This window comes from Pseudarthrobacter sp. NBSH8 (assembly GCF_014217545.1).
Classification (GTDB): domain Bacteria; phylum Actinomycetota; class Actinomycetes; order Actinomycetales; family Micrococcaceae; genus Arthrobacter.
On sequence record NZ_CP043178.1, the window covers coordinates 3,706,148 to 3,763,567 of the forward strand.

Annotated in this window: 49 protein-coding genes (2 of these 49 only partly in view); 18 read left to right on the forward strand and 31 right to left on the reverse strand. The window is 66.0% G+C overall.

The window, feature by feature from the left end; translation table 11 throughout:
- A protein-coding gene (locus tag FYJ92_RS17205) for a multidrug efflux SMR transporter (RefSeq protein WP_185261784.1) crosses the window boundary here: on the forward strand, positions 1-327 show its 3' portion. It extends 48 nt beyond the left edge of the window; 327 of the gene's 375 nt are visible here — the last part of the coding sequence; the start codon falls outside the window, past its left edge; its stop codon occupies positions 325-327.
- An 11-nt stretch (positions 328-338) separates the two neighbouring features.
- Here the strand turns inward: FYJ92_RS17205 and FYJ92_RS17210 are convergent, their stop codons facing one another.
- The 4 genes from FYJ92_RS17210 to FYJ92_RS17225 form a co-directional block, all read right to left on the reverse strand.
- Entirely contained in the window at positions 339-1,058 is a 720-nt protein-coding gene (locus tag FYJ92_RS17210) for a sulfite exporter TauE/SafE family protein (protein WP_185261785.1), read from the reverse strand.
- 11 nt (positions 1,059-1,069) lie between these two features.
- Entirely contained in the window at positions 1,070-2,152 is a 1,083-nt protein-coding gene (locus tag FYJ92_RS17215) for a YeiH family protein (protein ID WP_185261786.1), read from the reverse strand.
- Positions 2,149-3,243: a phosphotransacetylase gene (locus FYJ92_RS17220; RefSeq protein ID WP_185261787.1), complete on the reverse strand. Its 1,095-nt coding sequence runs from the start codon at positions 3,241-3,243 to the stop codon at positions 2,149-2,151. The genes FYJ92_RS17215 and FYJ92_RS17220 overlap by 4 nt, the downstream gene beginning before the upstream one ends.
- A gap of 98 nt (positions 3,244-3,341) precedes the next feature.
- Positions 3,342-4,706, reverse strand: a complete 1,365-nt coding sequence (locus FYJ92_RS17225) for an aspartate aminotransferase family protein (protein WP_185261788.1) — start codon at positions 4,704-4,706, stop codon at positions 3,342-3,344.
- A 231-nt stretch (positions 4,707-4,937) separates the two neighbouring features.
- Between FYJ92_RS17225 and ald the strand changes: the two genes are divergently transcribed.
- Together ald and FYJ92_RS17235 are read left to right on the forward strand one after the other, a co-directional pair.
- Positions 4,938-6,059, forward strand: a complete 1,122-nt coding sequence (gene ald / locus FYJ92_RS17230; RefSeq protein ID WP_185263857.1) for an alanine dehydrogenase — start codon at positions 4,938-4,940, stop codon at positions 6,057-6,059.
- A gap of 94 nt (positions 6,060-6,153) precedes the next feature.
- Entirely contained in the window at positions 6,154-7,638 is a 1,485-nt protein-coding gene (locus FYJ92_RS17235) for a PLP-dependent aminotransferase family protein (protein WP_185261789.1), read from the forward strand.
- Positions 7,639-7,808: 170 nt separating this feature from the next.
- Here the strand turns inward: FYJ92_RS17235 and FYJ92_RS17240 are convergent, their stop codons facing one another.
- The gene (locus FYJ92_RS17240) at positions 7,809-9,302 is read right to left on the reverse strand and encodes an NAD-dependent succinate-semialdehyde dehydrogenase (RefSeq protein ID WP_185261790.1); all 1,494 of its coding nucleotides are present in this window, start codon (positions 9,300-9,302) and stop codon (positions 7,809-7,811) included.
- Between the two features lie 210 nt (positions 9,303-9,512).
- A complete protein-coding gene (gene xsc / locus FYJ92_RS17245; protein ID WP_255482186.1) occupies positions 9,513-11,423 on the reverse strand; it encodes a sulfoacetaldehyde acetyltransferase in 1,911 nt (636 codons plus the stop codon).
- A gap of 207 nt (positions 11,424-11,630) precedes the next feature.
- Between xsc and FYJ92_RS17250 the strand changes: the two genes are divergently transcribed.
- Genes FYJ92_RS17250 through FYJ92_RS17260 form a run of 3 tightly spaced genes read left to right on the forward strand, consistent with a single transcriptional unit; the run spans position 11,631 to position 15,324 of the window.
- A complete protein-coding gene (locus FYJ92_RS17250; RefSeq protein WP_185261791.1) occupies positions 11,631-12,518 on the forward strand; it encodes an IclR family transcriptional regulator in 888 nt (295 codons plus the stop codon).
- Positions 12,506-13,525 carry an AAA family ATPase gene (locus FYJ92_RS17255; protein ID WP_255482187.1) on the forward strand — a complete coding sequence of 340 codons (1,020 nt, stop codon included), beginning with the start codon at positions 12,506-12,508 and terminating at the stop codon, positions 13,523-13,525. The genes FYJ92_RS17250 and FYJ92_RS17255 overlap by 13 nt, the downstream gene beginning before the upstream one ends.
- Before the next feature lie 8 nt (positions 13,526-13,533).
- Positions 13,534-15,324 carry a cobalt chelatase gene (locus tag FYJ92_RS17260; protein WP_185261792.1) on the forward strand — a complete coding sequence of 597 codons (1,791 nt, stop codon included), beginning with the start codon at positions 13,534-13,536 and terminating at the stop codon, positions 15,322-15,324.
- A gap of 117 nt (positions 15,325-15,441) precedes the next feature.
- Here FYJ92_RS17260 and FYJ92_RS17265 read toward each other — a convergent pair whose 3' ends face one another.
- Positions 15,442-16,947 carry an amino acid permease gene (locus FYJ92_RS17265; protein WP_255482188.1) on the reverse strand — a complete coding sequence of 502 codons (1,506 nt, stop codon included), beginning with the start codon at positions 16,945-16,947 and terminating at the stop codon, positions 15,442-15,444.
- A gap of 376 nt (positions 16,948-17,323) precedes the next feature.
- Between FYJ92_RS17265 and FYJ92_RS17270 the strand changes: the two genes are divergently transcribed.
- The 3 genes from FYJ92_RS17270 to FYJ92_RS17280 all read left to right on the forward strand — a co-directional run bounded on the left by FYJ92_RS17270 (position 17,324) and on the right by FYJ92_RS17280 (position 19,701).
- A complete protein-coding gene (locus tag FYJ92_RS17270) occupies positions 17,324-17,971 on the forward strand; it encodes a nucleoside/nucleotide kinase family protein (RefSeq protein WP_185261793.1) in 648 nt (215 codons plus the stop codon).
- A 73-nt stretch (positions 17,972-18,044) separates the two neighbouring features.
- Positions 18,045-19,040 (forward strand): aldo/keto reductase, encoded by a 996-nt coding sequence (locus FYJ92_RS17275; protein ID WP_185261794.1) that lies wholly within the window; start codon positions 18,045-18,047, stop codon positions 19,038-19,040.
- Between the two features lie 10 nt (positions 19,041-19,050).
- On the forward strand, positions 19,051-19,701 hold the full coding sequence (locus FYJ92_RS17280) for an MBL fold metallo-hydrolase (RefSeq protein ID WP_185261795.1): 651 nt from the start codon (positions 19,051-19,053) through the stop codon (positions 19,699-19,701).
- A 244-nt stretch (positions 19,702-19,945) separates the two neighbouring features.
- Here FYJ92_RS17280 and FYJ92_RS17285 read toward each other — a convergent pair whose 3' ends face one another.
- Both FYJ92_RS17285 and FYJ92_RS17290 read right to left on the reverse strand, forming a co-directional pair.
- A complete protein-coding gene (locus FYJ92_RS17285) occupies positions 19,946-21,388 on the reverse strand; it encodes an IS1380 family transposase (protein ID WP_185261092.1) in 1,443 nt (480 codons plus the stop codon).
- A 120-nt stretch (positions 21,389-21,508) separates the two neighbouring features.
- Positions 21,509-23,422 (reverse strand): DEAD/DEAH box helicase, encoded by a 1,914-nt coding sequence (locus FYJ92_RS17290; protein ID WP_185261796.1) that lies wholly within the window; start codon positions 23,420-23,422, stop codon positions 21,509-21,511.
- A 345-nt stretch (positions 23,423-23,767) separates the two neighbouring features.
- Here FYJ92_RS17290 and FYJ92_RS17295 point away from each other — a divergent pair, with 345 nt between their 5' ends.
- Entirely contained in the window at positions 23,768-24,493 is a 726-nt protein-coding gene (locus FYJ92_RS17295; protein ID WP_185261797.1) for a cyclopropane-fatty-acyl-phospholipid synthase family protein, read from the forward strand.
- A 66-nt stretch (positions 24,494-24,559) separates the two neighbouring features.
- Here FYJ92_RS17295 and FYJ92_RS17300 read toward each other — a convergent pair whose 3' ends face one another.
- The gene (locus FYJ92_RS17300; RefSeq protein WP_185261798.1) at positions 24,560-25,936 is read right to left on the reverse strand and encodes an MFS transporter; all 1,377 of its coding nucleotides are present in this window, start codon (positions 25,934-25,936) and stop codon (positions 24,560-24,562) included.
- A 1-nt stretch (position 25,937) separates the two neighbouring features.
- Positions 25,938-27,269, reverse strand: a complete 1,332-nt coding sequence (locus FYJ92_RS17305; protein WP_255482189.1) for an MFS transporter — start codon at positions 27,267-27,269, stop codon at positions 25,938-25,940.
- Between the two features lie 141 nt (positions 27,270-27,410).
- Here FYJ92_RS17305 and trmB point away from each other — a divergent pair, with 141 nt between their 5' ends.
- Positions 27,411-28,334, forward strand: coding sequence for a tRNA (guanosine(46)-N7)-methyltransferase TrmB (gene trmB, locus FYJ92_RS17310; RefSeq protein WP_185261800.1), 924 nt, complete (start codon positions 27,411-27,413; stop codon positions 28,332-28,334).
- A 15-nt stretch (positions 28,335-28,349) separates the two neighbouring features.
- On the opposite strand, the gene FYJ92_RS17315 is transcribed toward trmB, so the two are convergent.
- Positions 28,350-28,796, reverse strand: coding sequence for a hypothetical protein (locus FYJ92_RS17315; protein WP_185261801.1), 447 nt, complete (start codon positions 28,794-28,796; stop codon positions 28,350-28,352).
- A gap of 63 nt (positions 28,797-28,859) precedes the next feature.
- Positions 28,860-30,443: a hypothetical protein gene (locus FYJ92_RS17320; protein ID WP_185261802.1), complete on the reverse strand. Its 1,584-nt coding sequence runs from the start codon at positions 30,441-30,443 to the stop codon at positions 28,860-28,862.
- A 137-nt stretch (positions 30,444-30,580) separates the two neighbouring features.
- Here FYJ92_RS17320 and FYJ92_RS17325 point away from each other — a divergent pair, with 137 nt between their 5' ends.
- Both FYJ92_RS17325 and FYJ92_RS17330 read left to right on the forward strand, forming a co-directional pair.
- Positions 30,581-31,525 carry a DUF1206 domain-containing protein gene (locus FYJ92_RS17325; protein WP_185261803.1) on the forward strand — a complete coding sequence of 315 codons (945 nt, stop codon included), beginning with the start codon at positions 30,581-30,583 and terminating at the stop codon, positions 31,523-31,525.
- A 31-nt stretch (positions 31,526-31,556) separates the two neighbouring features.
- Entirely contained in the window at positions 31,557-32,039 is a 483-nt protein-coding gene (locus FYJ92_RS17330; RefSeq protein WP_185261804.1) for a type II toxin-antitoxin system RatA family toxin, read from the forward strand.
- 59 nt (positions 32,040-32,098) lie between these two features.
- On the opposite strand, the gene FYJ92_RS17335 is transcribed toward FYJ92_RS17330, so the two are convergent.
- On the reverse strand, positions 32,099-32,764 hold the full coding sequence (locus FYJ92_RS17335) for an anti-sigma factor (protein ID WP_185261805.1): 666 nt from the start codon (positions 32,762-32,764) through the stop codon (positions 32,099-32,101).
- Positions 32,761-33,261 carry a sigma-70 family RNA polymerase sigma factor gene (locus FYJ92_RS17340; RefSeq protein WP_185261806.1) on the reverse strand — a complete coding sequence of 167 codons (501 nt, stop codon included), beginning with the start codon at positions 33,259-33,261 and terminating at the stop codon, positions 32,761-32,763. Before FYJ92_RS17340 ends, FYJ92_RS17335 begins: the two co-directional genes overlap by 4 nt.
- A gap of 221 nt (positions 33,262-33,482) precedes the next feature.
- On the opposite strand from FYJ92_RS17340, the gene FYJ92_RS17345 reads away from it, so the two are divergent.
- Positions 33,483-34,022 (forward strand): hypothetical protein, encoded by a 540-nt coding sequence (locus FYJ92_RS17345; RefSeq protein WP_185261807.1) that lies wholly within the window; start codon positions 33,483-33,485, stop codon positions 34,020-34,022.
- A 49-nt stretch (positions 34,023-34,071) separates the two neighbouring features.
- Here the strand turns inward: FYJ92_RS17345 and FYJ92_RS17350 are convergent, their stop codons facing one another.
- The 4 genes from FYJ92_RS17350 to FYJ92_RS17365 all read right to left on the reverse strand — a co-directional run bounded on the left by FYJ92_RS17350 (position 34,072) and on the right by FYJ92_RS17365 (position 37,261).
- A complete protein-coding gene (locus FYJ92_RS17350; RefSeq protein WP_185261808.1) occupies positions 34,072-34,785 on the reverse strand; it encodes a hypothetical protein in 714 nt (237 codons plus the stop codon).
- A complete protein-coding gene (locus FYJ92_RS17355; RefSeq protein WP_185261809.1) occupies positions 34,778-35,356 on the reverse strand; it encodes an RNA polymerase sigma factor in 579 nt (192 codons plus the stop codon). The genes FYJ92_RS17350 and FYJ92_RS17355 overlap by 8 nt, the downstream gene beginning before the upstream one ends.
- 155 nt (positions 35,357-35,511) lie before the next feature.
- Complete coding sequence (locus FYJ92_RS17360) at positions 35,512-36,147, reverse strand: protein tyrosine phosphatase (protein ID WP_185261810.1); 636 nt, start codon at positions 36,145-36,147, stop codon at positions 35,512-35,514.
- A gap of 262 nt (positions 36,148-36,409) precedes the next feature.
- Positions 36,410-37,261: a hypothetical protein gene (locus FYJ92_RS17365; protein WP_185261811.1), complete on the reverse strand. Its 852-nt coding sequence runs from the start codon at positions 37,259-37,261 to the stop codon at positions 36,410-36,412.
- 192 nt (positions 37,262-37,453) lie between these two features.
- On the opposite strand from FYJ92_RS17365, the gene FYJ92_RS17370 reads away from it, so the two are divergent.
- Positions 37,454-40,939 (forward strand): DEAD/DEAH box helicase, encoded by a 3,486-nt coding sequence (locus FYJ92_RS17370; RefSeq protein WP_185261812.1) that lies wholly within the window; start codon positions 37,454-37,456, stop codon positions 40,937-40,939.
- A gap of 10 nt (positions 40,940-40,949) precedes the next feature.
- On the opposite strand, the gene FYJ92_RS17375 is transcribed toward FYJ92_RS17370, so the two are convergent.
- Complete coding sequence (locus tag FYJ92_RS17375) at positions 40,950-41,726, reverse strand: HNH endonuclease family protein (RefSeq protein ID WP_255482190.1); 777 nt, start codon at positions 41,724-41,726, stop codon at positions 40,950-40,952.
- A gap of 88 nt (positions 41,727-41,814) precedes the next feature.
- Here FYJ92_RS17375 and FYJ92_RS17380 point away from each other — a divergent pair, with 88 nt between their 5' ends.
- Both FYJ92_RS17380 and FYJ92_RS19210 read left to right on the forward strand, forming a co-directional pair.
- Positions 41,815-43,455: an HNH endonuclease signature motif containing protein gene (locus FYJ92_RS17380; protein WP_185261813.1), complete on the forward strand. Its 1,641-nt coding sequence runs from the start codon at positions 41,815-41,817 to the stop codon at positions 43,453-43,455.
- A 457-nt stretch (positions 43,456-43,912) separates the two neighbouring features.
- A complete protein-coding gene (locus FYJ92_RS19210; protein ID WP_255482191.1) occupies positions 43,913-44,086 on the forward strand; it encodes a hypothetical protein in 174 nt (57 codons plus the stop codon).
- A gap of 194 nt (positions 44,087-44,280) precedes the next feature.
- Here the strand turns inward: FYJ92_RS19210 and FYJ92_RS17390 are convergent, their stop codons facing one another.
- Together FYJ92_RS17390 and gdhA are read right to left on the reverse strand one after the other, a co-directional pair.
- The gene (locus FYJ92_RS17390) at positions 44,281-45,573 is read right to left on the reverse strand and encodes an ammonium transporter (protein WP_185261814.1); all 1,293 of its coding nucleotides are present in this window, start codon (positions 45,571-45,573) and stop codon (positions 44,281-44,283) included.
- Positions 45,574-45,875: 302 nt separating this feature from the next.
- Positions 45,876-47,213, reverse strand: a complete 1,338-nt coding sequence (gene gdhA, locus FYJ92_RS17395) for an NADP-specific glutamate dehydrogenase (protein ID WP_185261815.1) — start codon at positions 47,211-47,213, stop codon at positions 45,876-45,878.
- A gap of 183 nt (positions 47,214-47,396) precedes the next feature.
- Between gdhA and FYJ92_RS17400 the strand changes: the two genes are divergently transcribed.
- Positions 47,397-48,254, forward strand: a complete 858-nt coding sequence (locus FYJ92_RS17400) for a prephenate dehydratase (protein WP_185261816.1) — start codon at positions 47,397-47,399, stop codon at positions 48,252-48,254.
- 12 nt (positions 48,255-48,266) lie between these two features.
- On the opposite strand, the gene FYJ92_RS19215 is transcribed toward FYJ92_RS17400, so the two are convergent.
- From FYJ92_RS19215 to urtA, 9 genes are all read right to left on the reverse strand, one after another.
- Positions 48,267-48,392, reverse strand: coding sequence for a hypothetical protein (locus tag FYJ92_RS19215; RefSeq protein ID WP_255482192.1), 126 nt, complete (start codon positions 48,390-48,392; stop codon positions 48,267-48,269).
- A 24-nt stretch (positions 48,393-48,416) separates the two neighbouring features.
- Positions 48,417-50,558, reverse strand: coding sequence for a choline BCCT transporter BetT (betT, locus tag FYJ92_RS17405; protein WP_185261817.1), 2,142 nt, complete (start codon positions 50,556-50,558; stop codon positions 48,417-48,419).
- A gap of 62 nt (positions 50,559-50,620) precedes the next feature.
- Positions 50,621-52,534, reverse strand: a complete 1,914-nt coding sequence (locus FYJ92_RS17410) for an FAD-binding monooxygenase (protein WP_185261818.1) — start codon at positions 52,532-52,534, stop codon at positions 50,621-50,623.
- Between the two features lie 158 nt (positions 52,535-52,692).
- Entirely contained in the window at positions 52,693-53,064 is a 372-nt protein-coding gene (locus FYJ92_RS17415) for a hypothetical protein (protein ID WP_185263862.1), read from the reverse strand.
- Between the two features lie 153 nt (positions 53,065-53,217).
- The gene (urtE, locus tag FYJ92_RS17420; protein WP_185261819.1) at positions 53,218-53,910 is read right to left on the reverse strand and encodes an urea ABC transporter ATP-binding subunit UrtE; all 693 of its coding nucleotides are present in this window, start codon (positions 53,908-53,910) and stop codon (positions 53,218-53,220) included.
- Entirely contained in the window at positions 53,910-54,713 is an 804-nt protein-coding gene (gene urtD, locus FYJ92_RS17425; RefSeq protein WP_185261820.1) for an urea ABC transporter ATP-binding protein UrtD, read from the reverse strand. Before urtD ends, urtE begins: the two co-directional genes overlap by 1 nt.
- Positions 54,710-55,885: an urea ABC transporter permease subunit UrtC gene (gene urtC, locus FYJ92_RS17430; protein ID WP_185261821.1), complete on the reverse strand. Its 1,176-nt coding sequence runs from the start codon at positions 55,883-55,885 to the stop codon at positions 54,710-54,712. Before urtC ends, urtD begins: the two co-directional genes overlap by 4 nt.
- The gene (gene urtB / locus FYJ92_RS17435) at positions 55,882-56,766 is read right to left on the reverse strand and encodes an urea ABC transporter permease subunit UrtB (RefSeq protein WP_185261822.1); all 885 of its coding nucleotides are present in this window, start codon (positions 56,764-56,766) and stop codon (positions 55,882-55,884) included. Before urtB ends, urtC begins: the two co-directional genes overlap by 4 nt.
- Positions 56,767-56,800: 34 nt before the next feature.
- On the reverse strand, positions 56,801-57,420 hold the 3' portion of the coding sequence (urtA, locus tag FYJ92_RS17440; protein WP_185261823.1) for an urea ABC transporter substrate-binding protein. 646 nt of this gene lie beyond the right edge of the window; only the last 620 of its 1,266 coding nucleotides appear in the window; its start codon lies beyond the right edge, outside the window; its stop codon occupies positions 56,801-56,803.

Here is a 57,420-nt window from a genome sequence, read left to right on the forward strand (position 1 = left end):
CTGGAAGCCGTCTGGGCCACCGCCCTGGGCCTGTCAGACGGCTTCACCCGGCCCTTGCCCACGCTTATTTTCGCCGTGACGGTCACCCTCAGCATGATCGGCCTCGGCCTCGCCATCCGCAGCATCCCGCTCGGCACCGCCTACGCCGTCTGGGTGGGAATCGGAGCTGCGCTGACGGTGGGCTGGGCGATGGCCACCGGCGTCGAACCCTTCAGCCTGTTGAAGGTACTCTTCATCGCCGGGATCGTGGGCTGCGCGGCGGGATTGAAGTCGCTGCCGGCGGCCAAGCCGGGGCCGGTCTGGCCGGCGTCGGGAACCGTCGAATAGCCCCCGGGCCGTCAGGCGAGAGCGCCTTTGATCAGCAGGCTTACGCCGGCAACCAGGCACAGGCTGAGGGCCGCGGGACGGATGGCGGCGGCGGAAATCCGCTTCACCACCGGCCGCGATGCCAGCGCCCCCAGGGCAACACCCGGCAGCAGCCAACTGGTGAGCAGCAGATCCTGTGTGACGAAGGAACCGGTGCACATCAGGGCGAGCAACGAGACCAACGACGAAACCAGAAAAAACAGGGAGAGATTAGCGCGGTACCGGTCCGAGTCATCGCTCCGGTAAACCACCACGAGCGGCGGCCCTGAGGTCGAGGCAACCGTACCCAGAACACCGCCGATCAGCCCTGAAATGAACAGGGACAAACGGTTCTGCGGGATACGGAACCCCGTGAGTCCGGTGAGCACACTGGCCACCACCAGCCCGCCCACGATCATCCCGGTCCATTTGCCGTTCAGCAGGGGCAACACACACAGTCCGGCAACGGCACCGGGCAGGCACCCTGCAATGGCCAGCTTGAGATCTACGTGCCGCAGTCCCCTCCGGTTCTGCCAGCTCACGAACAGCATGACCACCACCGACACGAGAAGCAGCGGACCAGGCACCAGGTGCGGGCTGATGATGAGCAGCAGCGGGGAGGAGACGATCCCGAATCCGGACCCGGTGCCGGCCTGTGCCACCACAGCGACGGCAACTATGAGAGCCGCGATGATGAGTTCCGTGGTGGTCATGGCGTCCATTCCTAAATGAGCTGTACCCCCACGTAGGCGAGTACTCCGATGAGGGCCCAGGAGAGCATGGCGACGACGATCGCCCTGCCGCTGGTGTGAAGAAGGGACCGCATCTGCACCGACGCTCCCAGCCCGAACAGCGCCGCAGCGAGCAGAAGGTCCTGGGCGATCGCAGCACCTTCCAGGACGACATGCGGCAGGATTCCCAGCGTCCGCAACACGATCATCGCCATGAACCCGGCCACGAAGAGCGGGATCAAGGGTGGGAACTTGAGCTTGCCACCTTCGGTGCCGGCCGCCGCCTTGCTGCGCTCGGAACGGCCGCGCCGGGAACGGTTGCGGAAGCGCTGCACCAAAGCGGCACCGGTGACCATCGGGGCCAGCATCAGGACGCGGGTGAGCTTGATGATCAGGGCCCCGGCCAGTGCAGTGGTACCAGTCGTCTGCGCCGTCGCCACAACCTGCCCCACGTCATGGACGCTGGCCCCCACCCAATACCCGAACTGCACCTCGTCCAGGCCGAGGGGACCCTTGAGTGCCGGCAGCACGGCGATGGCCAGCGTTCCGCACAGGGTCACGAGCGCGATGGGCACCACGGTGCCGCGGTGATCCGTTCTGGTCACTCCGCTCATGGCCCCGATGGCGGAGGCACCGCAGATGGAAAAGCCTGCGGCCAGGAGCAAAGGCTGGTCCCCCGGAAGCCTGAACGCCTTGCCCAGCAGCAAGGTGCCCACGAAGGTCAGGAGGACTATGCCCACCACGATCCCCAGTGTCGCCCAGCCGAGGGCTGCGACGTCTATGAGGCTCAGTTTCAGTCCGAGCAGCACGATTCCGAGCCGCATGAACCTCTTGGCGGCCAGCACCAGCCCGGGCTGCATGACTCCTTCGACTGCCGTACCGATCCCGGGCAGGTTGGCGCAGAGGATGCCCAGGATGACGGCCATGGTGAGAAAGGGCAGCACCGGGACGGCCGCGTGGACAAGCCATGCGACAGCCACGGCCGCCGCTGCCAGCGCGAGCCCGGGCAGCCGGTTATGTTTGTCGCTTCCTGCCGGTTTGTCGTTTCCTACGGGGGTGGCAACGTCTTGTGTCATGGTCGTCTGCGATCCTCCCGGAGTGGGCTTGCGCCTTGCTCGGACCGGATCTCCTTTCTTTCGAGCACGGAGAGCGATTGCATTGCGCTCAAGAGGCCAACGGACGCGATGTCCGCGGCGCTGCAACCGCGGGACAGATCGTTCAGGGGCGCCGCCAGCCCCTGCAGGATGGGGCCGACGGCGACTGCTCCCCCAAGCCGTTCGGTGATCTTGTAGCCGATGTTTCCGGCGTCCAGGCTGGGGAACACCAGCACGTTTGCCTGGCCCGCCACCTCCGAGCCGGGTGCTTTCGCTGCCCCGATGGCGGGGACCAGCGCGGCATCAAGCTGCAGCTCGCCGTCCACGCGCAACAGCGGGTGGCGGGTCCTCAGCATTTCCATCGCGGCCCTGACCTTGTCCACATGCGAGTGGATAGCGCTCCCCCGGGTGCTGAAGGACAGCATGGCCACCCTAGGCAACTGCCCCGTCAGCGTCTGGTGCATGGCGGCTGCCGAGGCAGCGATGTCCGCCAGCTGTTCGGCGGAAGGGTCGGGAACGACGGCGCAATCGCCGAAAGTCAGTTCCCTCCCGTCGGGCAGCAGCATCAGGAACGAGCTGCTCAGGGTGGTGCAGCCAGGGTCCAGGCCCACCACGCGCAGCGCAGCCCGGAGCACCAGCGCAGTGGGCGTCCCGGCCCCGGCGACGCAGGCGTCCAGGTACCCCGCCCGCAATGCGGCCGCGGCAACATGGACAGGCTCCTGCCTGGCTTGGGGCAGCTGTTCGGGTTTGCGGGCGTAAGCTTCCGCGATCAGCGCGGCGATGCTGCTGTCGCCGGCCAGCCCGCCGACGTCGAGGATGGCGTCGCCGGGCAGCGCACAGTCCAGTTCGGCCGCCAGTCGCCGGACTTCCTTGGCCCTGCCGATGAGGCGGGGACTGATGATTCCTTCCGCTGCCAGCGCACTGGCAGCGCGGACGGCACGCTCGTCCTCGCCGTCGGAGAATCCGACCACCCGGCCGCGGCCGGATAGCTCCTGGCGCCAGCGCTCAAACAGCGCGCTTCCCGCGGGCGGCGCTGCCTGCGGAATGCGCTTCTCAACAATCGCCGTCGCCATGGTTGTACCTCTCGTCTCGAACCTGCGCAGGTCACACCGAATCCTGCGGAGGCGTCCACGAGGGAGCGCCTCCGCATGCGAAGAACCGGATGCGGTGGTTAGGGCTGGATGGCCTTCTCGATGTCGGTGAGCATGCCGTCCACACCATGCAGCAGCGCTGACAGGACCTCAGCGTCGGCTACCAGGGGCGGGGAGATCATGATCATGGTGGCGCCGCGGTCGTCGCCGCGCAGGATCACCTTGGTGCGTTTGAAGGACTCGGGGAGCACCTCGCGCAGGACCTTCAGCGACTCTGCTTGGGTCAGTTCGCGGCCGCTGAAGCTGTCCGCCATGAGTTCGATCGCGTAGAAGAAGCCCGTGCCGCGGACTGCCTTGACGCAGCGGTGCGAGTTCTTCAGGGATTCCAGGGCCTCCATGATCCTGGGGCCGTGTTCCTGGACGTTGCCCAGGACGTTTTCGTCGCGCATGGCGGTGATGTTGGCGACCGCGACGGCGGTGGACACCGGGTGCCCGCCCCAGGTGGCGCCGTGGGTGAAGACGCCGCCCGTGGAGGAATTGAACAGCTCCTGGACCAGCTGCTCGCGGACGATCAGGCCGCCCAGCGGCGCGTAGCCGGAGGTGGAGCCCTTCGCGAAGGTGACCATGTCCGGGACGACGCCGGTGACGCCGTGGCCGAAGAAGTGGCCCAGCCGGCCGAAGGAGCAGATGACCTCGTCGGAGACCAGCAGGATCCCGTACTTGTCGCACAGTGCGCGCAGTGCCGGCCAGTAGCCGTCCGGCGCCACGAGGGCTCCGCGGCCGTTCTGGACCGGCTCGACAAAGATGGCCGCAACGGTTTCCGGGCCCTCTTCGAGGACCACCCGCTCGATGGCGCGGAAGCAGTCGAGCTCGGTGACCGGTCCGCAGTCGCCGGTGAATCCGAGGGTATTCGGGACGCTGCGGATGCCCGGTAGGAGCTCGCCGAACGGCTCCTTGATCTTGGGCAGCTGCGTGATGGACAGGGCACCCATGGTGGTGCCGTGGTATGCCATGTCGCGGCTGATGACCTTGGTCCGCTGCGGCTGGCCCTGGCTGCGGAAGTACTGGCGGGCAAACTTCAGGGCCGTCTCCACGGCCTCGGAGCCGGAGTTGACGAAGAACGTCGTGCCCAGGTCGCCGGGGGCCAGGTCCGCGAGGAGCGCGGCGGCCTCGATGGCCGGCGGGTGCGCCGAGCCCCAGTTGGAGGCGTAGGCCAGGGTGCTGATCTGCTCGCTGGCGGCCTTGGCAATGTCCTGGCGGCCGTGGCCCATGTTCACGCAGAAGAGACCGGCGAGGCCGTCCAGATAGCGGTCCCCCTCGGTATCGATGAGGTAGCTTCCTTCGCCGCGGACAAAGATCGGGAACTCGCTGTCCCAAGTGTCCTTGCGGGTGAAGTGGGGTCCGAGGTGGCGCCGGGCCTGGGCCCGGAGTGTTGAGGCGTCCAAGACTATCTCCTTCTTGTCGAGATGAGTAGCGATGATCGAAGCCTAGGCCGGGGGCCGTGGCACGCGTCAGTGCCACATGGAGCCCGGCTGATGGGTCCAGTTTGGTCCCATCATTTGACGCGTATCTGGCTCTTCTGGTCCCATCCTGGACCGGACCATACTTCGATAATGCTGCGCAGCCCGCAGGGCGGACTTACTTGCAGCGCACCCATCAACAACCCGGAGGTCACAATGAAGATCGGCATCCCGAAGGAAATCAAGTCCCACGAATACCGAGTAGCCGTCACGCCGGCAGGCGTCCACGAGCTCGTTGCCCACGGTCATGACGTGTTTATTGAGGCCGGCGCCGGAGAGGGCTCGTCCATCTCCGATGATGCGTACACGGTCGCGGGAGCCACCATTCTTCAGACGGACGACGAGGTCTGGGCCATCGCGGACCTGCTGCTCAAGGTCAAGGAACCTATCGTCGAGGAATACCACCGCATGCGGCCGGACCTGACAATCTTCACGTATCTGCATCTGGCCGCCGACGAGGCCTGCACCCGGGCCCTGCTCGACGCCGGCACCACCTCCATTGCCTACGAGACGGTCCAGCTCGAAGACGGCTCGCTGCCGCTGCTTTTCCCCATGAGCGAAGTGGCCGGCCGGCTGGCTCCCCTGGTGGGCGCACAGTGCCTGACCCGCCCCGAGGGCGGCCGCGGCGTGCTGATCGGCGGCGTCTCCGGCGTGGCACCTGCCCGCGTGGTCATCATCGGCGCAGGCGTCTCCGGCATGAACGCCGTGGCCGTGGCCGCTGGCATGTGGGCGGACGTGGTCCTGTTCGACAAAAACGTGGACAAGCTGCGTGCCGCGGACCGCATGTACCAGGGCCGGGTCCGCACCCTCGCAGCCAACCAGCTCGCCATCGAGCAGGAGGTCATCCAGGCCGATCTGGTCATTGGCGCCGTGCTGGTGCCCGGCGCCAAGGCACCCAAGATCATCTCCAACGAGCTGGTCTCCCGCATGAAGCCCGGCAGCGTCCTGGTGGACATCGCCATTGACCAGGGCGGTTGCTTCGAGGATTCGCACCCGACCACGCATCAGGAACCCACCTTCCGCGTCCACGGCTCCGTCTTCTACTGCGTGGCCAACATGCCGGGCGCCGTCCCCCACACCTCCACCTACGCGCTGACCAACGTCACGCTGCCGTACGTTCTGCAGATCGCCGACAAGGGCGTGGAGCGGGCCGTGGCCGAGAATGCGGCATTGCGCGCAGGCCTGAGCACCCTGAGCGGCCGCCTGACCAACACCGCGGTCGGCGCGGCGCATGGCATCGACGTCGTTGATTCACTGGAATCTCTGGCCCGTAGCTAAAGTACAAAGAGAAATTCTTGGCGGGGGAGTTCATACTGAACTCCCCCGCTTCTTTCGGTCCTGATACTTCATCGCGCTGCTTGGGAGGCGAATCGTGCCACGGACACTCATAGAGATTGACCGCAGTTCCAGCGAACCCCTGTACCGGCAGGTCCGCCGCGTCATCGAGCACGGCATCAGCGTCGGCATCTTCGATTCACGCCGCAGGCTCCCCAGCTCCCGCGAGCTGGCCGCCGAGCTCAAGGTTGCCCGCAACACCATCAACCTGGCCTACCAGGAACTGCTCACAGAGGGCCTGGTGCTCAGCCATGAGCGCCGCGGGATCTTCGTCAACCCGGAAATGCTGGCCGCGGCCGAGGCCGAGGTGCCTGCCACGGATTCGATGATCGACTGGTCCTCCCGGATGCGGCGCCACGCCGACGAAGGCATCCCGGAGGTGGAAAAGACCACGGACTGGTACACCTACCCGTACCCGTTCGTCGCCGGACAGGTGGACGTCCACAGCTTTCCCGCCACCGCCTGGATACGGAGCCTGCGCGAAGCCCTGTACCAGCCCCACCGCTTCGCCAGCCTCCAGGACAGCGTAGGCGCGGACGACCCCATGCTCATCGAGATGATCCGCCGCCAGATCCTTCCCGCACGCGGCATCGAGGCCGGGCCGGATGAAGTCCTCATCACGGTCGGCTCCCAGCAGGGTCTGGATCTGCTGGCCAGGACGCTGCTCGGCCCCCACCAGCGCGTGGGCATAGAGAACCCCGGCTATCTTGACGCCCGCCACATCTTCCTGCGCACCGGCGCCCAGGTCTACGGCATCGACGTCGACGGGGACGGACTCTGCCTCCCCGGGACCCTCAGCGGCACCGCCCTCCTGTATGTCACCCCCAGCCACCACCACCCGACCAATGTCACGCTGAGCATGGAGCGCCGCCGTCGTCTGCTCAAGCTCGCCGCCACTTCCGGAACAGTGCTCATCGAGGATGACTACGACAGCGAATTCCGTTATGAAGGCAGCCCCAGCCCCGCGCTGAAAGCCCTGGATTCCACCGGCGACGTGCTGTACCTCGGCACATTCTCCAAGTTCCTGTCGCCCGGTTTGCGGCTGGGGTTTTTGGTCGGCCCAGCCGAATTGATCCGCGAACTAAGAAAGGTGCGCCGTTATCAAGTCCGCCATCCGCCAGGCCATTTACAGCGGGCGCTCGCTCTGATGATTGACAGCGGGGACTATCACCGTGCGTTGCGGCGCCACCGCCGGCAGATGAAATCCCGCTGGGAGATGGTCAGCAGCCTCTCGGCACAATATCTGCCCTGGGATCAGGGCAGATACCCGCCCGGCGGCGTCAGTCTTTGGGTGGAGGGGCCACCCGGGCTGGATGCCTTGGAGTTGGTCCGCGCCGTAGAAAAGCGCGGAGTGCTCATTGAACGTGGCGATATATATTTCATCCAACCGGACGCACCGCGGAATTGCTTCAGGATTGGTTTTGGCGCCATTCCCTCGCGCTCAATTGCGGAGGGTTTGGCAGTGGTCGGCGAGGAAGCAAAGATCCTGCTTGCCGGGAGACCCAAAATCGCCGCTGAATAGCGGCCTGACGGGGCCCATCAGACACCAGAACGGCTGATGCCCCGCTGCGGGCGCTAGTGTGGTCCGGCAGGCATGCGGCGGAGAACATTGCCGCCAGACATCCCGGTATGCCGTGGGGCACCAGCTTCTGGTAGCCCCACGGCAGCAGCCGGCCGCGCCTTAGCCTGGGCTTAGACGCGGGGAATAGCCATGTACTTGGTCTCGAGGAATTCCTCGATTCCGACCCGGCCACCCTCGCGGCCCAGGCCGGAGGCCTTGATGCCGCCGAAGGGCGCCGCAGGGTTGGAGACAATTCCAGTGTTGAGCCCAACCATGCCAACTTCAAGGGCGTCGCCCATGCGGAAGCCCCGGTCCACGTCCTGTGTAAAGAGATAGCCCACCAGCCCCCACGGGGTGTCGTTGGCCAGCCGGGTGACTTCCTCTTCGGTGTCGAAGGGAACCACAGGAGCCACGGGCCCGAAGATCTCCTGGCTCATCAGGTCGGAATCCGGGCTGACGCCGGACAGAACAGTGGGAGTGTAGAAGTAGCCGGGGCGGCCCAGGCGGGAGCCACCGCACACCACCGTGGCGCCCTTGGACACGGCGTCGTCCACCAGTTCCTGCATTTTAGTGAGTGCCTTCTCTTCGACGAGGGGCCCAACGTCAGTGCCGGAGTCGGCTCCGTCGCCCACCGAAAGGGCACTGAGGCGGGCGGCCAGCCGTCGGGCGAATTCGTCCGCGATGGGGCGCTGCACAAAGAGCCGGTTGGCTGCCGTGCAGGCCTCTCCCATGTTGCGCATCTTCGCGGCGACGGCGCCATCCACAGCGCGGTCCAGGTCAGCGTCCTCGAACACGATGAACGGGGCGTTCCCGCCCAGTTCCATCGAGGAGCGCATGACGTGCTGCGATGCCTGCTGGAGCAGGCGCACGCCGACTTCGGTGGAGCCGGTGAAGCTGATTTTGCGGGCGATGCCGCTGGCCATCCAGGGCGACACCACCTCCGAAGCCTTGGTGGTGCAGACAACGTTGAGCACACCCCTGGGCAGGCCAGCCTCGATCAGGATGTCCACGAGCGCCAGGGAGGACAGCGGGGCGAGGTTGGCGGGCTTGAACACCATGGTGCAGCCGGCCGCGATGGCCGGGCCGATCTTCCGAGTGCCCATGGCCAGGGGGAAGTTCCACGGCGTGACCAGCACGCAGGGGCCCACGGGCTCCTTGGAGACGAGGATGCGGTTCTTGCCGTCGCCGGCGGTGGTCAGGTCGCCGCCGATCCGGACGGCTTCCTCCGAGAACCAACGAAAGAACTCCGCGGCGTAGGCAACTTCGCCCTTGGCCTCCGGGAACGGCTTGCCCATTTCGCTGGTCATGATGAGAGCGAGCTCATCCTGGCGGGCCGTGATCAGGTCGTAGGCACGGCGGAGGATCTCGCTCCGCTCGCGCGGCGAGGTCTTGGCCCATTCCTTCTGTACGCGGCCGGCGGTTTCGATGGCCCGGCGGGCGTCTTCGGGACCGCCGTCAGCTATCGTGGCGATGACCTCTTCAGTGGCGGGATTTACGACGTCGAAACGGGCCCCGGACGCCGCTTCGGCCCATTCGCCGTCGATGAACAGGCCGGTGCTGACCGTGGCGATGGCGTCAAGCGCCTGCTGCGAGGTCCGGGAGTTGGTCGTTGACTGGATACTCATGAGCGTCCTTCTCTATGGGGGTCGGGCCGAGAAATCTGGCCCTGTCGCGGCCAGGCCTGGAAGATTGAGCTGCTGGAGCAGCACCGTGCAGGAGGAGCCGTAAGTCAGGACCACGGCGTCCGCCTCTGTCTTGCTACAACTCCAGAAGCAGGCCTGTGGAGGCCTCCACACGGAAGACCTCCACAGGCAAGGCTGGACTGACCTGAGGATTTAGACGTAGTCCTTGTACTTCTCGAGGGTGCGGACCGGCTTGGCGAGGGCATCGCGGCGGAAGGGGTCTCCCAGTTCGCGTGTGCACATGATCTCGATGACCGTGGTCTTGCCTTCTTCCATCTGGGCGGCGAGCGCCCGCTGGAGGGCGGGGCCCACCTCCTCGAGCTGGTCGACCACAATGCCTTCGGCTCCCATGGTCTGGGCCATGGCAGCGAAGCTTTCCCCGTTGTCGAGCTCGCCGGCAATGAAGCGGCGGTTGTAGAACTCCACTTGGTTCTTCTTCTCCGCACCCCACTGGCGGTTGCGGAAGACGATGGCCGTGACGGGGATGTCGTGCCGGACGGCGGTGAGGACCTCGCCCATGCTCATGGCCCAGGCGCCGTCACCGGCGTAGGCCACGGCAGGGCGGTCCATGGCCGCGGCCTTGGCGCCGATCATGGTCGGCAGCGCGTAGCCGCAGTTGCCGAAGCTCATCGGGGCGAAGAAACTGCGCGGCTTCTCGAAACGCAGGTAGCTGTGGGCCACGGAGTTGATATTGCCGATGTCGGTGGAGATCATGACGTTCTCCGGCAAGGCCTTCTCGAGCTCTCGAAGGACCTGGCGCGGGGACAGCCAGTTGCCTTCCTCGTTCTTGTGCTCTTCGAGCATGTCCAGGCTGTACTCATCCTTTTCGTGGGTCCACGCGGTGAGTTCCTCTTCCCAGCTTTCCTTCTCGGCCTTGATGGTGGCGGCACGCTCGGCTTTCGTGGCGTCGCAGGCCAGGGTGAGCTGGTCCAGGCGCATGCTCAGCTCGAGTGCCACGGCCTTGGCGTCGCCGCAGATGCCCACGCTGATCTTCTTGACCAGGCCGAGCATTGTGTGGTCGGCGTCGATCTGGATGATCTTCGCTTCGGTGGGCCAGTAGGCCTGGCCGTACTGCGGCAGGGTGCCGAACGGGCCCAGGCGGGTGCCGAGGGCGATCACGACGTCCGCCTGGGAGATGAGCTTCATGCCTGCCTTGGACCCCTGGTAGCCCAGCGGTCCGGCCCAGAGCGGGTGGCTGGCCGGGAAGGAGTCGTTGTGCTGGTAGCTGTTGACCACCGGGGCACCCAGGCGCTCGGCCAGTGCCTTGCATTCCTCGACGCCGTCGGCCATGACGACGCCGCCGCCGGAGACGATCACAGGGAACTTGGCCGTGGCGAGCAGGGCCGCCGCCTCGTCCAGGCTCTTGGTGCCGCCGGCACCGCGGTCCACGCGGCGCGGCTGCGGGATCTCCACAGTGATCTCGCCGTAGAAGTAGTCACGCGGGATGTTCAGCTGGGTGGGGCCGTTTTCAGACATGGCGCGGTCGAAGCAGCGGCCCGTGAATTCGGCCATGCGGGCCGGGTGGGTCACATGGCCCTGGTACTTGGTGAATTCCTGGAACATGGGCAACTGCTTGGCCTCCTGGAAGCCGCCGAGTCCGATGCCTGTGGTGCCGGCTTCCGGCGTCACGATGACCACGGGGCTGTGCGCCCAGAATGCTGCTGCGATGCCGGTGACGCAGTTGCTGATGCCCGGACCGTTCTGGCCGATTACCACGCCGTGGCGTCCGCTGGCACGGGAATAGCCGTCAGCCATGTGGGCTGCACCCTGCTCGTGGACCACCGGAACCAGGCGGATGCCTGCGGGGGCGAAGATGTCCATGGCGTCCATGAAGGCTGAACCCATGATGCCGAAAATATCGGTGACGTCGTTGGCGACCATCGTCTCAACGAAGGCCTCCGACGGAGTCATCTTCTGCACGCCCTTCACGACTTCGCGGACGGGCCTGGCCGGTGCTGCCTGGGCCTGGGCGCCATTGCCCTGCGCCGCGGATGACTCGGTGACGGGCGCTTCTGCCGTGCCGTCGTTGGCAACGGCTGAGAGTTCGACGGTGTCTTGGCTCATGATTGCTGCTCCTCCTCCAGGACTTCGCCCAGATACGCTAGAAATATAAAAAGTGGAACGCTACGTTCCCGTTTTGGTGCTGATGCCGAGATTATGGCAAAAGAACAGCGTCGTCAACGGGTATTTCAAATATTCGGAACGCCACGTACGATATTCTTGAAATAGATGCCAAATACGGTGCGGCTTGATCACATGGAGGACAACAAAATGGCTGAGATTCACAGGATCGGCGAGCCGGTTCTGCAGGCGCCGACGGAGCTGGCCGGGGACACCCCCACCATGCGGCTGTTCTCCCTGCTGGAACTGATCGCCACCAAGGACCAGCTCTTCACGCTCCAGGGCCTGGTGGAGGAAACGGGCACACCCAAGCCCACGCTGCACCGCATGCTGCAGCAGTTGGAAGGGTCGGGCCTGCTGATCAGGGAGAACAACGGCCGGCATTACGGCACCGGAGTCCGGCTGCGGCGCATGGCGGAAAACCTGCTGATCAACGACATGCACCACGGCGCACGGCATGCCGTGCTGCGCAACTTGGTCGCGGAACTGGGTGAGAGCTGCAACGTGACGGCGGTGTCCGGCAGTGAAGTGGTCTACCTGGACCGCATCGAAACCTCCGAACCCCTGCGGATCACGCTCCAGCCCGGTTCCCGGGTACCGGTGCACTGCTCGGCCAGCGGGAAGATGATCCTCTCCCAGCTCAGCCCGGCCCAGCGCAGGCGCCTCATTGCCGCCGCCCCGCTGGAGCCCTACACGAACAAGACCGTGACAGACCCGGAGCTGATCGAGGAGGAACTCCAGCGGGTCCGCCGCGACGGCTACGCCATCGATGACGAGGAATTCCTGCCGGGCATGGTCTGCGTGGCCGTGCTGGTCCCCACCGCCAATGCGGTGTCCAACCTCTGCGTCGCCGTCCAGGCCCCGGTTATGCGGCTCACCCCCGAGAAGGGGCTGAAGCTGCTCCCCGCCCTGCAGCGTGCCGCAGCGGCGATCAGCCGCATCGAGGCCGAGTCCGGCTCCGCGGAAGGAACGGTCGACGGCGGCAGCACCACCGAGGGCAGCCCTGCCGGGGCGGAGGAGGAGCTGTGGACCAGCTGACCCGCCTGATGCCCGACGAGATGGTTTCAGTCCGTGAGGTTTTCAATCTCGATTCGGACCTCAAGGTAGCGGCCTTCCGGGAAGCCGACGAGCACGTCCCCGAGGTGGACCCCGCCTACCGTTTCAACCACGACGTCACGCTTGCCATCCTGGCCGCCTTCACCCGGAACCGGCGGATGCTGCTCCAGGGCCTGCACGGAACAGGCAAGTCCACGCACATCGAGCAGGTGGCCGCGCGGCTGAACTGGCCTTGTGTGCGGGTGAACCTGGACGGCCACATCAACCGGCTTGACCTGGTGGGCCGCGACACCGTGGTCCTGAAGGACGGCAAACAGATCACCGAGTTTCAGGAAGGCATCGTCCCCTGGGCCATCCAACGGCCCGTGGCCCTGATCCTGGACGAGTACGACGCCGGCCGGCCGGACGTGATGTTCGTGATCCAGCGGCTCCTGGAACGCGACGGCAAGATGACGCTGCTGGACCAGAACAGGGTCCTTGACCTACACCCCGGGTTCCGGCTCTTTGCCACGGCCAACACCGTGGGACTGGGAAACCTCAACGGCATGTACCACGGCGTCCAGCGGCTCAACCATGCCCAGATCGACCGATGGAACATCGTCGCCGCCCTGAACCATCCCCCGGCGGAGGACGAGATAGGGATCGTGCTGGCGCGGGTCCCCGAGCTGGACGACGCAGCCGGCCGGAAACTGGTGGCGTCCATGGTGGCCGTGGCCAAGCTGACGAGGGACGGTTTCCGGGTAGGCGATCTGTCCACCCTGATGTCCCCGCGCACCGTCATCACCTGGGCTGAGAACATCGGGATCTTCGGCGATGCCGGCAAGGCCTTCCAGCTGTCCTTTGTCAACAAATGCGATGAGGCCGAGCAGCCGCTCATTGCCGAGTACTTCCAGCGCTGCTTCGACCGCGAGCTGGAAGCACCGCGGACGTCCGTATACCTGCCCGCCGAACCGCACCCCGCTGCCGCCTTCGCCGTCGCGGCCGGATAGGCCAAACCATGGCCTCCCTTGCGGAACAGACGGAGCAGGCGGAGACGGAACGGGCGGAGGCCTCCTCCCGACAGCTCGCAGCCGCCTCGCTACGCCGCCGGAAGCAGACCCTTGAGCTGTGCGCCGCGGCGATGCGTGCGCTCAGCGGGCAGGGCCGCCTGCACTTCCGTGGCCCTGCACTGTACCGGGAGAGCGCCCCGGTGCCCATGCCGGCGCCCCATCTCCACCCGGGCACGGACAGCACAGACCTGGACGCATTCCGTGGCGCGGCAGACGGCATGGCGCTGCGCCTGCAGCACAGCGACGCCGCCCTGCACGGGAGCCTCTGCCCGGTAACGCCTGCACGCATGCTGGTGTTCGAGATGCTCGAACAGTTCCGCACCGAATCGCTGGTTGACGCTGCAATGCCGGGGGTCCGGGCCAACCTGAACCGCCGCTTCCAGCAATGGTCCCGGGAGTTCGAGGCGTCCATCCTGGCGGACACGGACCTGGGAATTATCCTCTTCACTGTCGCCCAGGTCTGCCGGGCGAGGATCACCGCGGAGCCGATGTCCCCGGACTTCGAGGCCCGGATCGAATCGACCCGGGCCGAGCTTGCCCCGCACCTCGGCACCCATCTGGCGGCCCTGCGGAGGGAACGGTTCTCCCAGCCGGGCTTCGCCCGCCATGCCCTCTCCATCGCGGAGACCATCGCCGCCATCAGCGAGGTCCTGGAAGCCCGGGAAGCGCGGCCCTCCCGTTCCGGCGGCAGGGCGCCGCAGTTCCAGCTGCTCTTCGACCAGGACAGCAACGACGACGCCGTCCCCACCGCCGGGTATGGGGGCAGCGATGCGCTGGACTCCGGAGAAGGCGGCTACCGGCGCTTCACCACGGCCTATGACCGCGAGTTCCAGGCCACGGATCTGGTCCGCGCCGAGCTGCTGTGCGGCTACCGGCAGCAGCTGGACGACCATATCGCCAGGCAGGGCATCAATGTGCCCCGGCTGGGCCGCGCCCTGGGCGCGGTGCTGTCCACGGCCATCCACGACGGCTGGGACGGCGACGCCCTCGAAGGACGCCTTGACGGCAGCAGGCTCGCCCGGCTGGTCACGGCCTCCGGGGACCGCCGGGTGTTCCGGACCGAACGGACCGAACCGCGGAGCGATGCCACGGTGACGTTCCTGGTGGACTGCTCCGGCTCCATGAAGGAACACAGCGCCGCCGTGGCCGCCCTGGTGGACGTCTACGCGCGCGCCCTGGAACTGGCGGGGGCGCGCTGCGAAGTCCTGGGCTTCACCACGGCGGCCTGGAACGGCGGCCGTGCCGGAAAGGACTGGATCCGTGCCGGCAGGCCCCCGAATCCGGGACGGCTCAACGAGGTACGCCAACTGGTTTTCAAGGATGCCGACACCCCGTGGCGGCGGGCCCGCCCGGCGATTGCCGGGCTGATGAAGAAGGACCTGTTCCGCGAAGGAGCGGACGGCGAGGCCGTGGACTGGGCCTGCGCGCGGCTCAGCGGCAGCTCCGGGAACGGCGGTAGGGGGAGCAACGGCTCCGAAAGGCGGATCCTGCTGGTGGTGTCCGATGGCAGCCCGATGGACGGCGCCACCGCCCTGGCCAACGACGGCCATTACCTGGAACAGCACCTGCGGGACGTCGTGGCGGCGCACGAAGCCGCCGGCACGACGGAAATCTTCGGTCTGGGCGTGGGTCTCGATCTCTCGCCGTACTACCGCAGGAACATCTCGCTGGACCTCTCGCGCGGAAGCAGCGCCGCCGTCGTCGGGCAGGTCCTGGCCATGCTGGCCGGACGCCGCTGACGCCACACCTGCCCGGCGGCAGAGCCGCTCAACGCAAAAGCCCGCCGCGGGGAAGTGCCTCCATTGGCACTCCCCCGCGGCGGGCTTTTCGGACGGGACGGACATCCGGTGTGAAGATCAGGGGCGGGCCGCTACCGGCTGCTTGTCGGGCTCCTCCTCGAGCCCTTCAGCCGAAGGACCCAGCTCAGCCGAAGGATCCATGGACGGATCCGCCGGAAGGTCGGCGGCGTCGTTGCCGGCCTCTTCTCCCGGCTTCCGGCCATAGCGCCTGCGGACCTCGTAGCTGAGGAGGATGATGATCAGCGTGACTCCGCTCATCAGGAACTGGCTCTGGGTGCTGGGCAGCAGGGCCATGGCGGCGATCACGCAGAGCATCAGCGCGATGGTCGCATAGCTGAGCCACGGGAACAACCACATCTTCAGCTTCAGCGCCGCCGGGTCCTCGCGGTCCAGTCTCTTGCGCAGCACCACCTGCGACAGGGCGATCGCCAAGTAGACGAAGAGCGCCACGGCGCCGTAGGAGTTCACCAGGAAGGCGAACACCACGTCGCCCCAGACGTAGACACAGACCACGGAAACATACCCCACGGTGGTGCCCAGCAGGATGGCACGGCGCGGAACGCCGGCTTTGGAGAGCTTGGTGAAGAACTTGGGGGCATCGCCGTTGCGGGTGAGGGCAAACAGCATGCGCGAGGTGGTGTACAGCGCGGAGTTCAGGCAGGAGAGCACCGCGGTGAGGACGATGAAGTTCATGATGGTGGACACCGCCGGGATGCCCATGACGTCCAGCACGGCCGCATAGGGGCTCACACCGACGCTCTCGGCATCCCACCTCTGGATCGCAACCACCACGAAGATCGAGCCGACGTAGAAGGTCACCACCCGGGCCACGATGGAGCGCATGGCCTTCTTGACGGAACGCTCGGGGTCTTCCGACTCGGCGGCCGCAATGGTGATGATTTCCGCCCCGGTATAGAAAGCCACACAGGGAACGACAGCGGCCAGCACGGCTCCCCAGCCCAGCGGTGTGAACCCGCCGTGGTCAAACAGGTTGCCGATGCCCGGGGTCGATTCGGGCCACAGCCCGGTGATCCAGAGAACGCCCAGCCCCAGGAACAGGACGATGGCCACCACCTTGATGGAGCTGAACCAGTACTCGAATTCGCCGAAGGAGCGGGCGGAAACCATGTTCGTTGCGCTCAGTGCAACCATCAGGCCCAGGCTGAGCATCCACAGCGGAACCATGGGGAACCACAGCTGGATGATCCGGCCGCCGGCAATCGCCTCGACGGCCACCACAATCACAAAGAAATACCAGTACATCCAGCCGGTCGCGAAGCCGGCCCGCTGGCCGAGTGCCTGCCGTGCGTAGACGTAGAAAGAGCCCACCACCGGACGCGCTATAGCCATTTCGGCCAGCATCCGCATGAGGAGCAAGGTGATGACGCCTGCGATCGCAAAAGAGACGATGGCCGCAGGGCCGGTACTGCTGATCACAACGCCGCTGCCTACGAACAGCCCGGCACCGATGACGCCCCCAATGGCAATCAGGTTCATATGTCTGTTCTTGAGGCCCTTGCTGAGACCGGAGTTGTCGGCCTGCCGGGGTTCGGCTTGATACACGTTTCCTCCAAGATGCTCTGACGAAACCCGTTGAAGTGCACTTCGGTGCCCGCGCCACGAAGCGCGAAGCCAGGTCCACCGGAGGTATCGGTCCGCACGGCTGCCTGCCGAGTGATCTCGATCACTCCTCCTGGTGTAGCCCCAAACCTACGGAGGTGCCGTGGGGGTGCACAGTGCCAGATCGAAGGGAAAAGAGGGAGCCAGCGGTGAAAATGTGGGTCCGCGAAGTCTCTCATGGCTGCAGTCCGGTCCGAAGATGACCGCACCCGCACCGCCGTACCCGTGGACCGGACCTGGAGCATGGGGACGCGCCTCCGGAATCCTGCCCGCGCGCGCGAAAGCCGGGTTGTGTCAGCGGCCGGTTTAGGCTTTTGCCATGGACTCACCCGAAGTACAACAGGCCATCGCTGCCCTGCGGCACAGACTCGACGGCGGCCGGCGGATTGTTCTGGGCATCACGGGCGCTCCCGGCTCCGGCAAGTCCACATTCGCGGCCCGGCTGCAGCGGGAGTTCGGCCCGGACCTCGCCGTGGTGGTGCCGATGGACGGCTTCCACCTGGGCAACGCAATCATCGACCGCACACCGCTGCGGCAGCGCAAGGGCGCAATGGACACGTTTGACGTCGGCGGCTACCTCTCGCTGTTACGGCGGCTCGTGCGCCGGGATGAGGCAGTGGTGTACGCGCCCGAGTTCCTTCGCACATTGGACGAGCCGGTGGCTGCGTCCATCGCTGTCCAGGCTTCCGTGCCGCTGGTAATCACCGAAGGAAACTATCTGCTGGCAGAGACGCCCGAATGGAAGGAGGTCCGGGCACAGCTGGATGAAGTCTGGTTCGTGGACACCCCGCCCGCGCTGCGGCTGGCCCGGCTGGTGGACCGGCACGTGGAGTTTGGCATGGAACGGACCGCGGCGGAAGCCTGGGCGACGGGCCCGGATGAGGCCAATGCTGTGATGATCGCGGCCACGCGCCAAGGAGCCGACCGGATCATCCCCTGGGGCCAGGACACCGGCCAGGAATACTAAGGCGGGGGTCGGGGTTCTTGGCTGGGAAACGTGTCTGCAAACCACACGAGTCCACGACGAATGGAGAGCGCTCATGACTGCGCCATCGGTACACCTCGGCGACGGCCTTAACGTCAGCCCGCTCGGCTTCGGCGGCATGGCCCTCACCCCGGTCTACGGCGAGGTTGACCTGCACGATGCCCTCAGAACCCTGCATCATGCAGTGGACGCCGGCGTCAGCTTCATCGACACCGCGGACATCTACGGCGGAGGCAGCAACGAGCAACTCATCGCGCAGGTGCTCAAGGAGCGCCGGGGCGAAGTGCAGCTCGCCACCAAGTTTTCCCTGGTGGGCTCACCTGCCGATGGCTACACGGACATCCGGGGAGATGCCGCCTACATCCGGCAGGCCGTCGACGCCAGCCTGAAGCGGCTTGGCACGGACGTGATTGACCTCTACTACATGCACCGCCGTGACCTCCGCGTTCCGATTGTGGAAACCGTGGAGGCCATGGCGGGGCTGGTGCAGCAGGGCAAGGTCAAACACCTTGGCCTGTCAGAGGTGACCGCGCAGGAGCTGGCCGAAGCCCACTCCGTGCACCCCATCGCTGCGGTCCAAAGCGAATGGTCCATCTGGAGCCGCGACGTGGAACGCAACGTAGTTCCAGCCGCGGCCAGCCTGGGCGTGGGCTTTGTGCCGTATTCGCCGCTGGGCCGGGGATTCCTCACCGGCACAGTGGACGCTTCGAGTTTGGGAGCCAACGACTTCCGACGCCGGATCCCGCGCTTCGCCGCCGACGCCGCCGACGCCAACCAGGGAGTGGTTGCCACCATGCGCTCGGTCGCCGCCGAGCTGTCCGCGACGCCCGCCCAGATTGCACTCGCGTGGCTGCTGGAACAGGGTAAACGGCTGGGACTGGCCGTGGTCCCCATCCCCGGCACGCGCAAAACGCACCGGATCGACGAGAACCTGGGCGCCCTGTCCCTGAACCTGACCCGGGCGCAACTGGAGGCGCTGGACCAGGCCGCGGACGCCGTCGTCGGCTCCCGCTCGGCGGACCCCAAGTGGGTGTCCGAGGGCCGTGAATAGACTGAAGCCCATGGACACGCTCATTCACGACCTACGCGACATCACCATCCGCAGCATCTCCGTCAGCGAGATGAACAACAACGTGTATCTGCTGACCGCGAAGGCCAGCGGTGCACAGCTGCTGATCGATGCCGCGGACGATCTTCCGGCCATCCAGGCGATGCTGGCGGACTCGGCCGCGGATACTGCGGCTGAACCCAAGCTGGCACTCATCGCCACCACGCACCAGCACTGGGACCATGTCCGCGCACTGCCGGCATTGGTGGAAGCGACCGGAGCCAGGACAGCGGCCGGAACGGACGATGCCGAGGCGCTGCCGGTGAAGGTGGACGTACTGCTGGGCCACGGCGACGCCGGCAACTTCGAAGGCTTCGACGTGACCTCCGTACATTTGCGCGGCCACACCCCGGGATCCATCGCATTTGTGTACCAGGACCCGGACGGGCCTGCCCACATTTTCAGCGGCGATTCATTGTTTCCGGGCGGCGTGGGCAACACCCAGAATGATCCGGCGCGGTTCACGTCGCTGCTGGACGACGTCACCGCACGGTTGTTCGAGGCCTATCCCGACGACACCGTGGTGCACCCGGGCCACGGCAGCCCCACCACCCTTGGCGCGGAACGCCCGCATCTCGGGGAGTGGCGCGCCCGCGGCTGGTAGGGCTGGTTTAGACGGGCTCAACCACCCGGTGGTTGAGCCCGTCTAAACCGAGATAGTGCTGGCTAGCCCGGATTTTTCATCGGACGGCGGTCGGGGCGCCGGGTCCGGGTTTTTGTCGTCCCGGCGGGCTGGATCGGATTTAGGGCGTGGCTGAAGGGCCCCGGGGTCGCGGGGCGGGGCGCGGGCTTCCACTGATCCCGTTGGCGTGCTCTTTCCGGCTCGTTGGTTGACGGGGGCTGCGGTGTCAGGTCCGCAGCAGGTGTGCGGGGCGGTTAGCGGCTGCAGCGATCCGGCTGATCGCTTCGAGCAGTGCGGCGATGAGGGGTTTCTCCGGTGCGGCGTCGGGCAGCAGCAGGTGGGTCCGGCGGGCGCGGGTGATGATCTTGCCGGCGGTGGCGAAGAGCCGGTAGCGCCAGCGTTTGATGTCCCAGCCCTGTGCCTTGTGGCCGTCGGGCAGGGCGGTGAGCTGGAGCCAGGAGACCAGGTTCGCGGCCAGGACCGCGAGGTTCGCCCAGGCCTGGTTCGCGGCGAAATCGAAGAAGGGGAGCTTGCTCAGGCCGGTGTTCTTCAGCGTCTTGATGCGGTTCTCGCAGCGGCCGCGGGCCCGGTGCCGGGCATCCAGGAACGGTCCGTGCCAGCGTGGGGCATTCGTCAGGAACGCTGTTACACGGTGACCGTCGATGTCGAGCAGGGTCGGTGTCGCACCGGGGTGCAGCGGTTCGGCGCGCAGGAAGATCTTCGTCCCGGGCGGGTAGTCCTCGAGCGGGATCACCTGGGTGGCGTTGATGACCCAGGCGTCGTCGCGTTCGTTGCCGTCCTGGTCCAGGGCCGGCTGCCAGTATTTCTTGTCGTTGATCCAGTCGATCATGTGGGCCTTGCCGACCGGAACCGGGTACGAGACGGAGAACTGCACGCCGCGCGAATGCAGGTACCAGAGGAACTTCCGGGACGCGCCGGCGCTGTCGGTGCGGACCAGGATTTTCTCCCCGTCCAGTTCGTCGTCTTCACCGTAGAGTGCGTCGGGCAGGACCGCGATGGCGGCCTCGAAGATGCGGATGTGGTCCTCGGCGTTGTTCGCTGTTGCCCCGCCGTGGCGCAACAGCACCGCGAGTTCCTCCCCGGTGCCTCGGCCGGAACCGTAATCGATGCTGGCGGTGAACGGGGCGAATCCAAACCCGCCCTTGTAGTTGCCGGTGGCTCGTTCCTTCTCGGAGTGCGAGGCCACCAGTGTGGCGTCGAGGTCGATGACCAGCGGGTCCGCGGCCGTCGCCGTCACCGCCGGGCTGCGGTCACCCGCGGCTTCCCATGCCCGGGTCCGCAGTTCCTTGGACAGGGTCGAAAAACCGTAATCGAAAACGTCCGGGTTCTTCACGGTGCGTTCGAAGAACCGCGAGACTGTCGCGTTCGAGGGCACTTTCCCGAACACTCCGGGCTGGGAGCGCAGGATGTCCAGGTCGGAGGCGTACTCGCCGCCGGCGGCGAGCATCACCGCCAGCGACCCGAGCAGCCTCCCTGGCCGGTGCGAGGCCATCGCGGGGACGAACTGGCCCAGCCGGTCCTCGCACAGATCCCGGAACCCGAGGGCGTCAATGAATGAAGTCAGGACCCTGGCACCGGCATGGGAGACCAGCGACTGGCCGGTGAAAGTGACCGGGACGGATGGGAAGACCTTGGTAGACTGGGGCATCGAAAAGGTGCTCCTTCAAGACACGGAAATAACGGCGTAGACACCCCTATTTTCCCTTGTCAGAGCACCTTTTCGTCTCTTAAACACACCCGTCAGCCCAAGACTGATGAAAACCCCGGGCTAGCGGCTGCGGCGTTCGTTGGAGGCCGGAGCCGACGCGCGGCGGGGACCGCTGCGTGCCGGACGGCCACTGCCGCCACCGTTACCGGCGTACGAGCCACCGGACGTGCCGCCGGTGTTGGAGGACCAAACAGCCTTGTTGCCGGCGTTGCCGCCGTTGCCCGTGGAGGCTCCGGCGCGCTGGCCGGATCCACCCGTGCGGGCTCCTGCACCGGCGCCCGCAGTGCGGGCTCCGGCTGCGCGCTGGCCCGTTGCCGGACGTCCGCCGCGCTGTCCGCCGGTGGTAGCCGGGCGGCCCGTGCCGCCACGGGGAGCATCGCTGCGGGTAACGCGTGAATCCGCACGGCCGTCTGAACCGCGGCCAGCCGCTGCACGGCCACCTGCTGCGGGGACGTCGTTGCGGTGCGTGGAGCCGGTGGCGCCGTGGCCGCGGGAATTGCGGCGAGCAGCAGCTGCTGCAATGGCGCGGTCCTCGTTCTGCTCGGCTACACGGTCAAATGCTGCCCGTGCTTCGGTGCGGCCTTCGTAGGCAACGGCGCGGCGCTCGGCGCGGGGAAGATCGGTGCGGGTCGGCTCAGCGGAGACGCGTCCGCGGCCGCCACGGCCGCCACGGCCACCGGCGGTGGGGCCTTCCTGGCTGCGGCGGGCGCGCTTGCGCTCGGCGTTGGCACCCGTGGAGGTGCCGCCGCCCTGCTGTGCGGACTTCTTGGCAAGAAGAGCGGCCCGGGTGCGCGGATCGATCTTGTCTGCCATTTCGCCCACGAGTTCGGCAACCAACGGGGAGTTGGCGGTGACGCGCTCGAAGTTGACCTCGACGCCGGCAGCCTTCATCAGCTTCTTGACGTCGGACTGCTGCTCCGGGAGCGTCAGCGTGACAACAGTGCCGTCCGAACCTGCGCGGGCCGTACGGCCTGAGCGGTGGAGGTATGCCTTGTGCTCTGTGGGGGGATCCACGTGGATCACCAGTTCGACGTCGTCCACGTGGACGCCGCGGGCTGCTACGTCGGTGGCTACCAGGACGCGGACGTCACCGGAGGAAAACTCGGCCAGGTTGCGGTCACGGGCGTTCTGCGAGAGGTTGCCGTGCAGATCGACGGCGGGGATCCCGGCGTCGGTCAGGGTCTTGGCCAGCTTGCGGGCGTGGTGCTTTGTCCGCATAAAGAGGACGCGGCGGCCGGCGCCGGAGGCGAGCTCCACGATCAGCTGCTTCTTGACGGTCTGGTCGTTGACCACCAGGACGTGGTGCTCCATGGTGGTGACGGCGGCCTGTGATTCGTCCACGGCGTGGGTCAGCGGGTTGGACAGGTAGCGCTGGACGATCTTGTCCACCCCGTTGTCCAGGGTGGCGGAGAACAGCAGGCGCTGGCCCTGGCTGGGGGTCATGTCCATGAGCTTCTTGACCACCGGGAGGAAGCCGAGGTCGGCCATGTGGTCGGCCTCGTCCAGGACGGTGATCTCGACGCCTTCGAGGGTCAGGATGCGCTGGCGGATCAGGTCCTCCAGGCGGCCCGGGCAGGCGATGACGATGTCGACGCCGGCGCGCAGGGCCTTTTCCTGGCGGGCCTGGGAGATGCCCCCGTAAATCACGGTGGTGGTCAGGCCCATGGCCTTGGCCATCGGCTCGATGGTGGCGTTGATCTGGGTGGCCAGCTCGCGGGTCGGTGCGAGGACCAGGCCCATGGGGCGGCCGGGCTTGCGGAAGTGCTTGGCTTCCCGCTCAGCGAGTCGTGCTACAAGCGGGATGGCGAAAGCGATGGTCTTGCCGGAGCCGGTGCGGCCGCGGCCCAGGACGTCGCGTCCGGCCAAGGTATCCGGGAGGGTCTTGACCTGGATGGGGAACGGCTCAACAATTCCCTGGGCAGTGAGGGTGTCGGCGAGTTCTTTGGGCGTGCCGAGGGCAGCAAAAGTAGTCATATATTCAAGGTCTTTCAGGCGGTATCCGTGCGGATATCGGCCCCCGATGCCGGTTGGCTCAAGGGTTTCGCCGAAGAAAAGTCAGGTGATCAACCGTGCTGCTGCCCAATTCAGGGCGGCGGCTGGGACCAAATGGAACGCGTTCATCGACGCAGGATGTGCCTCTCACATGAAAAAACCCGCTTCCCAAAAAGTTGGGACCAGCGGGCATCACTGCACATCAAGTCCCCTAAGCGTACCATCCCTGCGCCCGGGCCTTGTCCTGGACCCGGTGGGCCTCCCCCTCGGACGGTGCAGGGGGTGCGGGCGTTGCCTTTGAGTGCCCGGCAGGCGCAGGCTTGAGGCATGAGTCAACAGGGTGCGGAGCACCACCACACAACGGACGACGGCGGCACCCGGCTTGGGGATGCACCGCAGCGCGGTGCCGCCGAAGCGTGGGACGAAAGGTACCGCAGCAAGCCGAAATTCTGGAGCGGGAAACCCAACCCGCAACTGGTCCGCGAAGGCGCGGGGCTCAGGCCGGGCAAGGCCCTGGACCTGGGCTGCGGCGAAGGGGCCGACGCCATCTGGCTGGCCCAGCAGGGCTGGACCGTCACCGCCGTCGACGTTTCCGCCGTCGCCCTGGAACGGGCGCTCGGCCATGAAAAGGCGGCCCTGGACCGGGAGAGCATGCACGCCGAGGGTGCGAGTGAAATTGCCAGCCGCATCCACTGGGAACAGTGTGATCTGGAGGAGTGGCAGCCCGCGGCAACGTTTGATCTGGTGTCCTCCCAGTTCCTGCATTCCCCGCATCTGGGGTGGCAGGGTCCGCTGCGGACGGCGGCTGCGGCGGTCAAGCCGGGGGGCACGCTGCTGATCGTGGGCCATCATCCGCACCGCCTGCCGCCGTGGGGAAACCACACCAGACCGGAGATGTTCTACACCCCGGCGCAGCTCGTGGCGGAGCTCGGCCTGGACTCACCGGACTGGCAACTGGAGGTCAACACCACGCGAGAGCGGGCAGCGTCAGGTCCGGACGGCGAGGAAGCCATCATCGGGGACACCGTACTCCGCGCCACCCGGCTGGCGTGAGTTTTTGTCCAGATAACGCGACTTCAGGGGCCCGCATCTCCCATTATCTGGACAAAAACTCCGGGGTTAGCGCGAAACCCGCGGCGCCACCGTAACCGCGGCGACGGCCACCACCGCCGTCAGTGCGAAAACCCCCGCGAACGATTCCGCCGTCGTCGTAAATGCCGCGAACACAATTCCCGTGGCCGCGAGCGCCAGCGCCCCGCCCAGCGAGTCCGAAATGGACATTGCCGAGCTGTTGAAGCCTTGGTTTTCCTTGCTGGACATGGCGAGCGTCATCACGCTGAGCCGCGGATACAGCAGCCCCATGCCGCCGCCGGCGAAGAGCCAGCCGGCAATCGCGACGGCGGCAGGCCAGTGGAGTGCCGACGTCGCCAACGTGAGGAGGATGGCCCCCAGCACCAGCGCTGAGCCGATGCGCACAGCCACCCGGTGCTGCAGCCGGGCGCCGAGGCGGCCCTGGATGGCGGCAGCGGCGGCCCACGACAACGCGCCTCCTGTGAGCGCCAGGCCGGCGAACATCGGCGGGAACTGGTATTCCTCGATCAGCAGGTACGGCAAATACACTTCGGCGCCGAAAAACGCGGCAGACGCCAGGCCGCGGGTCAGGATCACACTGGGCAGGCCGCGGCGGGCGAGCAGTGTTCCGCGGGGTACCAGGGGACGCACGGCTACGAGGGCGATCACGACGGCGGCCGCGGCCAGGAGTGCCGGCGCGGCGGTGAAGCCCGCGATCCTGACTCCGGCGGAGAGGTTCAGCCCCAGTACAGCGAGCGCGGCGAGCGCTGCCCACGCGAGCCGACCCAGCGCCCAGGGCGGGACCGGGGCCTGCTCAGAGGGCCGGTCGATGCCGCGGAGCACCGGAACGATCATCACCACCGCGGGAACCACCAGCCCCACCACGCCCAGGAACACCCAGTGCCAGCTCAGGACTTCCGCCACGATACCGGCCGCAAACGGGCCCACCAGCGACGGGATCACCCATGCGGCGGAGAAGGCAGCGAAGATCCCGGGGTGCAGGACGGCCGGATAGACGCGGGCCACCACCACGTAGAGCGCAACCGTCAGCGCACCGCCGCCAAGCCCCTGCACCAGGCGGCCGGCAACCAACACGGGCATGGACACGGCCGTGCCTGCGATGATCAGGCCCAGCACGAACAGGGCAACTGAGGCGTACAGCGGGACGGTTGGCCCGCGGCGGTCCGACCAGTTTCCGGCCGCCACCATGCCGATCACGCCAGTTGCCAGTGGACCGGCGAACGCAAGGGCATACAGGCTGGCGCCGTCGAGTTCACGGCTGACGACGGGCATGATGGTGGTCACCGCGAGCGATTCGAACGCCGCGAGGAACACGAGGGCACACGCGCCGATGGTCACCCACAGGTACGGTCGCTGCAGGATCCCGGCTGTGGGGTCTGTCGTTGGGAGCGTGGAATCGCGCATGTTATCGGCGCGGCTGGGTGGCGTCGCCGATGTAGCGGTTCCGGCCCGCTCGGTAGCCGAACACCGCGGCCAGCGAACCGACCGCCAGGAACAGCACCCCGGCGGCGGTGAACGATCCCGTGGCCTGGTGCAACTGGCCCACCATCAGCGTGCCGGTGGAACCCAACCCGTAGCCCACGCCCTGCATCATCCCGGACAGGTGCGCGGCGGTGTGCCCGTCGCGGGTCCGCAGCATGATCATGGTCAGGGCCACCGCGGTGAGGCTGCCCTGCCCCAGGCCCAGCAGCCCGGTCCACACCCAGATGAGTTCCAGGGGTCCGAAGATGCTCAGCGCAAACCCGCCGCCAGTCATCAGCGCAACCACCACAGCGATGGCGCGCTGGTCACGGAGCCTCGCCGCCAGCGCCGGGGCAAACAGCGAGCCCAGCATCTGGAGCACTATCGACAGAGAAACCATCAGGCCGGCCGTTCCGCCGTCCACGCCGCGTTCGCGCAGGATGGGCGCCAGCCACGCAAAGACGCTGAAGGACATCATTGCCTGCAGCACCATAAAGATGGTCACCTGCCACGCCACCGCCGAACGCCACACATTGATGCCGAGGTGGCTGGCCTGGTGCCGGACGGGGTGCTGGCGCAGCGCCACCGGGAGGAAAAGCAAAAGTACGACGGCGGCAGGAACCGCCCAGAACCACAGAGCCGAGGTCCACTCCCCCGTTGCCGCGAAGACGGGGTACGTAAAGCCGGCTCCGAGGGCGGCCGAGGCGCAGATGGCCGTGGTGTACAGCCCGCCCATGAGGCCCAGCCGGTGCGGGAAATCACGCTTCACCAGCCCGGGAAGGAGGACATTGCACAAGGCGATGGCGGCACCGCAGGCGGCAGTTCCCGCCAGCAGGGTTGGGAGGTGGCCGGCACCTGGCACCAGGCCGCCGATGTCCGCGGGCCGCAGCAGCAGTCCTGCCGTCAGCACTGCCATTGCGCCAAGCAGGACTCGTTCGGCTCCAAACCGGCGGGCCAGAACGGGGGCCAGCGGCGCGAAGACGCCCAGGAGCGTGACCGGCACAGTGGTGAGCACCACGACTGCCCAGCCCGGCAGGCCGGCGTCGGACGTGATCTCGGGAAGAACCGCGGCGAAACTGGAGAAAACCGTGCGGAGGTTCAGCCCGACAAGCACCAGGCAGAGGCCCAGGTACGCCAAGGCACGGCGGCTGCTCTGCGGGCTTTCCGGCCCACCGCCCGACTGGCCCGGAAGGCGCGTCGGGGCTGCTGGGGGGATGTCGTCGATTTCGGCGTCGACCAGCAGTCCAGGCACGTCAACGTTGTCAGCACGGGTCACGGGGACCATTCTGTCAGGCTTCGAGGTCAGGCGGCGTTATCCACCTAGTCACCTGTGGCGCTGGCGGGGGGTGAGCGGACTTCCACATCGGACCCGCTCAGCCGAACCGTCCGCATGCGGGCCGCGGGTATTCTGGAAGGGATGAGCGAATCCCCAGAATCCCCCCAGCCTCCGCATGTCCCGCGCCCGGTGACGCCCGGAACCCAGGCGTCTTTCGGCACATACGGCGGCAGGCCCGTGAGCTTTGTGCGCCGCGGTACCCGTCTCCAGGGACGCCGCCAGACGGCGTGGGAAGAGCACTCGGACCGGTGGGCGCTGGACGTGCCCCGGCACGTTGCCAACACGTCGGTCCACCCGGACTACACGTTCGACGCCGAGGCCGAGTTCGGCCGCAAAGCGCCGCTCATCGTGGAAATCGGGTCCGGGCTGGGCGATGCCATCTGCCACGCGGCCGAGGAGAACCCGGGCATGGACTTCCTGGCCGTGGAGGTCTACACGCCGGGCCTGGCCAACACCATCATCAAGATCAACAGCCGCGGGCTGAACAACGTCCGGGTGGTGGAAGCCAACGCGCCCGAGGTTCTCGCCACCATGCTGCCGGCAGGTTCCGTAAGCGAACTCTGGGTGTTTTTCCCCGACCCCTGGCACAAGTCACGGCACCACAAGCGCCGACTCATCCAGCCGGAGTTTGCCGAACTGGCCGCACGGGCACTCACCAAGGGCGGCCTGTGGCGGGTCGCCACGGACTGGTCCAACTACGCCGTCCACGTCCGCGACGTCCTGGCGGACTCGCCGGACTTCGAAAACCTCCACACCGGCGAGCGCCACGGACCCGAAAGCCCGCTCACCCAGGTGTGGCAATCCGGCGTCGAAACCCTCGTGGGCGGCGCGCCCGTCCGCGAGGGCCGGGCGCCGGTAAGCACCGCACACACCGGCCCCAACGAGGGTGTGGACGAAACGGGCGGCTGGGCCCCCCGTTTCGAAGGCCGGATCCGCACCAGTTTCGAGGCGAAGGCCCACGAGGCCGGCCGGCTGATCTTCGACCTCTGCTACCGCCGGCGCTGAGCCCGGGACCCGGTGTCAGCTCACGCTGATGGAAGCGACGATCTCCTTGAGCATCCCCAGCCGCGGCTCGATCTGCGGGTTCACGTATGGCCAGATCACCACAACACCGATGAAACGGTTGTTTTCCCAGACGCCCACCGTGGCCGCGACCCTCGCTTCGCCCGTCGGATCCGTGTATCCAACCACGACGGCGTACGAGGCCTTAGCGGGTATGTTCAGTTCGCCTTCGGCCAGGATGGTCCCGGCACGGTCTTCAAGGTAGAAACCTGACATCAGGTGTGCCCAGCCGTTGGCCTGCGCGGCCCCGGTCACGGAGGTGTCGTCCTTGATGACCGTCACCAGGACGCCGCCCAGCAGGCCATACTGCTCGGTGTTTGGCCCGGCGGCCGAGTCCGCCAGAACCTGGGTGTGCTCGGGGAAGTCTGCCGTGAATCCCAGCGGGGACTCGATATGAACTGACATGGTTGCTCCTTAGCGGTAAGACTTGGCTGGGCTGGTTGGCACGTGCGGATCCGGCACGGGACGTCAGAGCTTCTCGAGCTTGGTGTCGTTCGGGACCTTATAGTACGTGGACACGTTGGTGGTTGCCTTGTTCTCGGTTTTGACCTCCACCTCGCCGGCTTTGAGGTCAATGCCGAACTTGTTGGACGCTGTCACCACGTGGTTCTCCTGGACGGTGGCAGCCCCTGCCTGGTAGAGCCTGGCGGCGTCCTGGCCGGCCGCAACCGTGTCTCCCAACGCCACATTGCGCATGTAGCTGTCAATCACGGCCGCGTTCTCCGGCGAGTACTCGACATCGATCTTCACGGTGCCCTGCGTGCCGACTGTCACGCTGGACTCAGCCTTGGCGCCCTGGAGGTCGGGGCCCGCGGTGGCGCCCGCCGCAACCGTGCCCTCCATGGACACGGCGATCGACTCCATGTTGCCGTGCTTATCCAGATTCACTTCCAGGCCGCCCTTGCCCGAGGCCTCGAATACCCTGCCGTCAAGGTTCAGCTTGCCCTGGGCCGACACTTCGGCACTGGCGGTTGCCGTACCGTCCGTCAGGTTCCGCTCGTAGGCAAGGTCCAGCTTCGCCGAGCCCGAAGTGGGCCCGGATTCGCCCTTGGCCTCGAGGGAGAGGGTTCCCTTAGCTTTGTCGTCGTGGCCAGTGGTGCCGTTGTCGTCTGCCGCATCGTTGATGGTGTCCAGGATGTAGCCAGGCGGGTTGCCGGCCACATCCTTGATTTCACCGACGCTGTCCGGCGGGAGGTCCGTGTAAATCTGGTTGCGGGCGGCCATGGCCTCTTCAAGGCTGTCGAACTGGAACTCCCGCGAGGCCTCCCCATTGAGTGTGACCCCGGCCGTGCCGGTGGTGTCGTTCACTCCCACGCCCACGTTTCCGTAGACCTTCATGGTGGCCGAACCGTCCGCGTTCTCCACCACCACGGTGCCTACCTCCGCGCCGGCATGGAACCAGGCAACCCGGGCGTCAAGGGAGGCCTTGCCGGTCTCCGTGTACAAGGGAGTATCCGTCCTGGCGATTTCCCGAAGGTGGTCGCTGGCCTGCTCCTGGGCGGACAGGGGAATACCGCCGTCCATCCTCATGAGGTCCTCGGCGAAGGGACCATTCTCGTCTTCGCCTTCGATCAGATATTTCCGGTCTTCCTCGGACAGGCCGGCCCACCACTTGGCCTGCTCTTCCGGGCTGGCCTTGAGCATGTCATCCAGGCCCTGTTTCAGCTCTTGGCGGTGGGCCTCAGCCGCTGCCGCCTTCGCTACCTGTTCCTCCAGCCAGTTCTGCGCCCGGCTGCCCAGGTCCTTGAGCCTGTCCAGCACGCTGGAGCTACCGCTGCCGCCACCGGTCTCGGCAGAGGACTGTTCCTGCTCGTTTGCGTGCTGCAGGAGCAGCTTGGAGTTGTGGCGGAGGCTCGATGCCACCCGCTCCAGGCTGGGACGGTGGTTGCCGGACCAGTCCTGCCGGAACAGCTCGCCGTCGGTGCCCTTCCAGGGCGCGGACTGGATCTGGCCCTGCAGGGAACTGGCCCGACTGCTGAGCAGCGACGCCGCCTTGTCAACAGCCTTCGCCAGCTCCCGAAGCTGACTGACGTCCGCGCCGTAAAAAGTCATGGTGTCTCCCCCGGAGAGTAATAAGAGTTAGATCTATCGCTGGACATATCGTCGCACGGCAGCAAGTGTCCCGCGATGGGGATCACTCCCCATCGCCGGAGCCCCGAATCAGCACGAGAACCAGCACCAAGTCCGGGATGGTGCGCGGCGCGCAGATCGGACTGTTCGCGGCCCGCTTGGCGTGGCACGATGGGGCATGTGCAGGGGCACACAAATCTGCGCCGCTGCGGCGCCGGCCCGAAGGAACCGCCATCAAAAGAGAACTCAGGCAGGCCGCCGATGCGGCGGAGGGTGCCACTAATTCACGCACGTTGGAACTGTTTGCGCGGGCAGGGTTCGCGGCCAGCGGTGTCCTGCACTTCCTGGTAGGCCTCATTGCCATCCGGCTCGCCATGGGTGGCGGTGGAAGCGCCGACTTCAGTGGCGCCGTGTCAGAGCTCGCAAGCCAGCCTGCCGGACCTTTCCTGTTATGGGGCAGCTTCGCCGCCTGCGCGGCCTTGGCCATCTGGCAGGCCAGTGACGCGATCTTCGACTACGGCCATCTGCCCACCAAGGAAAAGGCCGGCAAGAAACTCAAGGCAGCCGCACAGGCTTTGGTATTCGCCGGATTGGCCCTGACGCTCGCCTCCTTTGCCCTGGGAACCGGTTCCGGCGGTGACAACCAGAAGTCCGCGAGCGACCTGACTGTCAGCCTGATGAAGGCACCCGGCGGTGTGGCACTCCTGGTCCTGGTGGGGGTCGGAATTTCCGTGGCCGGGGTGATCTATGGCATCCGCGGCATCAAGAAGTCCTTCGAGAAACAGCTGACAATGCCTACGGATCCCCGGGCCCGCACCGCCGTCAGCGTGCTGGGCGTGACCGGCTACGTCGCGAAGGGCACAGTCCTGCTGTTGACCGGAATGCTCATCACCATCGCCACCCTGCAGGCCCATCCGGAGGAATCAACGGGCCTTGACGGCGGGCTCAAGGCGCTGAGAGAGCAGCCCTTCGGCGTTTACCTGCTTGCCGCGGTGGGCGCCGGGCTGATCTGCTACGGCGTCTACATGGTGGTCAGGGCGCGCCTGGCCAAGATGAACCCGTAGGGCACCAGTTCACCCCGGTTAGGGTGGGTCCATGCCCCAGGTACGCGCCGAACGCCACATCCGCCTCGATTCGGAGACAGTCTTTGCCCTCTCCCAGACCACCGGTGCGTTCCGGCTCAAATGGGACCCGTTCATCTCCGCCCAAAGTTTCCTGAACAGCGCAAAATCCGCCGGAAAGGGCGTCCGGACGCGGACCGTGTCCCGCCTGGGCCTGGTAATGGTGAGCGAATACGTTTCCTATGCGCCACCCAAAAACGTGGGCATGACCATGGTGTCCGGACCGTGGTTCTTCGGGAATTTCGGTGGCGGCTGGCGTTTCACCGCGGACGACGGCGGCACCCGGGCCGTCTGGAAGTACACCTTTTCGTGCCGCCCGGCCTGGTTGCGGCCGGTGGCTGAGCGGATGGGCGCCTGGCTCCTGGGCCGTGAGATCAATAAAAGGATCGAAGCCTTTGCCCGGGCCTGTGAGGACCCCGGGCTGGTGGCCGAGTTCCGCGCCCTCCAAGCACAGTAATCAAAGCCCGGTGACCAAATCCTGGCGATCAAAAAGCTCCGTGATCCCCGGCCCTGGGATTACGGCACCGTGATGATAGCAACGGCCTGCTGGGTTTCATCCCGCAGTTCCAGGCTGGCGATGCTGGCCAGCTGAACCGGCGTGGCGCCCATAACCTTCACCCTCCCGCTGGGGGTTGCGGTCCAGGCACAAGCCCGGTCCTCGCCGCCGTTGCGGTCCCGGATCCAGAGCGAGAGGGTTCCGTCCAGCGGCAGCTTGCTGCCGTTCACGGCCAGCTCGGTGCCCCACGTTTTCCGGGCGAGGTCGATGCTGAACTGCAGGCCATTGCCGGACTGGACCGAGTAGCTGGCGTCCGGCACCGGCGGCCGGCTGAGCAGCGGCGCAGCGGCCAGGCCCAAGGCGAGGCACGCGGCGGCGACGGCGCCCACCAGCGCTGCCCACCGCCGTCGTAATTTACGACGGCGGGTGGCCAGTTCATCGAGGACTGTGAGGGGCACTGAACTGCCTGACTCAGGGGCCGCCCTGGGGCGGGCACCCGCCGTCAACGCCACCGCCTCCGGGACCGGCAGCGCGTCCAGCAGGGCCGGCAGGCTTTCGAACTCGGCGAGTTCGGCCCGGCAATCCGCACAGGACTCGAGGTGGGCTTCGAAACGTTGCGAATCCGCGGGGTCAAGCCCACCGAGAACATAGGCGCCCATCAGGTGATGCAGCTGAGAGTCATTCACCGTTCCACCCCCATTTCATCCAGGATGATCCGCAGCGCCCTGACGGCGTAGTAGGCCCGGGACTTCACGGTTCCGCTAGGGATGTTCAGCTGCACGGCGGCCTCGTTGACGGTGAAACGGCGGTAGTGGAGTGCCACGAGGACCTCGCGGTGTTCGGTACTGAGCCGAAGCAGCGCCTCCTCCATAAGCACGCGGTTGAGGAGTTCATCCACGCGTTCTACGGTTTGGGCGGGATCGGAGAGGTCGCGTTCCATCACTTCGGCCGGGCGCCGTTGGGCTTTGCGGTAGTTGTCTATCATGATGTTCCGGGCGGTCCGGAACAGGTAGCTGCGCAGGCTTCCGGTGATCTCCGGTGCCTGCTGCCAGACGCGCAGCACGGTCTCCTGCACCACGTCCTCCGCCAGCTGTGGGTCACGGGATGCGCTGAGGACAAAACGGCGCAGCGCTGCGCCGTGTTCGCGGTAGATCGCAGCCACCACGTCCTCATCCAGCGGCATGCCGCCCCCTCCTGTCCCCGGTTCCCGTCCCGTCCCGTCCGGTCACTGTACATTCCGGCTGATACGACGTCCCCCGCACGCAAAAGGTTCACTGGCCGTGGTCCCCCCGGAACCGGCGCCGGAAACAGGGGAGCTGGTTCTTGAACCATTCTTCACCCTTGCGCGTCGTACCGGTTAGTGCCCGGTGATCCGCCACCGGGCCCCAGACGAGGAGCGTTCACATGAAAAAACATCTAGGCACGGGTTTTGCCACAATGGCCCTCATGGCCGCGCTTTCTGGCTGCGCGGGCAGCCCGGGAACCAGTACAACAACGGCGGCGCCCACTCCGTCGGCCACGAGTCCCGCAGCCACATCCGCCGCCCCGACGACTGGCACCCCCACCGCAGCGGCCGCCGTCGACCTCAAGGCAGCGTCCTCCAGCGCCGGCAATATCGTGGTTGATTCCGCTGGCATGAGCCTGTATTTCTTCACCAAGGATGTGAAGGACTCCGGGACAAGCGCCTGCACGGGAGCGTGCCTGACCGCGTGGCCGCCGCTCCTCACCACCGCGGCCACGCCCGCCGCCGAAGGCGTCACCGGCACGCTTGGGACCATCGCGACGCCGGACGGGGCCAAGCAGGTGACCCTGAACGGGCTGCCGCTGTATTACTTCGCACAGGACAAGAATCCCGGCGACATCCTGGGGCAGGGCGTCAACGGCGTCTGGAATCTGGCCACGCCGGCCGGGGAAATGATCCGGTCCGCGGCGTCAGGCTACTGACGGCAGGCACGCTCAGTCACGGCGACGGGATGGGACGGGACGGGGACGCTTAGGGTTGGATTCCGTGTAGCGGGACTGGAGGCGCGGACGGCAGGGGCAGGGCCGGGGGCTGCCCCTCGCTGTTCAGTGGCCCACCCGGCACGACGGTCTCAGGCAGCGAAAGATCTGGCAGGGGCACCGCCGGCGCTAAACCCGAGGGGGCGGGCGCAGGCTGCGTGGACTGGCTGGAACCGGATCCCGGGGCGGCCGGAACCGGCACAGTGGCAGCCGGCCCGGTGGGTCCTACGGCAGGGACGCCGGGCTGGACCGGGCCCGGGGTCTCCGCCGGCGCGGGGGCAGGACTGCCGCCAACGGTGGACACAAAAGATGTGACTGCGTGGTTGACCTGGCCAATGGAATCCCTGATCCCTTGGTCGGAGGCAACGGCAACGGCGCCGCCGGCCGCCAACGAGACGGCCACGGACAGCGTGGTGAGGGTGATCCTGCGACGGGCACGACGGCGGGCGGCGAGCTCGTCGGTTGCCTCGGCGGGCTCGTCCGTTGCCACGGCGGGGGTCTGCGTCACTGCGGGGCTCCGTGTCACGGCGGGCATCATGAGCGCGGCGACTGCAGCGGAGGGCGCCGGCTGCTCGGCTGCGAGCGCACGGAGTTCCAGCAGAGCAGGGCGGAGGCCGCCGTCGTCGTCAAGCCCTGCCTCCAGCAGCAGCCGGTCAACAGAGGCGTCGTGGCGGGAACCGTTGCGTGTGCCTGCGGTATCACTCATGATCTGCCTGGTTTCTTCTAAGAGTCTGGTCCTTGAGATTTTGCAGCGCCCTGCGTTGGAGCTGCTTGATGGCACCCTGGGACTTGCCCATGATGCCGGCCACCTGTTCGATCGATAAGTCCGCCACCACCCGCAGTGCCAGGACCTCGCGGTGGTCATCGGCGAGGCCTTCAAGCAGGGCAGCCGCGCCGCCGCTGCGGCCTAAAGCGTGGTCCTCCGCGGACTCCGTGCTGCGCCCGTCCTGCAGGGGGTCGTACGGGGTGAAGTCCGGCCGGCGCTCGACCCGCCGGTAGTAATCCACCATCCGGGCGTGCGCGATGGAAAAAACCAACGACTTGGCACCCTGCAGCCCGCCGGTCAGCTCGCCAATCTTCGGGAAAAACGCCAAGAATACGTCCTGGGTGACAGCCTCGGAATCGTCCACGCCGCGGGCCTTGAGGTAGCCCTGGACCGCTCCGGCAAAGGTTCGATAGACAGCACCGAAGAGCACAGCCGGATCAGCACCGGCAGTGTCTGCAAATGTATCTATGTCTACTTCGGCCAAAGTGTCTAGCACCAGTGGCTCCTCCATCCCGGGCAGCGGACTCGCTCATCCCGGTATTCGGCGCGGTGTGCGCCGCTGCTATCGGTCGGCTGCTGTCGGCCAGCAATCTTGCTGCAATGTGGGCTGCGGGAATCCGGTCCGTGCGGAGTCAGTTCCCGCAGTCCACACTAGCTGAGCAGGTCCTAGCGGTTCGAAACGGCGGGAACGTCTACAACGCCGCCCGGCACGGCCGGAACAGCAGGAACGGCGGGAACGGCGGGAACGCCGTCGACACCCGGAACTGCTGGTACGGCGGGGACTGCGGGCAGTTCGGGGCGCTCAGCCTTGGCCGCAGCGGAACCCTCGCCGGAGGCGTCGGCGTCAACGGAACCGGCACCCTTCGCAACAACATCGGCGCAGAAGGCGTCAACATTGGTTTCGCCCTCAGCGGCGATGACCAGCGACGAGAAGCCCTCGGAGGCTGCGTTCAGTCCACCGTTGGTGAAAGCGGTGCAGAGGCCAAGGGCGGCGGCACCTGCAGCGTCCACTGTGGTGCCGGCAACAGCAGAGGCGTTGGCCTCGGCTGCGACCTCATCGCCGGAGACGGCTGCTTCGCCGGTAACTGCTGCTTCGCCGGAAGCGTTTGCGGAGGCGGACTGGGTGGCGTCAGCGGCCAGCTTCGGGGCCGGGGCGCCGAGCAATTCGTGGGCGGTCTGCTGTGCGTCGGCCGGAAGGGCACCGGAAACGGCTGCAACGCCGGTTCCACCGACGGCCAGGGTGCCCGCGGCGAGAACTCCGGCGGCGATTTTGCTGGTGGCGAGAACAGTGAACAACGACATATGACACTCCAAAACCTAGAGAACAATTCAGATCCGGCTCCGTGAGGAACCCTTCACCCCCTACATCGCTGGCCGGACCGGGAAAGTTACGGCACCTCCAAAAATTCTTCCTTGCCGCCGTCGAAATCGCGGGAAAGGTGCGGGGTCGCCGGCCATTTCCCGCGACCCCGCACTCTTCCGGCGAACTGGGCGAACCAGCCCCGACGAACCAGCCCCTACGAACCAGCCCCAACGATCCCGGCCCGGGACTGTGGTGGGTCTCCTACGCGTCGATCATCTCCTCGTCGTCGGCTTCCTCGAACTCAACAGCGGCGACGATTTCCTGGCTCTCCGGGTTGATCATGAACGCCTCTTCGTCGTCCTCCACCATGATGAAGTCGCCGTGGTCCGTGGTGAAGTGCCACGCCAACGTCTTCTCGCCGTCGTGCATGTAGTTGGGATCGCCCATGGTGATTTTCTGCAGCGTGTAGCCGGCCATGCCGCACAGTTCGCGGATGATGACCTCGAAGTCCGGGGCGTCCTCCAGCGCTTCCTCGTCGGCCGCGGCCTGGCGCTCCTCGAGGTTCGGAATGAGCGCAACCTGACGCTCGATGTAGGCGTCGAGCTCTTCTTCGTCGAGCACCAGCAGCCCCTCCTGGCGCAGGAGCCAGGCGGCATTGAGGGCGGTGATGTTTTCGGTTTCGAAGAGTTCCTCGAACTCGCCGTCGAGCTCTTCGATGGTGCGGACGGCTTCGTTGGACTCTTCCTCAGTGTCCAGGTCGCCGTCGAGGTAGCGCTCTTCGTCTTCGTCGGACAAGGCCTCAAACGCCGCAACAGTCCGGTTGAAGAGCTCCAGGTGGGCGGTTGCGCCCATGCCGGCGAGGCCTCCGCGGATGAGCGGGTCCACTTCGTCGCGGTCCGCGGTGAACACGTACTGGGCGAAACCGCCCTCCAGGGACTGCGTGACGTAGAAGTCCACGTAGTAGCTGCCGAGCGCCGCGGGCGCGATCTCGCCGGCGTCGAGCAGTTTCCCGTACATGGCGTTCACCACGTACACGTTGGCATCTACGACTTCCTCGCTGCCCGCATCGATGCTGGCCTTGGTCAGGACGACAGGGTTCTGGCTCATGGTCATGGGATTCCTCACTGCTGAATGCTTCGGTGCTGCTCAGGACACTTTCACGCTACGTCCGCGGGGGCGCCGGTGTGTTGAGGCGGAAGTGAACGTCCGGCGAAGTTTCAGGCTCCCGCCGGGCGAACTAAGATGAAGCAGATAACCTCCGATCGGACACGGCACCCCCGTGGCCAGCTGAAAGTAGCGCGCACCATGCCATCCCAACCGGACGAGAGTGCGGCACTGGCAATACAGACCCCCGCCATTAACGACCGCTCCCTTGCGGCCGGATTGGCGTATGCCATGGGCAGCCGGGTTTCCGGAATGTCGTTCGACGCCGCCACCGGGCTGATGCTGGGCAAGGTCCGGGGAGGTGCCGACGTCCCGTACTCCACCACGGCCAAGCTGGTCCGGAAATCGGGCGGCTGGAGCTGCACCGTGGGCGTGTGCAGCTGCCCTGTCCGCAAGGACTGCAAACACGTCGCCGCGCTGCTGTTCGCCGCCGAGGACAACCCGGCCATCCGCGTCCAGCTCCTCGCCCCCGCTGACGTTTCCCGGCTTTCCCGCCAGTCCGTCCGCCTGGACCTGGCCGACTGGGAGCAGGCCCTGAGCCCGCTCATTTCGCAGCCGGGCATCACCCAGTCCATCAGCGGCATCCCGTTGGCCCTCCAGTTCGAGATCGAGGAACCGGCGCCGCACTTCTCCTACACAGGCCGCCGCGACCCGCTCCGCAGCGTGCGCCAGCTCAAGGCCCGGCCCGTGATCATGGGCGCCAAGGGCAAGTGGATCCGCGGCGACGTCTCCTGGAACACCCTGAGCTACCTGAACTTCCGCCGCGAATGCAACGAGGCCCACATCGAGTGGATGCAGGCATTCCTGGCCGCACACACCGCCGCCGCCAACCGGGTTCACAACTCCTCCGCGCTGTGGCTGGGCCTGAACACGTTCGCCGGGAAGAACATGTGGAGCCTGCTGACGGACGCCAAAAAGATCGGCCTCGCCCTGGTTCACAGCCGCGGCACCGAGCCGGTGCGGCTCGCGGAGTCTCCCGCCGCCGTCGGGCTTAATTTGAGCCGTTACGGCCACGAACCCGCGGCGGGGCAGTCCCCAAATGAAACAGGCGACGACGGCGGGCTGGAGCTTGCGCCCACCATCACCGTTGAGGGGGAAGACGTTGATCCGGCGTCGGTGGGGACCATTGGCCGCCCCGCGCACGGCATCTTCCTGACCACCGGAGGGGAGGCATTGCCAGGTGTTTCAGCGGACAACGTGATCACGCTGGCCCCGCTGGAAAACGGGTTGAGCGAGGAACTGCTGACGTTCGTGACGGCCGGCAGCACCCTGCACATCCCGGCGAAGGACGAGACGCGCTTCCTCACCGGCTTCTACCCGAAGCTCAAGCAGGCCGCCCGGGTCACGGCGACGGACGAGTCGGTGGCGCTGCCCGCCCTGGCCCTCCCCACCCTCTCCCTGCTGGCCAACTATGGCGCGGACCACCGGGTCCGGCTGCACTGGGAATGGCACTACAAGTCCGGGAACCTGGTCACGGCCCAACCGCTGTGGCGACACCCCGGCGACCACGGCTACCGTGACGACACCGCCGAGGCCCGCATCCTGGAGGGCATCGGCCAGCCGTGGAACGTTGTTCCGGCCTTGGGCGAATCGGCCACCGGCGGCTGGGGCACGCCGCGGCTGTCCGCGTCCGCCGAACTGAGCGGTCTCGACACGCTGGCGTTTACCGAGGACGTCCTCCCCGAGCTCCGGAACGCGCCGGACGTTTCAGTGGACACTGCCGGGGACATCGCCGACTACCGCGAAGCCGAGGAAGCGCCGGTGGTTTCCATCTCCACCAAGGCCACGGAACAGCGCGACTGGTTCGACCTCGGCATCCAGATCTCGCTTGAGGGCCAGCCGGTGTCGTTCGCCGCAGTGTTCTCCGCGCTGGCCGCGGGCCAGACCAAGATGCTCCTGCCCAGCGGCGCCTACTTCTCCCTGGACCTCCCCGAACTGCACCAGCTCCGCGCCCTGATCGAGGAAGCCCGGTCGCTGCAGGACAACAAGGACGCCCCGCTGCAGATCAGCCGCTTCCAGGCCGGGCTCTGGGACGAGCTCGCGCAGCTTGGCATTGTGGATGAGCAGGCCGCCGCCTGGCGTGAGGCCGTGGGTGGGCTGCTCGAAGGCGGGATCAACGGGCTGCCGCTGCCTCCCACTCTTAACGCGGAGCTCCGGCCGTACCAGCTGGAAGGCTTCAACTGGCTCAGCTTCCTGTACCGGCACAGTTTAGGCGGGATCCTCGCGGACGACATGGGCCTTGGCAAGACCGTCCAGGCCCTCGCCCTGATGTGCGCCGCGAAGGAACAGGCTGCTTCTGTCCCTGAGGGTGCTGATTCTGTCTCTGGGGCTGCTGATTCTGTCGGGGCGCCAATTCCAGCGCCCGACGTTCCAGCGACCGACGGCGGGACTCCCTTTTTGGTGGTGGCCCCCACCAGCGTCGTGGGCAACTGGGCGGCGGAAGCCGCACGCTTCGCTCCCGGCCTCACGGTCCGGATCGTGAGCGAAACGTTCGCCAAGAACAGCCAGAACCCGGCCGTCGAACTCGCCGGCGCGGACATTGTGATCACGTCCTACGCCCTGTTCAGGATCGACTACGACTCCTACGCCTCCAAGACCTGGGCGGGGCTGGTGCTCGACGAAGCCCAATTCGTGAAGAACCACCAGTCCAAGGCCTACCAGTGCGCCCGGAAGCTGCCCGCCGCCTTCAAGCTGGCCATCACCGGCACCCCGCTGGAGAACAACCTCATGGAGTTCTGGGCTCTAACGTCCATCGTAGCGCCGGGCCTGTTCTCCAGCCCCAAGCGGTTCGCCGAGTATTACCAGAAGCCGGTGGAAAAGAACGGCGACAAGGGGCAGCTGGACAAGCTCCGCCGTCGGGTCCGTCCGCTGATGATGCGCCGCACCAAGGACCAGGTCATCCAGGACCTGCCGCCCAAGCAGGAGCAGATCCTGGAAGTGGTGCTGAACCCGCGCCACCAGAAGGTCTACCAGACGCACCTGCAGCGCGAACGGCAGAAGATCCTGGGCCTGATCGAGGATGTGAACAAGAACCGGTTCACCATCTTCCAGTCGCTGACCCTGCTGCGTCAGCTCAGCCTGGACGCGTCCCTGGTGGATCCGTCGCTGTCAGGTGTCCGTTCTTCGAAGCTGGACGTGCTGTTTGAGCAGCTTGAGGACTTGGTTGCCGAGGGCCACCGCGCCCTGATCTTCAGCCAGTTCACCGGCTTCCTGGGCAAGGTGCGCGAACGCCTTGTGGAGGAGAAGATCGAATTCTGCTATCTCGACGGCGGCACCCGGAACCGCACCGACGTCGTGAATGAATTCAAGAACGGCAGCGCGCCGGTTTTCCTGATTTCGCTGAAGGCCGGCGGCTTTGGCCTGAACCTGACTGAGGCCGACTACGTGTTCCTGCTGGATCCCTGGTGGAACCCGGCCTCGGAGGCGCAGGCCGTGGACCGGACGCACCGGATCGGGCAGGCGCGGAACGTGATGGTCTACCGGCTGGTGGCCAAGGACACGATCGAGGAAAAGGTCATGGCTCTGAAAGCCCGGAAGTCGCAGCTGTTCGCGGATGTGATGGAGGGTGACGCCCTATCCAGCGGTTCGATCACGGCCGAGGACCTCGCTGGCCTGTTCAAGGACTGAGCGGTCAAGCCTAACTGCAGGCTGTCAGGATACCGGCGATCGCATCATGCTCGGCTTGGGTGACCCACAGGCTGTAGTTGGCCTTCACGGCGGTCTGGCGGGCTACGTATTCGCACCGGAACGCCTTGTTTGGCGGGAGCCAGGTGGCCGCATCCTTGTCGCCCTTGGCGCTGTTGGCAGGCCCGTCCGCAGCCATCAGGTTCAGGGGATCGTTGGCCAGCTGCCTGCGCTGTTCGGCACTGAGCTGCTGGGCGCCCTTCTGCCAGGCGTCGCTGAGGGCGATGAGGTGGTCGATCTGGACGGCGGAGCTGGTGGTGTTGCCGCGGACGAAGTTGATGGTTGTGCCGGTGTACTTATCGGCCAGCGTACCGGTGGCAACGACGCAGTTTTGTGTACCGGGCTTGAACGTCTCACCTTCGAGGTCCCTGGCGAGGATGTCGTTTCTCGTGTCGCAGCCATTTCGGTCGACGTCGGCCCACGCGGGGCCGAATTCCTCGCGGCTGTAGCCGGTTTTGGGTGCGCGCCCCTTCACCGGGATGGTTTCCAGCTGGGCGAGAGCCGTTGCCACGTCGGCTGGGCTCACCGATGATTCGCCGGAGTCGCCCGACGGCGGCGCTTCCCTGACCGCTTCGGCCACCTTGTTTGCGGCCTGCGTCGCGGCCTGGGCTGCGGCGTCACAACCGGCCAGGGCACTGGCGAGAAACAGACTGGTCAACAGAGTCAGTGCTTTGGTGGCGGCGGAGCGGTTGATGGTTATGTCCTTCAGGAGTGCGGCGGAGATGAACACGCTACTGGCGCGGGACGTTCTCACCTGTCATGCCGGGGTGTGGAGTCTGTCACCCTTAAATGTCGTACCCCCTCGTCATGATGGAGGTATGGACAACACGGTAGGGGCAGAGATTCTGGAGACCATCGCGGCCTCTGCTTTGCAGCTGGCCGGGGTGCTTCGAGGGACGTCCGCGGATCCGGCCGCTGACCTGGCCGCGGGCTCGGCCGCCAGCCCGGCGGCAATTGGTCCGCCTGCAACTGATCCGGCCGATTCCCCTTCAGTGACTGGTCCATCCGCCAGGTGTGGGGACTTGGCTCGCCGGCAGGCTGAGCTTTGCCTGACCGTCCTGTCGGGGACCGTGGGGATGGAAGCCATGTTCGCAGCCGTGAAGGTCCATGCCGCCAGCGGTTACGACGAGGCCGCTCAAACCATCGCGGCCCCCATCACTTCCCCCCAGGAGCAGACCGCCCAGGACATGGGCATCGTGGCCGAGGTCGCCTGCGCCCTGACCGTCAGTGAACGCACGGGCAGCGCGCTGCTGGGCGAACCGCACCGCCTGACCACCGCCCTGCCGCTGACGCTGGCCGCCCTGGAAGCCGGGAACATTTCCTGGCAGCATGCCCGGATCGTTGTCGACGAAACGGTCAATCTGGATCCCACGGGTGCGGCGGCGTTGGAGGCGCACTTCCTGGACCCTGATGCACCCAACCCGGCGCGGAACCCGGCCGGAGAAATGGTGCCGTCCCGGTTCCGTCACAAGGCCCGGACCTGGCGCGAACGCCACCACCCGGACAGCATCGAAAAACGCCACACCCGCAGCGCGGCGGACCGGCGGCTGGAGTACTCCCCGGACCGGGACGGCATGGCTTGGCTCTCCGCCTACCTCCCTGCCGATCAGGCCTCCGGGATCTGGGACCGCGCCACCACCGCCGCCCGCGCCCTGCAGGGCCCCACCGAGTCCAGGACCCTCACCCAACTCCGCGCCGACAGCGTCGCAGCTTGGCTTCTGGGCGGGCAGGCCAATCTGATCCCGTCACCCAAGGCGCAAGTGCTGGTCACAGTGCCGGTCTTTGCGCTGATGGGCCTGACTGATGAACCCGCGATGCTCGATGGGTACGGCCCAATTCCGCCATCCATGGCCCGCCAGCTGATTGCCGACAGCGCCGATTCATTCCACCGCGTCCTGACCGACCCCCGCGACGGAGCACCGCTGGAAATCGGCCGTGACAGCTACCGGATACCCAAAGCGATGCGCCAATGGCTTAGATTGCGGGATGGGAAGTGCCCGTTCCCCGGCTGCAGCAACCAGTCCCTGGACAACGAAGCCGACCACCTCCTCGCCTGGCGCCAGGGCGGAAACACCGGGATCAGCAATCTCGGTCAGCCTTGCCCCAAGCACCACCGGCTCAAACACACCACGCCCTGGAAACCCAGCACGGCGAGTTCCACCGACCCGCCCGGCTGGATATCACCCACGGGCCGCCACTACGCCAGCGAACACCCCGACTGGGAACCACCCATCTGGCCAAACCAGGTAGTGAACCAACTCCCCCACAAGGAACCTGGCCCCGCCCTGCCCGAAAGCCATCTGCCGGCAGACCCAGAGCCGGGGTCAGAGCCGAAATGGCTGCGCCGCCTCCAAGAAGCAGAGCCGGCACCATTCCCATCCGTACCCGATTTCTTCTGGCTGACCCATCAGCCCGGGGCCGGTGCGGCACCTCCAGTCCCCTGCGCTAACACTGGCTAAGCCCTGCCACGCACTGGCTGAGCGAGCCCTGTCACGCAGCCGGGAAGCAGCTGGGAAGCAGCTGGGAAGCAGCTGCGGGAAAGCACTTTCCCGCATATGCTGTAAGGAATTCCGTCTTCGCATCCACCTGGAGATTCCCGTGCTCACCAAAGCCGCCGCTTCAGATTCAATCCGGGAACCTGCAGCGTCCAGCGTCGCGCCACTCAGCGCTGATGCCTTCAGGACTCCCTACCGGGATCCCATCTGGGAGGGCCCCACGAACCCCACACCTGGGGCCCGATCACTTGACCGGCGACTGGGTGCTCTTCTACACGCAGCGACGGGCTACGGAAACCGGGCTGACCGGCGTCGAGTGGGTCCATGGCACGGCCGTTGGAGTGGCCCGCTCATCCGACGGCGGGCTCCTGAGACGGCCGACGGCGGTCCAGTAGTAGGACGGCACGCGGACGTTGTGCCTATGGACGCAGCGGCGGACGGCAAGGAACGAGCCCTGATCATTTACTTCACACATCCGCATTGGAATGGCGAGGATATTGACTCCATGGCAGCAGACCCTAAGACCCACCTCAGTCACGTCCGGGCGGCCGTCCTGGAAGTTCACAACGGCAACCTCGTCTGCACAAACATCTGACGCCGAAGCATCCGAAAGCCAGGGCTTGAGAACAGGGTATCGAGGCCGGCACGACCAAAGGCCGAACTACGGAACTATAAGCCAGCGGCTGCTGGCACCGGTCCGATGTTCGGCCCAGAGCCGGACTCGCGCCGGGCGGCGCCAATGTGGGGGCCGCCCGGGAAGATCTATTTGAGTTCAGGCCTCACTGGATATCAGGCCCGCTGCGGCGAACCGAGCTCCACTGGGTCTTCATCAGTGAGGTAGGCAAGTTCCGAGTGGGCTGCGATGTCGATACCGCGCATTTCGTCCTCAGGCTTGATCCGCAGGCCGGTAAGGCGGTCGAGGATCTTGGCCAGGATCCACGTGATGCCGAACGAGTACGCCAGGACCGTGACTGTGGCCAGCGCCTGGACACCCAGCAATTCAACGCCGCCGCCATAGAACAGGCCGTTGACGGCGTTCGGAGCAGCATCGGTGGCAAACAGGCCGACCAACAGGGTGCCGATGATGCCGCCCACGAGGTGAACGCCAACGACGTCGAGCGAATCGTCGTAGCCCAGGCGGAACTTCAGTTCGATGGCGAGCGAGCAGACGGCACCGGCGATCGCGCCGATGGCCAGTGCACCCAGCGGGCTGACCGCGCCGCAAGCAGGCGTAATGGCAACCAGGGCCGAGATCAGGCCGGATGCCGCTCCCATGCTGGTGGCTGCGCCGTGGCGGAGTCGCTCAACCAGCGCCCAGGCGAGGAGCCCGGCAGAAGCTGCCACCGCGGTGTTCAGGAACACGACGGAAGCGGACTGCCCGGCCGAGAGTGCGGAGCCTGCGTTGAAGCCGAACCAGCCCACCCAGAGCAGTCCCGCACCAACGAGCACAAGCGGTCGGCTGTGCGGCTTGGTGTGCTCCATCTTGGGCCAGCCGGAGCTCTTGCCGAGCACGAGTGCCAGTGCAAGCGCCGCGGCGCCGGCGTTCATGTGCACGGCGGTTCCACCGGCGAAGTCGATTGCCTTGATGCCGCTGGCAATCCAGCCGCCCGTGACGCTGCCGTCAGCAGAGGAGAAAGCGAACACCCAGTGTGCAATGGGGAAGTAGACGATGGTTGCCCAGATTCCGGCAAACAGCATCCAGGCGCCGAACTTCATACGTCCGGCTGCCGCTCCCGCAACCAGGGCCGTGGTGACACAGGCGAAGAACAATTGGAAAGCGGCGAACAGGACCACCGGAATGGAGGCTGCCTCGTCTGCGGCGAGCAACTGTCCCATGCCCGGGAATTCAGTGATGTCCCCGATGAGTCCGAGGCCGCCCACGGAGTTTCCGAAGGCCATGGAATAGCCGAAGAGCGCCCAGAGTACCGCCACTAGGCTCGCGCCACCAAAGCACATCATCATCATCATGTTGAGAATGCGACGAGACCCCACCATGCCCCCGTAAAACAGGGCCAGGGCAGGGATCATCATACAGACCAGCGCTGAGCTGGCCAGAATCCAAGCGACATTTCCCGAATCCATGGGAAACCCCTTTCGTGGTGCGAAGAGAGAACGGAAATTGCCCTTAGAGCCGCTCCGGAGGACGGACGCGGAGTCAGTTCCACGTTCATTGGAGGGCAGCTATTGCCGTCTGGTTCCAACTGTATGGCTGCAGTTCCGCGATGGGTTTCTAGCTGGTTAAATCAACGTTTCACTCACGGGGCGAGTTTCACAGGTAACTCAAACGAACTTAGGATTCAGGGAGCCGGATATTGGAACAACGCAAGCGGCCACCGACCCTTGCTGGGTCGGTGGCCGCTATGAGCGTCAGTGTGGGGTGCTGGCTAGATAAGCCCCTGCGCGAGCATGGCGTCAGCCACCTTGACAAACCCGCCGATGTTGGCGCCCAGCACGTAGTTACCGGGATCGCCATACTCGTCCGCGGTTGATGCACAGCGGTGGTGGATGCCCACCATGATCTCGGTGAGCCGCTGCTCCGTGTGTTCGAAGGACCAGGAATCGCGGCTGGCGTTCTGCTGCATCTCAAGCGCCGATGTCGCCACGCCGCCTGCGTTCGCGGCCTTACCCGGCCCGAACAGCACACCGGAATCCTGGAACACCGAGACTGCGTCACGGGTGGAGGGCATGTTGGCGCCTTCGCCGACCGCGACCAGGCCGTTGCGGACCAACCGCGCGGCAGCATCGCCGTCGAGCTCGTTCTGCGTGGCGCACGGCAGCGCCACCGTGGCGTCGACATCCCACACCGATCCGGCTTCCACATAGGAAACGCCGGGACGGCGCACCGCGTAATCCTTGAGGCGTCCGCGTTCAACTTCCTTCACCTCACGAAGAAGCGCGACGTCGATGCCCGCCTCATCCACGATGTAGCCGGAGGAGTCGGAGCAAGCCACCACGCTGGCGCCGAGCGTCTGCGCTTTGGCAATGGCGTTGATGGCCACGTTGCCCGAACCTGACACCACCACGCGCTGCCCGTCGAAGGACGAGCCACGGGTTTTCAGCATCTCCTGGGTGAAGATGACAGTGCCATAGCCGGTGGCCTCCGGCCGCACCAGCGAACCGCCCCAGGACATGCCTTTGCCGGTGAGGACGCCGGATTCGTAGCGGTTGGTGATGCGCTTGTACTGCCCAAAGAGGTACCCGATTTCACGGCTGCCGACGCCGATATCACCGGCCGGCACATCGGTGTACTCGCCGATGTGCCGGTAGAGCTCGGTCATGAACGACTGGCAGAACCGCATCACTTCGGCATCGCTGCGGCCGCGCGGATCGAAATCCGAGCCGCCCTTGCCCCCGCCGATGGGCATGCCGGTGAGGGCGTTCTTGAAGATCTGCTCGAAGCCCAGGAACTTCACAATGCCCAGATAGACAGAGGGGTGGAACCGCAGGCCGCCCTTGTAGGGGCCGAGGGCGGAGTTGAATTCGACCCGGAAGCCGCGGTTGATCTGCACGCGCCCGGAGTCGTCGGTCCACGGAACACGGAAGATGATCTGGCGTTCGGGCTCGCAGAGCCGCTCCAGGATGGCGGCTTCAAGCAACTCGGGGTGCCGGTCGTGGACAGGGCCAAGGCTCTCAAAAACCTCGGTCACCGCCTGGTGGAATTCAGCTTCACCGGGGTTCCGCGCCAGTACCGTATTCCGGATGGCCTCAAGCCGAGCGTCCACGCCGTCTCCTCAAATTCATTGATTATTCAACACAGCATGCTAGCAACGATTGCCCTTACGGAACTTTCTGTCGCGGTCGCAATCGACTTCTACGCCCGAAAGGCGACATTGTCTCCGCCCGAATGGCGACAATACTGCCGGCGGGTTGGGCGGGTGGGCACCTGCCGTGAAACCATACGGACCATGGCCCAGAAGATTGCGTACCAGGGTGAGCCCGGCGCCAACTCCAATATCGCGTGCATGCAGATGTTCCCCCAGCTGGAAAGCGTTCCCTGCGCCAGCTTCGAGGACGCCTTCGAGCTGGTATCCAACGGCGAGGCGGAGCTGGCAATGATTCCGATTGAGAACTCGATCGCCGGCCGGGTGGCGGACATCCATATTCTGCTCCCCCAGTCGCACCTGCAGATCGTGGGCGAGTTCTTCCTGCCCATCCACTTTGACCTGCTGGGCATTCCGGGCAGCACCATCGAGGCCGCCACCGAGGTCCACAGCCACATCCACGCCCTGGGCCAATGCCGCCGCCTGATCCGTGAAGCCAGGCTGCGTCCGGTCATCGCCGGTGACACTGCCGGGTCCGCCCGGGAGGTCCGGGAGTGGAACGACCCCACCAAGCTGTCCCTCGCTCCCCCGCTCGCGGCCGAGATCTACGGCCTCGAAGTGCTGGCGTCACGGGTCGAGGATGACCCGTCCAACACCACCCGCTTTGTGGTCCTGGCGCGGGAGAAGGAACTGCCCACCCGGGAAGAACTGCCCGGACCGGCGGTGACCAGCTTTGTGTTCCGCGTCCGGAACGTCCCGTCGGCGCTGTTCAAGGCCCTGGGTGGGTTCGCTACCAACGGCGTGAACATGACGCGGCTGGAGAGCTACATGGTGGGCGACGAATTCGCCGCCACGATGTTCATGGTGGACGTCGAAGGCCACCCCGAGGACGTGCCGTTGCGCCTGGCCCTTGAGGAGCTGGACTTCTTCACCACCGAAGTCCGCATCCTGGGTGTCTATACCGCTGCCGGGTTCCGGACCGCGCAAACGGTCACTCCCTGATCCCGGGCCGCGTCACTCCCTGGCGCGGCCGTCCGCGCTGTCGCCGCCGCCCGCGGGCTCAACCTCCGCAGCGTCCACATCCGCAGGCTCAACCCGCTTGATGGAGCCCGTGGCCGGCGCTGCCGGAGGGGTGAGCACGGAAGCGTAGTCATGCTGGTTCGATTAGGTCAGGAAGCCCAGGTGGGCCTCATAACGGTCCAGGACGTCGTCGATCATTTGCTGGTGAGTTACGCCCATCAGGTCGTAGCCCTCGGAGCCAGTCTGGGCGAAGACTTCCACGCGATAGTAGACGTCGGTTTCACGGGACATGCGCCCGCCGAATATAGGCACCGGGGCTTCCACGGCCTGGACCTGATACAGGAAGTCGCGGTGGTCCGGGATGGTGACCAAAAGCGCGTAGCTGGAGATGCCGGGGTGTTCGTTCGCGACGATGTCCAAGGTGGCGTGGTGTCCCTGAGCAATGAATTCCCCAACCAGTTCCGCCAGGGCCGGTTGTGCGGTGCCTTCCATAAACAGAGCCACCTCTTTCTTCGACGGGTAGGACCGTATCCCTGCCAGCCGCTGGCGCCAGGTGCGGTCCCGCACGTGGCCTCCGTGCACCGCCATTGCCTGCCTGCGTAGCACCTGGCCCTCACGCTCTGCCCGCTCCATCCGCAGTGCCTTGGAGAAGGAAGCCATCACCAGCCAGGCGATGATCGTCACCGGCAGGGCGAAGATCAGCGTCGCGTACTCCATGGTGGTCACGCCGCCAGCCACCAGCATCGCGATGGTCAGCACCGCCGTGAGCGCTGCCCAGAAGATGCGCAGCCATTTGGCCCCATCCTGCGAAGGATCCGGGATGGTGGAGGAGAAATTGGACATCACCATGGCGCCGGAGTTGGCGCTGGTGAGATAGAACAGTACGCCGGACAACGTCCCCAACCCGATCAGGAAACCGGCGCCGGGGAACATACCCAACAGCGCATACCAGCCCTGTTCCGGGCTGTCGATGGCCAGCTGAGCGAACTCGGTATTCCCGCTGAGGACCTCGTGCATGGCGCTGTTGCCGAAGATGCTCACGATCAGGAAGTCACACAGCACCGGGGCGGTGATGGCTGCGATGACGAACTCCCGCAGCGTCCGCCCGCGTGAGATACGGGCCAGGAACAGGCCCACAAACGGCCCCCAGGCAAGCCAGAACGCCCAGAAGAACAACGTCCAGCCAGCCATCCACTCCGAGCCGCCCTCCTCGTACGCAAAGGTCTGCAGGGTGCGGTCGGGCAGGGTGAAGATAAACCGGCCGATGTTCTCCACCAACGAGTTGAGCAGGAAGGAGGTCTGGCCGGTCACCAGGATGTAAAGCAGCATGGCCGCGGAGCTCCAGATATTCAACTCGGAAATCCAGCGGATCCCTTTGTCAACCCCCGACGTGCACGCCGCGATCGTCAGGACGACGGCAACAATCACCAACGCGATCTGCAGGGCCAGGCCTTGCTCCAGGCCGAACAACAAGGCGAAACCGACATTCAGCAACACCACGCCGATCCCCATGGACGTGGCCACGCCGAAGACAGTGCCGACGAGGGTGACGATGTCGATCGCGTCGCCGATCCCGCCCCGGACCCGCTTGCCCAGCAACGGATACAGGGCCGCCCTGATGGACAGCGGCATGCCCCAGCGGTAAGCGAAGTACCCCATGGCCATACCGAGGAGCGCATACATGGCCCAGCCGGCCACGCCATAGTGGAACATGGTCCACACCACGGCGTCCTGGGCCGCCGCCGGCGTCTGTCCCTGGCCCGCAGGCGGGTTCATGTACTGGCTAATGGGCCCGGTCACCGAGAAGAAAAGCATGTCGATGCCCACTCCGGCCGCGAACAGCATGGCCACCCACGTGAAAAGCTTGTACTGCGGGCGGGAGTGGTCCGGACCGAGCCGGACCGAGCCTTCCTTGGACAGTGCCACCCACAGCACAAACCCGATCACCACTGTGACGGTGAGGACGTAAAACCAGCCGAGGCTCTCCGCGACCCAGGCCACCACCGTCTTCATGGTGCCGGCCGCACCCGTCGGCGTGAGCATCGCCCAGATAGAGAAGGCGATGATGATGGCTGAGGCGATGATGAAGACGCGCCAGTTGACCCTGGGCCCGCGGTCCTGAATGAGTTCGGCGGGCGCCTCGCTCAGTTCGTGGCTGGAGACGGGAGGGCGGTTTTGGAAGTCGGGGCCGTTGTGCCGCCGGTCCGTGCCGCCGAGTTGGGTGCGCGGGATCAGCTTCTTCGGTGACCCGTCCTGGGTGTGACGCGCGTCTCCTTGTTCGGCCATGAAATCCCATGCTAGTCTACGGTCCGAATCGAGTCAGCGAATCGGGATCGATGCCCCGCCGGTCATGCCTCCTGGGACGGCTCCCCGTTCTCACGGCGCGGGAGGAGCGGGGCGAAAAACGCGGCGAATTCCGCCGTCGCGCCCAACGGCAGGACGTTGGCCACGTACTGGTCAGGCCGCACCACCACAACCACGCCGCCGCGGTCCAGGCCGCGGAGCTCGAAGATGTCAGCTGCGGGATCGGTGGCGTAGACCTTCTCGTAGTCCGTCAGCTGGAACGGCCCGACTGACGGCTTGAACACCGCCGGGACAGCACCGATATCAAGGTTTGTGTGGTCCTGCTGGTAGATGACCTTCACGTCGAACCACGCGTCCCGGTCAGCGCCCGACGGCGTCGCGGCCAGCGGCGATTCGGGCGAGTTCGCGATCCACCCGGCAAAGTCGATGACGGATGACGTCGCCGCAGCGGGTGCTGCCGGGTCGGCGAAGACGTAGATGCGCCACCGGCCGTCCGCCGTGGCGTGGTGGCCGAGATGCATCGGGTTGCCGTCGCATACCCGCACCACTGGCGCGGACTTGAACCGTTTGCCGATGGGGAAGCCGGCGGCCAGGTGCTGGTGCACCGGTTCTGCGGTGACCATCGACGGCGTGTACTGGGTCATAAAGCCCGCGGGGAACTCGGCCGTGCTGACGTAGAAGTCCTCAAGCTCGGAGGGGTTCGCAAACTCCTCGGGCTTCTTCGCCATCATGGTGGACCACTCTTTGTCGAAGTCGATCAGGTTCTTGGCCACCACCTGGCGCTCCGCCGAGTAGGTGGCCAGCAGGCTTGCCGGGCTGCGGCCTTCGAGCACATGTCCGAGCTTCCAGCCGAGGTTGAAACCGTCCTGCAGGGAGACATTCATGCCCTGGCCGGCCTTGGCGCTGTGCGTGTGGCACGCATCGCCGGTGATGAACACGCGGGGTGTGCGCGTCCCGCGCTGGTCCGGCAGGACGTCGTCGAACCTGTCCGTGAGGCGGTGGGCGACCTCATACACGCTGTGCCAGGCGACGTTGCGGACGTCCAGGGTGTACGGGTGCAGGATGGTGTTCGCGTGGCCGATGATCTGCTCGATGGTGGTGCTGCGCACCGCCCCGTGGTCCTCCGGCACGACCTCGCCGAGGTCAACGTACATGCGGAAGAGGTGGCCGCCTTCGCGTGGGATCAGCAGGATGCTGCCGCCCGCACCGGACTGGATGGCGCATTTTGTGCGGATGTCGGGGAAGTCGGTGACGGCGAGGATGTCCATAACTCCCCACGCGTGATGGGCCTGGTCACCGGACATGGTGCAGCCGATCGATTCGCGCACCTTGCTGCGGGCGCCGTCCGCGCCTACGACGTACCTGGCGCGGACCACCCGCACCTGGCCCTCCTCAGGGCCTGAACTGTGGACGAGCCTCACCGTGACAGGGTAGTCGCCGTCGCCAATTTCGAGGCTGACGAATTCATAGCCGTAGTCGGGCGACATCCGCGCTGGCGCGTTGGCCATGTATTCGGCGAAGTAGTCCAGCACACGGGCCTGGTTGACGATCAGGTGCGGGAACTCGCTGATGCCCGTAGGGTCGTCCGGCGTGCGGGCCGCGCGGGCGATCCGGGAATGGTCGGCGGGGTCCGGTTTCCAGAACGCCATTTCGGTGATGCGGTACGCCTCGGCGATGATGCGCTCCGCGAAACCGAACGCCTGGAAGGTCTCGACGCTGCGGGCCTGGATTCCGTCCGCCTGGCCGATGACAAGCCGCCCGGGGCGGCGCTCCACGATGCGCGTGGTGACGCCGGGGAACCGGGAAAGCTGGGCCGCAGTGAGCATGCCTGCGGGGCCCGTGCCCACGATGAGCACGTCCACTTCGTCGGGAAGTTCGGCAGGCCGGTCCAGACCGACGCCGGATGCTGACTGGACCCGCGGGTCACCGGATACGTAACCGTGGTGGTGGAACTGCACGGGCTTTCCTCACTTCGTTGTGTGGCTGGCAGATCTCGAGTTCGATAATAGAACTCGATATTCTAAATATGAATACTGCCCTGAAGTGGAATTCTACGCGGCCGTGATCCAAGCCACAACCTGCCCCTGCGACCGCGAGCCGGGGACCTCCGGTGCCGCTAACACATCGCCGGCGCTGCCGACATTCCGGGGCTGAACTGGCGGCGGGCCCAGCGGGCGAGTTTCTTGCCCTTGCCCTTCCACCAGTTGTCCTCGTCCTTGTCGTGGTGCAGGCGGAAGATGATCGCCACCATCACGAACATCGACATGCCAACATCCATCCAGGACCAGGCCAGCGCGTCGATCAGCACGCTCATGCCGGCGGAGATGATGGACGGAACGGCCAGCGTCCGGAAGACCGTGCTGGCCACATAGCGCCGGTGCGACCTCGGCACGGACAGCGCCCGCACCATGTCAAAGCACACGCACACCACCACGACGGTCTGACCGATGGCAAGCAGTACCAGCCCAACACTGGACCCTGCGAACATAACGACTGAAGAACCAAACACGCGAAAACCCCCAGAGGCTCGAACCTGCGCTTGTGAGACCGAAGCTGAAGTTCCAGTCAAGCAAGTGGGGGTTGTCGGGTCACGAGTAGTGAGTACTCGCTTTTCGGGCATCAGGCGAGCGTTGTTGCTGCCTCAGATGAGCATCGCCTGCCGCACGTTGGCGGCCGATGCGGCGCCGCCGGCTCCTGCGGAGGAGACCCGTCCGGCCGACAGGACGTAGTAGCTGTCCGCAGCATGGAGGGCAAAACCGATGTGCTGCTCCACCAGGAGGATGCTCATGCCGTCGCGCTGGGACAGCTTGACGATGGTCGCTTCGATCTCGGCCACAATGTTTGGCTGGATACCTTCGGTGGGTTCGTCGAGTATCAGGAGGCGCGGGTCAGTGATCAACGCCCGGGCGATGGCCAATTGCTGCCGCTGGCCACCCGAGAGGAGCCCGGCCCGACGTGCCAGCAGCGGCCGGAGCGCGGGAAACATGTCGAGGGCCTCGGCCACGCGTTCAGCCCCGTTCCTGCGTCCGTCCGCGATGAGCTGCAGATTCTCCATAACGGACAGCTGCCCGAATGACTGCTGGCCCTGCGGTACATAGGCCATTCCACGCGCTACGCGCTGGTGTGGGCGGAGGCCCGAGATATCCTCCCCGTCCAGGGAGATTCGTCCTGCCATGGGTTTGAGGAGCCCGACGACGGCGCGGAGCAGTGTCGTTTTGCCGGCGCCGTTGTGCCCCAGGACGGAGACGACGGCTCCCTCCTGGACGCTGACGCTCACCCCGGACAGCACCTGGGTACGGCCGTAGCCGGTCTGCAGATTTTCGATTTCGAGCATCAGTGGCCTTCCGTTCCCGAGGTCCCCAGATAAACGTCCTGCACCTTTTTGTCTGCCTGCACCTGCGCTACGCTGCCCTCGCTGAGAACCTTGCCCGCAGCAAGGACAGAAACCGACGTGGCGAACTCCCGGACGAAGTCCATGTCGTGCTCAATCACCAGCGTGATCCGGTTGGCCGCGATGCGGCGCAGCAGTTCGCCGGTTTCCCCGCGCTCATCCTGGCTCATCCCGGCGATTGGCTCGTCCAGCAGGAGTACGTCTGAATTCTGAACCAGGAGCATACCGATCTCCAGCCACTGTTTTTGCCCGTGGGCGAGGATGCCCGCCATTTTGTCCGCCGCGCCCTGCAGGCCGATGATCTCCAACGCCTCCTCCACGGCCGGCTCCACGGATTTCCGCCGGCGCAGCATCTGGAGCGGGCTCCGGCCGGAGCCTGCGGCGATGTCGAGGTTCTGGAGCACGGAGAGGTTCTCAAACACGCTTGCGGTCTGGAAGGTGCGCCCCACACCCAGCCGGGCAATCTGGTGCACTTTGCGGCCGAGGACCTCCGTGCCGGTATGGTTCACGGACCCCGTAGCCGGCACCAGGCCTGTGATGGCATCGATTACCGTCGTTTTCCCGGCACCATTGGGGCCGATCAGGAACCGCAGGTCGCCCTGGATCACATCAAGGTTGACGTTGTCCACGGCGAGGAATCCATCAAAGGAAACCGAGAGATTACGGACTTCAAGGTATTTTGGCCGGCCGCGGCGCCATCCCCCGGCTTGTGGTTCCCCGTCAGGGAGCAGTGTGGGTGTTGTCATCTGCTGACCGCCTCAGGCTTGCTGGCTTTGACTTCGACGTTGGGGCCGGGCGCGTTGGTACTGGTCGCTGCAGGCGTTGAAGCTGCGGTCCATGGCGCTCCGGGCGTTGACGCTGCGGGCAGAGTTCTGCGCCATCTGCCCAGCAGTGACGGCAAAGAGGCAAGGCCGCCCGGCATAAACCCTATGACCAGGACAAACAGCAGTCCCTGGAAGTACACCCAGAACGACGGGAAAGTGGAGGACAGGCTGGACTGGGCGGCGGCGACGCTGACAGCGCCGAGGACGGGCCCCAAGAGGGTGGCGCGGCCGCCGATTGCGACGCCGATAAGGAAGGCGATGGACGGGATCACGCCCACGTCTGCAGGTGAGATGATCCCAACGAGCGGGACGAACAGCGCCCCTGCAACGCCCGCCAGGACGGCGGCAACCACGTAGATAACGGTTTTGACGGTCGCCGGATCGTAGCCCAGGAAACGGACGCGCTCCTCCTGGTCCCGAACCGCCACCAGCAGCTCGCCGAACCGGCTGTGCATCAGCTGCCGGGCAATGGCGACCGACACCAGCAGGACCACCGCAGCGATCATGTACAACATGAGCTTGTTGTTCGGGTCCTTCAGGTCAAAACCGAAGAAGGAGCGGAACCCGTTGAGTCCGTTGGACCCGCCGGTTGTTGCCTGCTGGCCAATCAGGAACACGGCGAAGGCGGCCGCCAGGGCCTGGCTGAGAATTGCGAAATAGGCACCTTTGACGCGCCGCTTGAAGATCGCCAAACCCAGGACGAGTGCCACCAGTCCGGGAACCAGGACCACGGCCAGGAGTGTCACCGCCGGGCTCCGGAACGGTTCCCACCAGCCGGGCACCTCGCCACTGCCGTACAGGGACATAAAGTCCGGCACCCCGGAGCCGCCGAAGAGCGACGCGTCGGCCAGTTTCATGTGCATGGCCATGATGTAGGCGCCAAGCCCGAAAAACACGCCCTGGCCCAGGGTGAGCATGCCGCCGCGACCCCAGGCAAGGCCGATGCCGACTGCCACGATCGCAAAGCAGAGGAACTTCCCCAACAGGCCCAGGTTGAACGCCGGAAGTACCGCGGGTGCAACGCCCAGGAGCAGGACTGCGCCAAGGGTGAATCCGGCCGCGGGTCCCAGCCGCCCGCGCAACAGTCTTTTCATGCCAGGCTCCTTGTTTTGAGGCTGAAGATGCCCTGCGGCCGAAGCTGGAGGAACACCACAATCACGATCAGGATCAGGACCTTGCCGATGCTGGCCGTCGTCGAGTATTCGAAGGCGGACTGCAGCACTCCCAAGGCAAAGGCCGCGATGACTGCCCCCTTGATCTGGCCGATGCCGCCGGCCACCACCACCAGGAAGGCATCCACTATGTAGTTGGTGCCGAGGTACGGGCTTGTTGAACCAATGAGGGTGACCGCGACGCCGGCGATGCCGGCCAGGCCCGAACCAATGAAGAAGGTCAGCTGGTCGCTGCGCCGGGTTGACACCCCGCTCGTTTCCGCGAGGTCCCGGTTCAGCACAACAGCCCGTATACGGCGCCCGAGCGGCGTGGCCTTCAGGAGGAGGACCAGCCCGGCGAGGCACAGCAGGGAGAGCCCCAGGATGAAGAGCCGGGTGAGCGGGATCGGAGCGCCGAGGAGCTCGATATTCCCCTGCAGCCACGCCGGCGTCCGGACATCGACGCTGGGTGCGCCGAAAATGTCGCGTGCGGCCTGCTGCAGGATGAGTGCCACTCCGAAAGTGACCAGGAGGGTGTCCAGAGGCCTGTGGTACATCCGGCGCAACAGCACCTCCTCGAGCACCAGCCCCAGGACACCTCCCACCAAAAAGCCCGCGGGAATGGACACCAACAGTGATACGCCGGCGTCGGAGATGGCCTGCTGGACCACAAAGGCCGTGTAGGCACCGGCCATCATGAACTCACCATGGGCCATGTTGATGACCCCCATCTGGCCGAAGGTCAACGACAGTCCCAGTGCCGCCAGAAGCAGCACGGAGCCGAGGCTGAGTCCGGCGAACATCTGCCCTATCAGGAGTTCCATTCCAGCAGGCCTTTCGTCGATGTTTGCGCGGCCGCTACTTGGCCAGGCCCGTGGCCCAGTCGTAGGTGGCCAGGTACGGATCCGGCTCAACGGCGGCGGGCGATGACCACACTGTCTCGATCAGGCCCGCTGAATTGATCTTGCCAATTCGGGGGGTCTTGGTGATGTGGTTGTTCTCCCCGTTGACCGTGACCAGGCCTTCGGGCGCTTCGAAGGTCACACCGTCCGCGGCGGCCTGCACCTTGTCCACGTCAAATGAAGCTGCCTTCTCCACCATGGCTTTCCACAGGAACAGCGACGTGTACGCAGCTTCCATGGGGTCGCTCGTGACCCGCTCCGCGCCGAACTTCGCCTTGAACGCTGCCACGAACTTCGTGTTGGCCGGCGTGTCCAGCGTTTGGTAGTAATCCCAGGCAGTCAGCTGGCCTTGGACGTTGTCCAGTCCGACGCCGGGGACTTCCTCCTCGGCGATGGAAACGGAGACCACAGGCATGCTGTCCGCCGTCAGGCCAACGCTCTTGTACTGACGGAAGAAGGCAACGTTGCTGTCGCCGTTGAGGGTATTGAAAACCGCATCGGCTTTGGAGTCCCGGACCTTGTTGACGATGGTGGAGAATTCCGTGGATCCCAACGGGGCGTACTCTTCCCCGAGGA

Coding starts and splice junctions, on each gene's coding strand:
- FYJ92_RS17210 (WP_185261785.1), bottom strand. CDS start 1,058: ATGACCACCACGGAACTCATCATCGCGGCTCTCATAGTTGCCGTCGCT.
- FYJ92_RS17215 (WP_185261786.1), bottom strand. CDS start 2,152: ATGACACAAGACGTTGCCACCCCCGTAGGAAACGACAAACCGGCAGGA.
- FYJ92_RS17220 (WP_185261787.1), bottom strand. CDS start 3,243: ATGGCGACGGCGATTGTTGAGAAGCGCATTCCGCAGGCAGCGCCGCCC.
- ald (WP_185263857.1), top strand. CDS start 4,938: ATGAAGATCGGCATCCCGAAGGAAATCAAGTCCCACGAATACCGAGTA.
- FYJ92_RS17240 (WP_185261790.1), bottom strand. CDS start 9,302: ATGAGTATCCAGTCAACGACCAACTCCCGGACCTCGCAGCAGGCGCTT.
- xsc (WP_255482186.1), bottom strand. CDS start 11,423: ATGAGCCAAGACACCGTCGAACTCTCAGCCGTTGCCAACGACGGCACG.
- FYJ92_RS17250 (WP_185261791.1), top strand. CDS start 11,631: ATGGCTGAGATTCACAGGATCGGCGAGCCGGTTCTGCAGGCGCCGACG.
- FYJ92_RS17260 (WP_185261792.1), top strand. CDS start 13,534: ATGGCCTCCCTTGCGGAACAGACGGAGCAGGCGGAGACGGAACGGGCG.
- FYJ92_RS17270 (WP_185261793.1), top strand. CDS start 17,324: ATGGACTCACCCGAAGTACAACAGGCCATCGCTGCCCTGCGGCACAGA.
- FYJ92_RS17275 (WP_185261794.1), top strand. CDS start 18,045: ATGACTGCGCCATCGGTACACCTCGGCGACGGCCTTAACGTCAGCCCG.
- FYJ92_RS17280 (WP_185261795.1), top strand. CDS start 19,051: ATGGACACGCTCATTCACGACCTACGCGACATCACCATCCGCAGCATC.
- FYJ92_RS17285 (WP_185261092.1), bottom strand. CDS start 21,388: ATGCCCCAGTCTACCAAGGTCTTCCCATCCGTCCCGGTCACTTTCACC.
- FYJ92_RS17290 (WP_185261796.1), bottom strand. CDS start 23,422: ATGACTACTTTTGCTGCCCTCGGCACGCCCAAAGAACTCGCCGACACC.
- FYJ92_RS17295 (WP_185261797.1), top strand. CDS start 23,768: ATGAGTCAACAGGGTGCGGAGCACCACCACACAACGGACGACGGCGGC.
- FYJ92_RS17300 (WP_185261798.1), bottom strand. CDS start 25,936: ATGCGCGATTCCACGCTCCCAACGACAGACCCCACAGCCGGGATCCTG.
- trmB (WP_185261800.1), top strand. CDS start 27,411: ATGAGCGAATCCCCAGAATCCCCCCAGCCTCCGCATGTCCCGCGCCCG.
- FYJ92_RS17315 (WP_185261801.1), bottom strand. CDS start 28,796: ATGTCAGTTCATATCGAGTCCCCGCTGGGATTCACGGCAGACTTCCCC.
- FYJ92_RS17320 (WP_185261802.1), bottom strand. CDS start 30,443: ATGACTTTTTACGGCGCGGACGTCAGTCAGCTTCGGGAGCTGGCGAAG.
- FYJ92_RS17325 (WP_185261803.1), top strand. CDS start 30,581: ATGGTGCGCGGCGCGCAGATCGGACTGTTCGCGGCCCGCTTGGCGTGG.
- FYJ92_RS17330 (WP_185261804.1), top strand. CDS start 31,557: ATGCCCCAGGTACGCGCCGAACGCCACATCCGCCTCGATTCGGAGACA.
- FYJ92_RS17340 (WP_185261806.1), bottom strand. CDS start 33,261: ATGCCGCTGGATGAGGACGTGGTGGCTGCGATCTACCGCGAACACGGC.
- FYJ92_RS17345 (WP_185261807.1), top strand. CDS start 33,483: ATGAAAAAACATCTAGGCACGGGTTTTGCCACAATGGCCCTCATGGCC.
- FYJ92_RS17350 (WP_185261808.1), bottom strand. CDS start 34,785: ATGAGTGATACCGCAGGCACACGCAACGGTTCCCGCCACGACGCCTCT.
- FYJ92_RS17355 (WP_185261809.1), bottom strand. CDS start 35,356: ATGGAGGAGCCACTGGTGCTAGACACTTTGGCCGAAGTAGACATAGAT.
- FYJ92_RS17360 (WP_185261810.1), bottom strand. CDS start 36,147: ATGTCGTTGTTCACTGTTCTCGCCACCAGCAAAATCGCCGCCGGAGTT.
- FYJ92_RS17365 (WP_185261811.1), bottom strand. CDS start 37,261: ATGACCATGAGCCAGAACCCTGTCGTCCTGACCAAGGCCAGCATCGAT.
- FYJ92_RS17370 (WP_185261812.1), top strand. CDS start 37,454: ATGCCATCCCAACCGGACGAGAGTGCGGCACTGGCAATACAGACCCCC.
- FYJ92_RS17380 (WP_185261813.1), top strand. CDS start 41,815: ATGGACAACACGGTAGGGGCAGAGATTCTGGAGACCATCGCGGCCTCT.
- FYJ92_RS19210 (WP_255482191.1), top strand. CDS start 43,913: ATGGACGCAGCGGCGGACGGCAAGGAACGAGCCCTGATCATTTACTTC.
- FYJ92_RS17390 (WP_185261814.1), bottom strand. CDS start 45,573: ATGGATTCGGGAAATGTCGCTTGGATTCTGGCCAGCTCAGCGCTGGTC.
- FYJ92_RS17400 (WP_185261816.1), top strand. CDS start 47,397: ATGGCCCAGAAGATTGCGTACCAGGGTGAGCCCGGCGCCAACTCCAAT.
- betT (WP_185261817.1), bottom strand. CDS start 50,558: ATGGCCGAACAAGGAGACGCGCGTCACACCCAGGACGGGTCACCGAAG.
- FYJ92_RS17415 (WP_185263862.1), bottom strand. CDS start 53,064: ATGTTCGCAGGGTCCAGTGTTGGGCTGGTACTGCTTGCCATCGGTCAG.
- urtE (WP_185261819.1), bottom strand. CDS start 53,910: ATGCTCGAAATCGAAAATCTGCAGACCGGCTACGGCCGTACCCAGGTG.
- urtD (WP_185261820.1), bottom strand. CDS start 54,713: ATGACAACACCCACACTGCTCCCTGACGGGGAACCACAAGCCGGGGGA.
- urtC (WP_185261821.1), bottom strand. CDS start 55,885: ATGAAAAGACTGTTGCGCGGGCGGCTGGGACCCGCGGCCGGATTCACC.
- urtB (WP_185261822.1), bottom strand. CDS start 56,766: ATGGAACTCCTGATAGGGCAGATGTTCGCCGGACTCAGCCTCGGCTCC.